The 47293-nt window shown below is 69.8% G+C and carries 44 protein-coding genes, 2 tRNA genes and 1 riboswitch; of the genes, 25 read left to right on the top strand and 21 right to left on the bottom strand.

All coding sequences use genetic code 11. The features are described from left to right. A partial coding sequence (locus QSG27_RS07105) for a glycosyltransferase family protein (protein ID WP_306704592.1) occupies positions 1-1592 on the bottom strand: 1592 nt, incomplete at its 3' end. Between the two features lie 160 nt (positions 1593-1752). Next, a riboswitch (cobalamin riboswitch) is annotated at positions 1753-1995 on the top strand. A 175-nt stretch (positions 1996-2170) separates the two neighbouring features. Here QSG27_RS07105 and QSG27_RS07100 point away from each other — a divergent pair. Beyond that, positions 2171-2851 carry an energy-coupling factor ABC transporter permease gene (locus QSG27_RS07100; RefSeq protein WP_306704591.1) on the top strand — a complete coding sequence of 227 codons (681 nt, stop codon included), beginning with the start codon at positions 2171-2173 and terminating at the stop codon, positions 2849-2851. Positions 2852-3007: 156 nt separating this feature from the next. Here QSG27_RS07100 and QSG27_RS07095 read toward each other — a convergent pair whose 3' ends face one another. The 4 genes from QSG27_RS07095 to QSG27_RS07080 form a co-directional block, all read right to left on the bottom strand. After that, complete coding sequence (locus QSG27_RS07095) at positions 3008-3391, bottom strand: hypothetical protein (RefSeq protein WP_306704590.1); 384 nt, start codon at positions 3389-3391, stop codon at positions 3008-3010. Between the two features lie 175 nt (positions 3392-3566). Beyond that, positions 3567-3642, bottom strand: a tRNA-Ala gene (locus QSG27_RS07090). 30 nt (positions 3643-3672) lie between these two features. Continuing rightward, a tRNA-Leu gene (locus tag QSG27_RS07085) sits at positions 3673-3759 on the bottom strand. A gap of 254 nt (positions 3760-4013) precedes the next feature. Beyond that, complete coding sequence (locus QSG27_RS07080; RefSeq protein WP_306704589.1) at positions 4014-5987, bottom strand: methyl-accepting chemotaxis protein; 1974 nt, start codon at positions 5985-5987, stop codon at positions 4014-4016. Between QSG27_RS07080 and QSG27_RS07075 the strand changes: the two genes are divergently transcribed. The 5 genes from QSG27_RS07075 (at position 5897) to QSG27_RS07055 (ending at position 9898) form a co-directional block, all read left to right on the top strand. Then, positions 5897-6268 carry a hypothetical protein gene (locus QSG27_RS07075; RefSeq protein ID WP_306704596.1) on the top strand — a complete coding sequence of 124 codons (372 nt, stop codon included), beginning with the start codon at positions 5897-5899 and terminating at the stop codon, positions 6266-6268. The two genes, QSG27_RS07080 and QSG27_RS07075, sit on opposite strands and share 91 nt — an antisense overlap. 57 nt (positions 6269-6325) lie before the next feature. Then, entirely contained in the window at positions 6326-7075 is a 750-nt protein-coding gene (locus QSG27_RS07070) for a GntR family transcriptional regulator (RefSeq protein ID WP_306704588.1), read from the top strand. A gap of 46 nt (positions 7076-7121) precedes the next feature. Then, complete coding sequence (gene kduI, locus QSG27_RS07065) at positions 7122-7958, top strand: 5-dehydro-4-deoxy-D-glucuronate isomerase (protein ID WP_306704586.1); 837 nt, start codon at positions 7122-7124, stop codon at positions 7956-7958. Between the two features lie 28 nt (positions 7959-7986). After that, positions 7987-8751, top strand: coding sequence for a 2-dehydro-3-deoxy-D-gluconate 5-dehydrogenase KduD (kduD, locus tag QSG27_RS07060; RefSeq protein WP_306704584.1), 765 nt, complete (start codon positions 7987-7989; stop codon positions 8749-8751). Between the two features lie 340 nt (positions 8752-9091). Further along, complete coding sequence (locus QSG27_RS07055) at positions 9092-9898, top strand: alpha/beta fold hydrolase (RefSeq protein ID WP_306704581.1); 807 nt, start codon at positions 9092-9094, stop codon at positions 9896-9898. Positions 9899-9939: 41 nt separating this feature from the next. Here the strand turns inward: QSG27_RS07055 and QSG27_RS07050 are convergent, their stop codons facing one another. The 4 genes from QSG27_RS07050 to QSG27_RS07035 form a co-directional block, all read right to left on the bottom strand. After that, positions 9940-11157 carry an acetate/propionate family kinase gene (locus QSG27_RS07050; protein ID WP_306704579.1) on the bottom strand — a complete coding sequence of 406 codons (1218 nt, stop codon included), beginning with the start codon at positions 11155-11157 and terminating at the stop codon, positions 9940-9942. A gap of 10 nt (positions 11158-11167) precedes the next feature. Then, the gene (locus QSG27_RS07045; protein WP_306704577.1) at positions 11168-12622 is read right to left on the bottom strand and encodes a bifunctional enoyl-CoA hydratase/phosphate acetyltransferase; all 1455 of its coding nucleotides are present in this window, start codon (positions 12620-12622) and stop codon (positions 11168-11170) included. Positions 12623-12894: 272 nt separating this feature from the next. Continuing rightward, positions 12895-16047, bottom strand: coding sequence for an efflux RND transporter permease subunit (locus QSG27_RS07040; protein ID WP_306704575.1), 3153 nt, complete (start codon positions 16045-16047; stop codon positions 12895-12897). A gap of 16 nt (positions 16048-16063) precedes the next feature. Next, positions 16064-17248: an efflux RND transporter periplasmic adaptor subunit gene (locus tag QSG27_RS07035; RefSeq protein WP_306704573.1), complete on the bottom strand. Its 1185-nt coding sequence runs from the start codon at positions 17246-17248 to the stop codon at positions 16064-16066. Positions 17249-17451: 203 nt separating this feature from the next. On the opposite strand from QSG27_RS07035, the gene QSG27_RS07030 reads away from it, so the two are divergent. The 6 genes from QSG27_RS07030 to QSG27_RS07005 all read left to right on the top strand — a co-directional run bounded on the left by QSG27_RS07030 (position 17452) and on the right by QSG27_RS07005 (position 25672). Continuing rightward, complete coding sequence (locus QSG27_RS07030) at positions 17452-18162, top strand: TetR/AcrR family transcriptional regulator (RefSeq protein ID WP_306704571.1); 711 nt, start codon at positions 17452-17454, stop codon at positions 18160-18162. A gap of 202 nt (positions 18163-18364) precedes the next feature. Further along, positions 18365-19006, top strand: a complete 642-nt coding sequence (locus QSG27_RS07025; protein WP_306704570.1) for a TetR/AcrR family transcriptional regulator — start codon at positions 18365-18367, stop codon at positions 19004-19006. A gap of 144 nt (positions 19007-19150) precedes the next feature. Beyond that, positions 19151-21928, top strand: a complete 2778-nt coding sequence (locus QSG27_RS07020) for a hybrid sensor histidine kinase/response regulator (RefSeq protein ID WP_306704594.1) — start codon at positions 19151-19153, stop codon at positions 21926-21928. Positions 21929-22371: 443 nt separating this feature from the next. Next, positions 22372-23898 (top strand): pyruvate kinase, encoded by a 1527-nt coding sequence (gene pyk / locus QSG27_RS07015; protein ID WP_306704568.1) that lies wholly within the window; start codon positions 22372-22374, stop codon positions 23896-23898. 66 nt (positions 23899-23964) lie between these two features. Further along, positions 23965-24744, top strand: coding sequence for a pyruvate formate-lyase-activating protein (gene pflA, locus QSG27_RS07010; protein ID WP_306704566.1), 780 nt, complete (start codon positions 23965-23967; stop codon positions 24742-24744). A gap of 28 nt (positions 24745-24772) precedes the next feature. Next, positions 24773-25672 (top strand): formate/nitrite transporter family protein, encoded by a 900-nt coding sequence (locus QSG27_RS07005; protein ID WP_306704564.1) that lies wholly within the window; start codon positions 24773-24775, stop codon positions 25670-25672. A gap of 28 nt (positions 25673-25700) precedes the next feature. Here the strand turns inward: QSG27_RS07005 and QSG27_RS07000 are convergent, their stop codons facing one another. The 10 genes from QSG27_RS07000 to QSG27_RS06955 all read right to left on the bottom strand — a co-directional run bounded on the left by QSG27_RS07000 (position 25701) and on the right by QSG27_RS06955 (position 35387). Then, positions 25701-26480 (bottom strand): GntR family transcriptional regulator, encoded by a 780-nt coding sequence (locus QSG27_RS07000; protein WP_306704561.1) that lies wholly within the window; start codon positions 26478-26480, stop codon positions 25701-25703. Between the two features lie 77 nt (positions 26481-26557). Then, the gene (locus QSG27_RS06995) at positions 26558-27829 is read right to left on the bottom strand and encodes a TRAP transporter large permease (protein ID WP_306704559.1); all 1272 of its coding nucleotides are present in this window, start codon (positions 27827-27829) and stop codon (positions 26558-26560) included. 31 nt (positions 27830-27860) lie between these two features. Next, positions 27861-28466 (bottom strand): TRAP transporter small permease, encoded by a 606-nt coding sequence (locus tag QSG27_RS06990; protein WP_306704557.1) that lies wholly within the window; start codon positions 28464-28466, stop codon positions 27861-27863. Between the two features lie 14 nt (positions 28467-28480). Then, positions 28481-29869, bottom strand: coding sequence for an amidase (locus QSG27_RS06985; RefSeq protein ID WP_306704554.1), 1389 nt, complete (start codon positions 29867-29869; stop codon positions 28481-28483). Then, the gene (locus QSG27_RS06980) at positions 29866-30087 is read right to left on the bottom strand and encodes a hypothetical protein (RefSeq protein WP_306704553.1); all 222 of its coding nucleotides are present in this window, start codon (positions 30085-30087) and stop codon (positions 29866-29868) included. Before QSG27_RS06980 ends, QSG27_RS06985 begins: the two co-directional genes overlap by 4 nt. A gap of 81 nt (positions 30088-30168) precedes the next feature. Next, on the bottom strand, positions 30169-30936 hold the full coding sequence (locus QSG27_RS06975) for a GntR family transcriptional regulator (RefSeq protein ID WP_306704552.1): 768 nt from the start codon (positions 30934-30936) through the stop codon (positions 30169-30171). Next, positions 30933-32117: a CaiB/BaiF CoA transferase family protein gene (locus QSG27_RS06970; protein WP_306704550.1), complete on the bottom strand. Its 1185-nt coding sequence runs from the start codon at positions 32115-32117 to the stop codon at positions 30933-30935. The genes QSG27_RS06975 and QSG27_RS06970 overlap by 4 nt, the downstream gene beginning before the upstream one ends. Positions 32118-32240: 123 nt before the next feature. Then, positions 32241-33419, bottom strand: a complete 1179-nt coding sequence (locus tag QSG27_RS06965; RefSeq protein WP_306704548.1) for an acyl-CoA dehydrogenase family protein — start codon at positions 33417-33419, stop codon at positions 32241-32243. A 23-nt stretch (positions 33420-33442) separates the two neighbouring features. Beyond that, entirely contained in the window at positions 33443-34849 is a 1407-nt protein-coding gene (locus QSG27_RS06960) for an MmgE/PrpD family protein (protein ID WP_306704546.1), read from the bottom strand. 40 nt (positions 34850-34889) lie between these two features. Further along, positions 34890-35387 carry a MaoC family dehydratase gene (locus QSG27_RS06955; RefSeq protein ID WP_306704544.1) on the bottom strand — a complete coding sequence of 166 codons (498 nt, stop codon included), beginning with the start codon at positions 35385-35387 and terminating at the stop codon, positions 34890-34892. Between the two features lie 136 nt (positions 35388-35523). Between QSG27_RS06955 and QSG27_RS06950 the strand changes: the two genes are divergently transcribed. The 3 genes from QSG27_RS06950 (at position 35524) to dctP (ending at position 38831) form a co-directional block, all read left to right on the top strand. Further along, positions 35524-36411, top strand: a complete 888-nt coding sequence (locus QSG27_RS06950) for an HpcH/HpaI aldolase/citrate lyase family protein (protein WP_306704542.1) — start codon at positions 35524-35526, stop codon at positions 36409-36411. 54 nt (positions 36412-36465) lie between these two features. Beyond that, a complete protein-coding gene (locus QSG27_RS06945; protein WP_306704540.1) occupies positions 36466-37668 on the top strand; it encodes an MFS transporter in 1203 nt (400 codons plus the stop codon). 131 nt (positions 37669-37799) lie between these two features. Beyond that, positions 37800-38831, top strand: a complete 1032-nt coding sequence (dctP, locus tag QSG27_RS06940) for a TRAP transporter substrate-binding protein DctP (RefSeq protein ID WP_306704538.1) — start codon at positions 37800-37802, stop codon at positions 38829-38831. Between the two features lie 78 nt (positions 38832-38909). On the opposite strand, the gene QSG27_RS06935 is transcribed toward dctP, so the two are convergent. Beyond that, positions 38910-39611 carry an SDR family oxidoreductase gene (locus QSG27_RS06935; protein WP_306704536.1) on the bottom strand — a complete coding sequence of 234 codons (702 nt, stop codon included), beginning with the start codon at positions 39609-39611 and terminating at the stop codon, positions 38910-38912. An 86-nt stretch (positions 39612-39697) separates the two neighbouring features. After that, positions 39698-39823 carry a hypothetical protein gene (locus QSG27_RS06930; RefSeq protein WP_306704534.1) on the bottom strand — a complete coding sequence of 42 codons (126 nt, stop codon included), beginning with the start codon at positions 39821-39823 and terminating at the stop codon, positions 39698-39700. Positions 39824-40281: 458 nt separating this feature from the next. On the opposite strand from QSG27_RS06930, the gene QSG27_RS06925 reads away from it, so the two are divergent. From QSG27_RS06925 to QSG27_RS06880, 10 genes are all read left to right on the top strand, one after another. Then, positions 40282-40938, top strand: coding sequence for a response regulator transcription factor (locus QSG27_RS06925; protein WP_306704532.1), 657 nt, complete (start codon positions 40282-40284; stop codon positions 40936-40938). 206 nt (positions 40939-41144) lie between these two features. After that, positions 41145-42296: a methyl-accepting chemotaxis protein gene (locus QSG27_RS06920; protein ID WP_306704530.1), complete on the top strand. Its 1152-nt coding sequence runs from the start codon at positions 41145-41147 to the stop codon at positions 42294-42296. Between the two features lie 89 nt (positions 42297-42385). Beyond that, complete coding sequence (locus QSG27_RS06915; RefSeq protein ID WP_306704528.1) at positions 42386-42757, top strand: response regulator; 372 nt, start codon at positions 42386-42388, stop codon at positions 42755-42757. 20 nt (positions 42758-42777) lie between these two features. Then, complete coding sequence (locus QSG27_RS06910) at positions 42778-43143, top strand: hypothetical protein (RefSeq protein WP_306704526.1); 366 nt, start codon at positions 42778-42780, stop codon at positions 43141-43143. Continuing rightward, positions 43133-44626, top strand: coding sequence for a hybrid sensor histidine kinase/response regulator (locus QSG27_RS06905; RefSeq protein ID WP_306704524.1), 1494 nt, complete (start codon positions 43133-43135; stop codon positions 44624-44626). Before QSG27_RS06910 ends, QSG27_RS06905 begins: the two co-directional genes overlap by 11 nt. Before the next feature lie 12 nt (positions 44627-44638). Then, complete coding sequence (locus QSG27_RS06900) at positions 44639-45043, top strand: response regulator (RefSeq protein ID WP_306704522.1); 405 nt, start codon at positions 44639-44641, stop codon at positions 45041-45043. 52 nt (positions 45044-45095) lie between these two features. After that, positions 45096-45908, top strand: a complete 813-nt coding sequence (locus QSG27_RS06895) for an STAS domain-containing protein (RefSeq protein WP_306704520.1) — start codon at positions 45096-45098, stop codon at positions 45906-45908. Between the two features lie 4 nt (positions 45909-45912). Further along, complete coding sequence (locus QSG27_RS06890; protein WP_306704518.1) at positions 45913-46293, top strand: STAS domain-containing protein; 381 nt, start codon at positions 45913-45915, stop codon at positions 46291-46293. Next, the gene (locus QSG27_RS06885; RefSeq protein ID WP_306704517.1) at positions 46290-46706 is read left to right on the top strand and encodes an anti-sigma regulatory factor; all 417 of its coding nucleotides are present in this window, start codon (positions 46290-46292) and stop codon (positions 46704-46706) included. The genes QSG27_RS06890 and QSG27_RS06885 overlap by 4 nt, the downstream gene beginning before the upstream one ends. Next, a partial coding sequence (locus QSG27_RS06880) for an ATP-binding protein (RefSeq protein WP_306704515.1) occupies positions 46706-47293 on the top strand: 588 nt, incomplete at its 3' end. The genes QSG27_RS06885 and QSG27_RS06880, both read left to right, overlap by 1 nt.

Raw genomic sequence — 47293 nt, 5'->3', positions numbered from 1 at the left:
CGCCAGCGCGCCGGAACGCCCCCGGCCAGGAGCGCCGCGGCGGCGCGCTCGCCCTCGGGCGAAGTCCAGACCTCGGTGGCCGGGTCCACGGGTCCGCCGGTCAGCGCGCCCAGCAGGCCGGCGTCGCGCGCCGCGGCGGAGGGCTCGGCGGGGACCGGCACGATGTGGGTCAGGAAGGCGTCGGCGTAATAGCCCCGCACCGGCCTTCCGACCTTGTGGCCGAGGCGGAGCGGCGCGCCGGTGTCCTTCATCAGGCGGTTGGCGAAAGTCACGTCCTCGCCCCAGCGGGGGTTGACGGTCAGGTCGAAGGCGCCGTTGAACCGCTGGCCGATCTCCTGGCGGACGGCGGTCACCAGCGCGTCGTCCGGCGCCCGCCCCGTCAGCGGCGGCAGGTTGACCCGCTGGTTGACATAGGGGCACAGGGCGAGGGCCGGTTCCGCGTCCGGCGTCGCGAAGACGGTGATCCGCGCCAGCGGCAAGGCCCGCCGCAGTTCCCGCAGGACGCCCGACGCCCGCAGGGCGCCGCCGAGCCCGTCCGGCAGGAAGACGCCGACGCTCCGGATGAGGTCGGCCGGAAAGGGCGGCGGCTCTCCGGGGACCAGCGTGCGGCGGCGGATGGCCGGGCCGGATTCCCGCAGCAATTGCACCGCCGGGGCCATGGAGGCGCCCCGGGCCGGCGGGACGAAGGCCCAACGCCCATCGGCGTCCGGGCGCGCCAGCGGCTCCACCAGGGAATGCTCGGCGCGCACGGCGGTCGCCGCGTCGGTCACCCAGGGAAAGAAATCGCGCAGCGGGAGGGCGCCGCCGCCCGCGTCCCGCCCCGCCGCCTGCAGGGCGTCCCACCGGCGAACCGCGCCGCCATAGCCGTAATAGACCTCCTTGAACGCGACCTGCTCCTTCGTGGCGTAGGCGAAATGCTGGAAGACCAGCCCGCCCGCCGCGGTTTCCTCGTGAAGGAAGGGGTTGGCCGCGCCGAGGTCGGCGGCGCCGCCGTCGGGGAGGGCGCGCATCAGCCGGGGCGGCTCGTGCGAGTGCCAGAAATCCCCCGGCCGATACCGCCACGTCCGCAGCCATTCGTAGGCGCGGTGGTTGCCGTAGCCGTCCAGCCTGTCGAGGACCAGGGACGGCCCGACGAAGAAATGGCACAGATACAGCGCCGCCGTGCGCGACGGCGCGTCCAGGAACATCCGGTGCGCCCGCGCGATCTGCTCCGCCGTCCACAGCTCGTCCGCATCGATCTGCCAGAGGAGGCAGTCCTCCGTCATGGCGGCCAGCGGTGCGGAGACCATCTCCAGCTTGCCGTGCCAGAACAGGCCCGGCGGCTTGCGGTAGACCGAAACGCGCTCGGGCTCCTCCGCGGCGATCCGGTCCAGATACGCCGACGTGCCGTCGCTGCTGCGGCCGTCGCGGTGGAGATCCTGCGGAACGCGCCCTCCCTGCGTCACGCTCCAGGCCGTGTCGTTCACCAGTTCCGCAACCCCTTCCACGATGTGCCAGCGCCAGGGAAAGGGCAGTTGCCGGAAAACGTCCAGGTGGTAGCGGATGAAGGGATCGCCGTTCAGCACGATGGTCAGGAAATGAACCGGTAACATGCCGCAATCCCGTCCTTCGCCGGATCGTCCGGCGTTACGCCGTCCGCACGATCTTGTCGTTGGCGGGCGGAGCGGTGTCAAGGCAAGGCGTTCGGTCGCCGCGGACCCCCGCCGCGGGGCGATCGCCGATCCCCCTCTTGACGGCGGGCACCCCCGCCCCTACCCTGGCGCCGGTTATGGTTCCCCGCGCCGTCCGGTTGTGGGGCTAAGAGGGAAGCCGGTGCACCGCCGCCCCATTCCGGGGAGGGTCGGCAAATCCGGCGCTGCCCCCGCAACTGTGAGCGGTGAGCGGTCTCGTCCTTTCCGTGTCACTGGCGCCGCCTTCGGGTAAGGGTGCCGGGAAGGCCGGACGATGCCGCCTTGACCCGCGAGCCAGGAGACCTGCCGTAACCGAACGTACGTCCTCGGGCGGGGTGCCCCGGTGGCCGCTTGCCGATGTCCGGCCCGAAGGCCGCCCGTCTCCCGCAAGCCGTCCCGCCGGTGCGCCTCACTCAGGGGACCAAGGGGGTTGCGATGCCGGTGCCTGCCAGCAACGACGCCCCTCCCAACGCATGGCAGACTCGGAAAGGGCATAGAGCATGCACATCGAACCCGGCGTCGTGGACGGCGCCAAGATCGCCCTCAGCTACGCGACCGCCGCCGGCGGCTTCGCCATGGCCGGAAAGCTGGCGCACAACGACATCCGCAGCAACGGCGGGGTCGCTCCGCTGGTGCTGCGCAGCCTGATCGCCACCGCGCTGGTCTTCTCCTTCTTTGAGGTGTTCCCGCACCACCCCGTGGGCGTGTCGGAGGTCCACCTGATCCTCGGTTCGACGCTGCTTCTGCTGTTCGGCGCCGGTGCGGCCTCCATCGGCCTTGCCGCCGGCCTGCTGATCCAGGGCCTGTTCTTCGCTCCGTTCGACCTGCCGCAGTACGGGATGAACGTCACCACGCTGCTGGTCCCGCTGTGGGGCATCAGCCTGCTGGCGAAGCGGATCGTTCCGGACGCCACCCCCTACGTCGATCTGAAGTATTCGCAGGCGCTGGCCCTCTCCACCGCCTATCAGGGCGGCATCGTCGCCTGGGTGGCCTTCTGGGCCTTCTACGGCCACGGCTTCACCGCCGAGACCATGGTTGAGGTCGCCTCCTTCGGCGCCGCCTACATGACCGTCATCATCGTCGAGCCGCTGGCCGACCTCGCCGTGCTGGCCGTCGCCAAGGCGCTGCGCCACCAGAGCCAGGGGCCGCTGTTCAACGCGCGCCTGCATCAGGCCGCCTGACCCGGTTTTTCCGATCACGGTGTCCGCGGGAAGGGCGGCGGGAATGTCCCGCCGCCCTTTTTCGTTCCGATCATCGGCCCGCACGACGGTGGGTCGGCGGTGACGAAGACCCGTCCGGCATCGGCGGGCATGGCGGGCCTGCGCGGTCCCCGGCCCTTACAGCGGGATCTTTCCCGCCATGCCCGCCATGCCCGCCGATGCCGGACGGGTCATGCCCGCCGGGACGGTCCGCCAGCGCCCCAGGCGGAAGCGCGAGGGCGCCGCCGCCGGCTTCCTGACCGCCGGAACCGGCGCCGCTTCCGCCGCGGCCTGTACTTTCCGGATGCGGCGCTCCCGCAGCAGGAGGCGCATCACCTCCTCTTCCGCGACGGGGCGCCCGGCCTTGGCCGAGGCGAGGCTGGCGGTGTCCTGAAGGGCGGCGACCTCGGCCAGGGTGCCGGTCAGCCCCTTGGCAGCAGCGGTTTCCAGCGCCTCGCGATGAATGGCGAGGATGAACGGCTTCAACCCGCTGTCGGGCGATCCGTGCGGCGGTGTCGGCATGACGGGACGTCTCCGGGGATTCGTTCGATTGGGTGAGCCATCATCCAACCGATCACGCCGCCGCGGCAAAGGCCCCTACGGATTAGCCCGCCGTCCCCGTTCGGGAAGGCCGGCGTTGCGTCGGAGCCGTCGAAAATTTGGGAGAAAACCGGCGCCCTGCCGGGAAGGGGAGAGTTGGTGGAGCCAAGGAGGATCGAACTCCTGACCTCTACAATGCCATTGTAGCGCTCTCCCAGCTGAGCTATGGCCCCACTATACTCTCAGACCAACACAAGAGGTGTTGGTGCGCTTGGAGGGACTCGAACCCCCACGGCCTTTCAGCCACTAGGACCTGAACCTAGCGCGTCTACCAATTCCGCCACAAGCGCATCGTCTACTCTTGCATCCCGCGTCTCTTGGGGTGACGCGGGAGCGCTGATATAGCCGTGCCGAAGCCGGGGCTCAAGCGAAATCGACACGACCCCGTCACTTTTTTGCAAAGCCTCCGGCAATGGACGGCCAGAGGCTCATACCGGCGGTGCCTGAATGCTTCCATCGAGCGGCGCCGGTCCAACCCGACAGAACCTTGCGCAAGCAAGGTGCGAGAGGGTGATACGAACGAAGCCTTCAGGCGCCGTTCGTATCATTCCTTGATCTCCCGCAGGAAGCCGCCGATCTCATTCTTGATGGCGGTCAGTTGCCGGGTCACCTCGTGGGCGGAGGTCAGCACCCGTTGCGCGGTGTCGCCGGTTTCCCCCGCCGCATCGCGGAGATGATCGGCGCGGCCGGAAATCTCCCGCGCCGCCTCCGCCGCGCCGTGGGTGTTGCGGGCGATTTCGCTGGTGGCGGCCCCCTGCTGTTCGACCGCCGTGGCGATGTCCGACGAAATGCCGTTCATTTCGGTGATGGTGGCGCTGATGCCTTGGATGGACGCCACCGTCCCCTTGGTCGCCGCCTGCATGTCGGCGATCTGCGCGGAGATGTCCTCGGTCGCCCGGGCCGTCTGGGTCGCCAGAACCTTCACCTCGTTGGCGACCACGGCGAAGCCCTTGCCGGCTTCGCCGGCCCGCGCCGCTTCGATGGTGGCGTTGAGCGCCAGCAGATTGGTCTGCGCGGCGATGTCGGCGATCAGCGAGACCACGTCGCCCACCTTCTGCGCCCCTTCCGACAGGGCGGCGACGGTGTTGCTGGTGTGGCGGGCCCCGTCCACCGCTTGGTTGGCGACCCGCAGCGACGTCTGCACCTGACGCCCGATCTCGAAGATCGACGCCGACAACTCTTCGGCCGCCGCCGCGACGCCCTCCACATTGGACGACATCTGCACCGTGGCCGCCGCCACCGATTGGGTCTGCTGCTGCGAACCCGCCGCCAGCGACGACATGGCCTGCGAGACGTTCTCCATCTCCGCCGCCGTGGTGGACAGTTGCCCCAGGGCGCGGCTGACCTGCGCCTCGAACGCCGCGTTCAGACTCTCCAGCCGGCGCATGCGCGCCTCCTTGCGCGCGGTCTCCGCCGCTTCGGCCTGCGCCAGCCGCGCCACCTCATGGGCGTTGTCCTTGAAGACCTTCACCGCGCGGGCCATGGCGCCGATTTCGTCGCGGCGCTCGCCGCCCGGAATGTCCACCGACAGGGTGCCCGAGGCCAGCCGGCCCATCACGCGGGTCATGTTCAGCAGCGGCTTGGAAACCACCGCGTGCAGGGCCCAGCCCAACAGCCCCAGCATGGCGATGACGGAAACCACGGTGACGACGGTGGCGGACACGCGGAACTGGGTCAGTTCGGCGTAAGCGTCCGACTTGTCGATGGCCAGCCCCACCAGCCACTTCACCGACGGCAGCCCTTCCACGGGGAAGAACGTCACGAGCATCTCTCGGCCATCCAGCACGGTTTCGCTGACGCCGCCGTCCAGTTTGGGCGAGGGTCCGGAGAACAGCTCGCTCATCGGCTTCATGACCTTGGCGGAATCGGGGTGGATCAGCACCTTGCCTTCGGCGTTGATCAGGAAGGCGTGGCCGATGCCGCCGAAGCCGACCGAGCCGAGAATCCGCGTCAAGGTGTCGAGCTTCAGGTCGGCTCCGGTCACCCCCAGCGTCTCGCCCCCGCCCGCGCGCACCGGCGTGGCGATGGTCAGCACCAGATTGCCGCCGGCGCCGGCGTCGATGTAGGGCTCGGTCAGCACCGAGGCGTTGGCGGCGGTGGCCGCCTTGTACCAAGGACGCTGGCGTGGGTCGTAGCCCGCCGACAGCGGCCGCCCGGAGTTGTTGGTGTGCACGCCGTCCGCCTGACCGTAATAGATCGAGAAGAAGGTGTTGGCGAGGCTGTCGCGGCGCAGCAGCGGGCGGATCTGCTCCGGGTCACGGTAGCCCGGCAGGTTCTGCGCCAAATTCTCCACGAGCAGGATGCGACCGTCGAGCCAGTTGCGGATGCTGCCCACCGCCGCACCACCCAACTCGCGGGTCTGCTCATGAACACGGGAAGTGATGGAGCGGCTCTGATAAATGTCGTTATAAATCGAAAATACAGAGAATGAAAAAATCACCACAGCCGCCGCAATGGCAAGAATTTTTCCAATCAGTCGCTCTTCGGAGACAGTATGAGCGGCGGATGCAGCGGACATTTGTGTTTTCCTATTGTCATCAAGGCAATTTGAACATGCTTCCTCCGGCGCAACCGGCGAAAGTCGCGAAAATATCACCTAATTTTTATGAAATTACAATGCACCCTATTACGCGAATTGCGGGCTGCGACAGCATGGCACCGCTGACGGCAAACCGGCGGCGACCGGACAGCGGCGCCCCGGCACGCCCCTTCCTCGCCCGCCAAAATCCCCTTGGGCAAAAAGCCCGCTGGGCAAAAACCGGAGAGTGTGGACTCCGCGATTTCCAGCTTGCACCCTGACACTAATATACTAATATGCTCACTAGGACCGGCCCTGCCGGTGAAACAGGTGCAGTCATGGACATGCCGACCACCCCGACGCCCGCCAGCAACAGCCGTCCCGCCGCCACGCGGGGTGCGGTGAAGCCGTCCCGCGGGCCGGCGCGGGGCGCGTCCACCATGCTGGCCATCCACCGGTCGCTGCGCGCGGACATTGTGGAGATGCGCCGCCAGCCCGGCGAGCCCATCGTCGAGAAGCAGATCGCCGAAGCCTTCGGCGTCAGCCGCACCCCGGTGCGCGAGGCGCTGCAACGGCTGGCCGACGAGGGGCTGATCGAGATCTTCCCGCAGGTGGGCACCTTCGTCGCCCGCATCCCGGTGAGCGCCTTGCCCGAGGCCATCGTCATCCGCACCTCGCTGGAGAGCACCGCCGTCCGCTACGCGGCGCAGCGCGCCACCGGCAGCCAGATCGCCAACCTCCGCGCCAATCTGGTGCTTCAGCAGGAAACGGTGCAGGACGGCGACCTCGACGCCTTCCACGAGGCCGACGAGCGCTTCCACGCCCTGATCGCGGAGATCGCCGGCTATCCCGGCCTGTGGAGCATGGCGCAGCAGGTGAAGGTCCAGGTGGACCGCTACCGCCGCCTGACCCTGCCGGAGCCGGGGCGCCTCGCCCATGTGCTGGCCGAACATGCCGGCATCGTGGACGCCATCGCCGACGCCGACCCGGCCCTGGCCGCCGACCGCATGGCCGTTCACCTGGACGGCCTTCTCACCTCCATCCCCCAGGCCCAGGGGGCGAACCCGTTCTTCTTCACTGGTCCCTGAATTGGCCGCCGACCGGCCCCGAAAAACACCAAACGAGGACACCGCCATGAAGATCACCGTCCGGCATGCGTCACACCAGGACGACGTCCGCAACTACGACACCACCAAGCTGCGCGACCATTTCCTCGTCCCGTCCATCTTCGAGGCGGACGACATCGTCCTCACCTACAGCCACATCGACCGCTTCGTGGTCGGCGGCGCCATGCCGGTGTCGGGTCCGCTGAAGCTGGAATCGGCCAAGGCCATCGGTTCGCCCAACTTCCTCGACCGGCGCGAGCTGGGCGCCGTCAACGTCGGCGGTCCGGGCCGCATCACGGTGGACGGGGCGGTGTTCGATCTCGCCCCGCGCGACTGCCTCTACATCACCATGGGCAGCCTGGACGTCCGTTTCGAAAGCCTGGACCCGGCCAACCCGGCGAAGTTCTACCTGAACAGCGCCCCGGCCCACGCCCGCTTCGAGACGATGAAGATCTCCATCGAACAGGCCAAGGCCGTGCATCTGGGCGACCCGGCCCAGTCGAACGAGCGCACCATCTACCAGATGATCCATCCGGACGTCTGCCGCACCGCGCAGCTCGTGCTCGGCATGACCGTGCTGAAGCCGAACAACATGTGGAACACGATGCCGTGCCACACGCACGACCGGCGCTGCGAGGTCTATTTCTACTTCGACCTGCCGGAGCCGGCCCGCGTCTTCCACTTCATGGGCGAGCCGTCCGAGACGCGCCACGTCGTCGTCGCCAACGAGCAGGCGGTGATCTCGCCGAGCTGGTCGATCCATTCCGGCGTCGGCACCCGCAATTACACCTTCATCTGGGCCATGGCCGGCGACAACCAGGATTTCACCGACATGGACTTCATCCCCATGGAAGACCTGCGCTGATCCCCGGACGCCGAGAAGGACTAAGACAATGGCTCAGGCACATCCCTTCGACCTTTCGGGCAAGGTCGCCCTGGTCACCGGCGCCCACACCGGCATCGGCCAGGGCATCGCCGTGGCGCTGGCCCAGGCCGGCGCCGACATCGCCGCCGTGGACGTCGTTCCCCTGGACGAGACCAGGGGCCTCGTCGAGGCCGCCGGCCGCCGCTTCCACGCCATGAAGGCCGACCTCACCAGCATCGCCCCGGTCCAAGGGCTGGTGGAGGAGGCCGTCGGCACCTTCGGCGGGCTGGACATCCTGGTCAACAACGCCGGGCTGATCCGCCGCGCCGACGCCGTGGACTTCACCGAGGCCGATTGGGACCTCGTGATGAACATCAACATCAAGACGGTCTTCTTCCTGTGCCAGGCGTTCGGGCGCTACGCCATCGGCCAGGGCCGCAAGGGCAAGATCATCAACATCGCCTCCATGCTGTCCTTCCAGGGCGGCATCCGCGTGCCCTCCTACACCGCCTCCAAGAGCGGCGTGGCCGGCATCACCCGCCTGCTCGCCAACGAATGGGCGGGCAAGGGCATCAACGTGAACGCCATCGCGCCGGGCTACGTCGCCACCAACAACACCGCCGCCCTGCGTGCGGACGAGCAACGCAGCGCGGAGATCCTGGGCCGCATCCCGGCGGGCCGCTGGAGCGTTCCGTCCGACATGGGCGGCCCGGCGGTGTTCCTGGCCTCCGATGCATCCGACTACATCCACGGCACGGTCCTGCCGGTGGACGGCGGCTGGCTCGCCCGCTGAGGCGGGACGCCGCGGCGGGGGGCTTCCCCGCCGCGGGCGCCCGGCCTTCGGTTGGCCTGCGACTGCACGCTGTCGATAGCACGCACCGGACCGGCTGCCCGCCGATGTGGCGGCGCTCGAAGACGTGGCGGGGCGGCGGGGGCCAGGGATCGGCACGCCCGCATCCCCTCCACCGGCCCCAAGCTCAACGGGGCAGCCCTGCCGACGCCCCTTCGGCGGAGACCGGCTGCGGCATCGGGCTGGAGGAAGCGCTTGCAGCACCGGCACCGACAGGTTTCAGCGGACATTTCCCGGCACTTCGGGGCATAACGGAGGTTCCCAGGACCGCAGCGACCCCGACATGCCGACACAGGACGAAACACCCGTGACCGTGGCCGAGACGGAATGGACGATCCGGACCGCGGCGGGCGGTCTCTTCGCGAAGAGCTGGACACCAGAATCCGCGGACGGCGATAGCGCGCCGCCCATCCTGCTGTTCCACGATTCGCTCGGCAGCGTGGATTTGTGGCGGAGCTTTCCCCAGCGGCTCGCCGCCGGAACGCACCGCCGGGTCATCGCCTATGACAGGTTCGGATTCGGGCGCTCGGACCCTCACCCGGGGCGGATCGGGCTGGACTTCGTCGCCGCGGAAGCGCGGGACACCATCGCGGCGCTGTGCGAACAGGCCGGGGTGACGGACTTCGTCGCCTGCGGGCACAGCGTCGGGGGCGGCATGGCCGTCGAGGTGGCCGCCCGCTTTCCGGAGCGGTGCAAAGCCCTCGTGACCATCGCCGCCCAAGCCTTCGTCGAAGAAAAAACCCTCGCCGGCATCCGCGCCGCGAAGCAGGATTTTCAGGACCCCGCCAACGCCGCGCGGCTGGCGCGGTATCACGGCGCCAAGGCCCAATGGGTGCTGGACGCCTGGACCGAGACGTGGCTTTCGCCCGGCTTTGCCGATTGGACCCTGGATCATGCCCTGGCGGCGGTCCGCTGCCCGGTTCTGGCTCTGCACGGCGACCGGGACGAGTACGGCTCGAACGGGCATCCCGAACGCATCGCCGCGGGGCGGGGAAGCGCGCGGATTCTTCCCGACACCGGGCATGTGCCGCACCGGGAGAAGGAAACGCTCGTCGTCGATGCGATCCGGGATTTCCTGGCCGAAGGCTGAGAGGAGGAGGCGGGCCGCCCGCCTCCCCCTCCCTCATCCGATCATGCCGCCAGGGGAGACCGCAGGGCCGTCCGCGCCAGGACGTCCAGCGTGTGGCTGGCGATCATGCGTTCCTCGTCGGTGGGGATGACGAAGACCGGGACGCGGCTCTCCGCGGCGGAGATGCGCGTGGCCCGGGCGCGGTTCGCCGCCCCGTCGAGGCGGACGCCGAGCCAGCCCAGCTTCTCCGCCACCCGCGCCCGCACCGGGGCGGAGTTCTCGCCGACGCCGGCGGTGAAGACCACCGCGTCCAGCCCGCCCATGGACGCCGCCAGCCCCGCCGCCTGCTTGGCGACCTGGAAGCAGAACAGCTCCACGGCCTCCGCCGCCTGCGGGTCCTCGCTGTCCAGCAGGGCGCGCATGTCGCTGGAGACGCCGGACACGCCGAGCAGGCCGGACTTGTGGTAGAGCAGCCGCTCCAGCTCGTCCGGGCCCATCCCCTTCTCGCGCATCAGGTAGATCAGCACGCCGGGGTCGAGGGTGCCGGGGCGCGTGCCCATGGGCAGCCCGTCCAGCGCGGTGAAGCCCATGGTGGTGTCCACGCTGCGGCCCGCGCGCATGGCGCACAGGCTGGACCCGCTGCCGAGATGGCAGACGACCACGCGGGCCTCGGCCAGCTCCGGTGCGATCTGCGGCAGGCGCTGGGCGATGTGCTCGTAGGACAGGCCGTGGAAGCCGTAGCGGCGCACGCCCTCCTCGGTCAGTTCGCGCGGCAGGGCGAACATCTGCGCCTGCCAGGGCCGCGTGCTGTGGAAGGCGGTGTCGAAGCAGGCCACCTGCGGCAGCGCCGGATAGACCTCGGCCAACGCGGTCATCGCCGCGATGTTGTGCGGCTGGTGCAGCGGGGCCAGCGGCACCAGGGCCTCCAGCTCCGCCAGAATCGCCGGGGTGAGGCGGACCGGCGCGTCGAAGCGGGTGCCGCCATGCACGACCCGGTGGCCGGCGGCGACCAGCCGCAAGTCGCGCAGTTCGTGCCGCATCCAGGCCAGCAGGAAGCCGAGCAGCCCGGCGCGGTCGCCGGGGCCGACCTCGTCCAGGATGCCGTCGGCCAGGACGCGGCGGGCCGCGTCCTTCGCCTCGAAGCGGGGGGCGGTGCCGATACCGGAGATCTGGCCGGTGAGAACCGCCTCCAGGTCGCTCCTTCCGGCGCCGCGGAAGACGGAGAATTTCAGGCTGGAGGAGCCCGCGTTGATGACGAGACAGGCGTCACGGTGCGACATGGTGCGATCCTCACTCCGCGGCCAGGGGGGCGGCGTCGAGCGCGAGGGAGGGACGGCGCGCGGCGGCCACCAGCGCAGCCACGGCGCAGGAGGCGAGGCGGGTGCGCACGTTGTCGGCGCGGCTGGTCAGGATGACCGGAACCCGCGCGCCCAGCACGATGCCCGCGGCGTCGGCGTTGGCGAGGAAGGACAACTGCTTGGCCAGCATGTTGCCGGCCTCCAGGTCGGGGACCAGCAGGATGTCGGCCTGACCGGACACGGGGGAATTGATGCCCTTGATGCGCGCGGCCTCGGCACTGATGGCGTTGTCGAAGGCCAGCGGGCCGTCGAGGATGCCGCCGGTGATCTGCCCGCGGTCGGCCATCTTGCACAGCGCCGCGGCTTCCAGCGTGGTGGCGATCTTCGGGTTCAGCGTCTCCACCGCCGACAGGATGGCGACCCGCGGCGTCTCGACGCCCAGCACCTTGGCCAGATCGATGGCGTTCTGGACGATGTGGACCTTGTCCTCCAGCGTCGGGTAGATGTTGATCGCGGCATCCGTGATCAGCAGCGCCCGCGGGTAGGTCGGCACGTTCATCACGAAGACGTGGCTGATGCGGCGGCTGGTGCGCAGGCCGGTGTCCTTGCGGACGACCTCGGCCATCAGCTCGTCGGTGTGCAGGCTGCCCTTCATCACCGCTTCGGCCTCGCCGCTGCGGGCCAGCGCCACGGCGGCCGCGGCGGCGGCGTGGCTGTGCTCCACGTCCACCAGACGGTAACGGGCGATGTCCAGCCCGTGGGCGGCGGCCAGCGCGCGGATCTTCGCCGCCGGGCCGATCAGGATGGGATCGATCAGGCCGGCTTCCGCCGCCTCCACCGCACCCTTCAGCGAGCTTTCGTCGCAGGGATGGGCGACCGCCGTGGCGACCGGCTCCAGCCCGTCGCACTTGCGCAGCAGCGCGTCGTGCTTGTCGTGGCGGATCATCTGGATCTGCGGCAGCGCGTGGGCGGCGCGGCGGACCTTGCGGGTGGGGGCCACCACCTCCGCGGTGCCGGTCACCACGACCTCGCCGTCCTGGTTGGTGCACAGGCAGTCGAAGACGACGATGTTCCGGTCGGCCTGCTTTTCGCGCACGGTCACGGTGGCGGTGATCACGTCGCCCAGCCCGACCGGGCGGCGGAAGCGCAGATCCTGGCCGGCATAGACGGTGCCGGCGCCGGGCAGCCGGGTCCCCAGCACGCCGGAAATCAGGGCGCCCGACCACATGCCGTGGCCGATCACCTTCTGAAAGCGGCTGTCGGCGGCGAATTTCGCGTCCAGATGCACCGGATCGATGTTGCCGGAGACGGTGGCGAACAGCTCGACATCCATGACGGTCAATTGCCGCGAGATGCTGGCGGACTGCCCGATGGCGATCTCGTCGAAAGTGACGTTCTCGATCGGGGCCGCGTGGAAGTCGCCGCTGGGTTCACCATTGGCAGTCATTGCAGAACACTCCGGATAAGAGAAAAAGGCATGATGCTGCCCGTTTCAGCCGATCCCTCCCGGAGCGCGCCCTGCTGAAGGGGAGGCGCGTCCTGCCGTCTTCTTATGCACTCTTTTCGTGTACTGATATATTAGCAGGAAAGGCGGCCCGGCGCAGTGGAACCGGCAGGACCGGACACTTTGCCGCAGGCCGCCGCCACAAGCACCGCCAGCAAAAAGCCCGGCCCCGTTTCCGGGACCGGGCCTTCCGCTTCCAGCCGCAGGCCGGATCGTCAGTCGCCGGCGGGCACCGGCTCGGCACCCGGCGGGGGGTGGGCACCGGCACGCTTGCTGCCGAACAGACGGTAGACCGCGACGAAGAAGACCGGGACGAACAGCACCGCCAGCACGGTGGCGGAGATCATGCCGCCCATCACGCCCACGCCGATGGCATTCTGGCTTTCCGAACCGGCGCCGCTGCTGGTGGCCAGCGGCAGCACGCCCAGCACGAAGGCCAGCGAGGTCATGATGATCGGGCGCAGGCGCTGCCGGCATGCCTCGATGGCCGCCTCCTTCAGCTCCATGCCCTCGTCGTACAACGCTTTGGCGAATTCCACAATCAGGATGGCGTTCTTCGCCGACAGGCCGATGGTCGTCAGCAGGCCCACCTGGAAGTAGACGTCGCTGGGCAGACCGCGCAGCGTGGCGGCGATCACCGCGCCGATGACGCCCAGCGGCACCACCAGGATGACCGACGCCGGCACCGACCAGCTCTCGTAGAGCGCGGCCAGGCACAGGAAGACGATCAGCATGGACAGGGCGTAGAGCGCCGGAGCCTGCGACCCGCTCAGCCGCTCCTCGTAGGACAGGCCGGTCCATTCATAGCCCACGCCCGGCGGCAGCTTGGCCATGATCGCCTCCATCTCCTGCATCGCCTCGCCGGAGCTGATGCCCGGCGCCGCGGCACCCTGGACGTTGAGCGACGACATGCCGTTGTACCGCTCCAGCTTCGGCGAGCCGTAGGTCCATTGCGCCGTGGTGAAGGCGGAGAAGGGCACCATCTGGCCGGCGGCGTTGCGCACGTACCAGCGCTCCACGTCGCTCGGCTGCATGCGGTAGGGCGCGTCGGCCTGGAGATAGACCTTCTTCACGCGCCCCTGGTCGATGAAGTCGTTGACGTAGGAGGAGCCCCAGGCCGCCGTCAGCGTCGTGTTGATGTCGGTCAGCGACAGGCCCAGCGCGCTGGCCTTCTCGCGGTCCACGGTCAGCTTGTACTGCGGCGTGTCCTCCAGCCCGTTGGGGCGGACGCCGACCAGCTTGGGGTTCTGCGCCGCCATGCCGAGAAGCTGGTTGCGCGCCTGCATCAGCCGTTCGTGCCCGACGCCGCCGCGGTCCACCAGCTGAAGGTCGAAGCCGGTGGCGTTGCCCAGCCCCGGCACCGAGGGCGGCATGAAGGCGAAGACCACCGCGTCCTTGGCCCGCGACAGGGCGGCCATGGCGCGCCCGGCGATGGCCGTCGGCTTGCGGTCGGCGGCCTCGCGCTCGCTCCAGTCGCGCAGCCGGACGAAGGCCATGCCGGAGTTCTGGCCGCGCCCCGCGAAGTTGAAGCCGGCGATGGTGAACAGGCCCTCGACGCTGTCCTTCTCGTTCTCCATGAAATGCGCCTCGACCAGCTTGGTGGTCTCCAGCGTGCGCTCGATGCTGGCGTTCGGCGGGGCCGACCACAGCACGAACAGCGTCCCGCGGTCCTCCTGCGGCAGGAAGGAGGAGGGCATCTGAAGGAACAGGTAGGCCAGCCCGGCGACGATCAGCGCATAGGCCACGCCGTAGCGCCCGAGCCGCGTCACCGCCCCGCGCACGCCGCGCTGGTAGGCGCGGTTGCTGGCGTCGAAACCACGGTTGAACAGGCCGAAGAAGCCGCTCTTCGCATAGCCGTGCCCCTTCTCCACCGGCTTCAGGATGGTGGCGCAGAGCGCCGGGGTCAGCACCAGCGCCACCAGCACCGACAGCGCCATGGCCGACACGATGGTCAGCGAGAACTGGCGGTAGATGGCCCCCGCGGAGCCGCCGAAGAAGGCCATGGGAACGAACACCGCGGACAGCACCAGCGCGATGCCGATCAGCGCGCCGGTGATCTGGTCCATGGACTTGCGCGTCGCCTCGCGCGGGGGCAGCCCCTCCTCGCTCATCACCCGCTCGACGTTCTCCACCACCACGATGGCGTCGTCCACCAGCAGGCCGATGGCCAGCACCATGCCGAACATGGTCAGCGTGTTGACCGAGAAGCCGAACAGCGACAGCACCCCGAAGGTGCCCAGAAGCACCACCGGAACCGCGATGGTCGGGATCAGCGTCGCCCGGAAGTTCTGGAGGAACAGGTACATCACGACGAAGACGAGGATGATCGCCTCGATCAGCGTCTTGATGACCTCGTGGATCGACAGCTCGACGAAGGGCGTCGTGTCGTAGGGGTAGATGACCTCCAGCCCTTCGGGGAAGAAGGCCGACAGCTCCGCGATGCGCGCCTTCACCGCGGCGGCGGTGTCCAGCGCGTTGGCCCCGGTCGCCAGCTTGACGCCCAGTCCCGCCGCCGGCTTGCCGTTGTAGCGGGCGGTGATCTCGTAGGTTTCCTGCCCGATCTCGATGCGCGCCACGTCGCGCAGCCGCACCTGCGAGCCGTCCGGGTTGACGCGCAGCAGGATGGCGCCGAACTCCTCCGGCGTCTGCATGCGCGACTGCGCCATGATGGTGGCGTTGATGCGCTGGCCCGGCACCGAAGGGGCGCCGCCGAGCTGGCCGGCGGACACCTGCGCGTTCTCCGCCTTGATGGCGTTGGTGACGTCGATGGTGGTGAGCTGGTGGCTGTTCAGAGAATCCGGGTCCAGCCAGATGCGCATGGCGTGCTGCGGGCCGAACACGGTGATGTCGCCCACGCCCTCGACGCGGCTGATCGTGTCCTGGAGGTTGGAGGCCACATAGTCGGCGATGTCGCCCTGGCTCAGCCGCCCGTCGCTGGACACGAAGCCGGCGACCATCAGGAAATCGTTGCCGGCCTTCGACACCTGAAGCCCGCGCTGCTGCACCTCCTGCGGCAGGAGCGGCACGGCGAGCTGGAGCTTGTTCTGCACCTGGACCTGGGCGATGTCCGGGTTGGCTTCCGGCTCGAAGGTCAGGGTGATAGTGACGTTGCCCGACGAATCGCTGTTCGAGGACATGTAGCGGAAATGGTCGAGCCCGGTCATCTTCTGCTCGATGACCTGGGTGACCGTGTCCTCCAGCGTCTTCGCCGACGCGCCGGGATAGCTGGCGGTGATGGACACCGTCGGCGGGGCGATCTTCGGGTACTGCTCGACGGGCAGGCCCAGGATCGCCAGACCGCCCGCCAGCATGATGACAATGGCGATGACCCAGGCGAAGACGGGCCGGTCGATGAAGAATTTCGACATGGATCGGTCCTCGGTATCAGCGCGCCGGCGGTGCGGGCAGGGCCGCCACGGCGGCCTGCGCCGCCACCGGCTTCACCTCGGCCCCCGGCTTCACCTTCTGAAGCCCTTCGACCACGATGCGCTCGCCCGGCTTCAGCCCGTCGGAGACCAGCCAGGCGTTGTTGATCGCCCGCTCCGTCTTGACGGTGCGCGGATTGACCTTGTTGTCCTCGCCGACGACCCAGACGCGGGCCGAACCGTCCGGACCGCGCTGGACCGCCTCCTGCGGCACGGCGAGGGCGTTGTCGGCCACCCCCTGCTCGACGCGGGCGCGCACGAACAGGCCGGGCAGCAGGTTGAGGTCCGGGTTCGGGAAGACCGCCCGCAACTGGACGGAGCTGGTGCCCGGATCGACCGTCACGTCGGAGAACTGGAGATCGCCGCGCTGGGGATAGGGGGCCTCCGCGGCGTGCAGGAACAGCGAGACGGGGATCTTGCCGGGCTCGGCCGGGCGGATGCGCCCGCTCGCCATGTCCTGGCGGAGCTGCATGAGCTGCGAAGCCGTCTGGGTCACATCCACGTAGATGGGGTCGAGCTGCTGGATGGTGGCGAGCGCCATCGCCTGGTTGGCGGTGACCAGCGCGCCTTCCGTCACGGCGGACTTGCCGATGCGGCCCGAGATGGGAGCGAAGACCTTGGTGTAGTCCAGGTTGATGCGCGCCAGATTGTAGGCGGCCCTGGCGGCGGAAAGCTGCGCCTCGTTCTGCTTCAGCGCGGCCATGGCGTCGTCATAGTCCTGCTTGCTGACGACGCTGTTCCGGACGAGGTCGTTGTAGCGCGCCGCCTTGTTGCGGGCGGCCTGGAGGTTGGCCTCCGCCTTCTGGATGTCGGCCTGGGCGACGGCCAGCGCCGCCTCGTAGGTGGCCGGGTCGATCTGGTAGAGCTGGTCGCCCGCCTTGACGTCGCTGCCCTCGGTGAAGAAGCGCTTCAGCACGATGCCGCTGACCTGCGGGCGGATCTCCGCCACGCGGAAGGCCGCGGTGCGGCCCGGCAGCTCGGTGGTGACGGACAGGCGCTGCGGCTGGATGGTCGCCACCGCCACCTCCGCCGGTCCCGGCGCCGGCTGGCCGCCGGCGGCGTGTTTCTTGTCCTGGCAGGCGCCCAGCACCACGGTCAGGGAGGCCGCCACGGCAAGAGACAGCAATGCGTTCCTGTTGAACATCCGTTCCTCGTCAAAACGCCGTGATGCGGCGATGAAATGTTCAAAAGAGCCGGGTCACCGCGGTCCGCCCGGCGTTCGGAACCGGCGGAATGGGCCGGTGCGCGCGGACGGTGCGAAATGACCCCTTTATCCGTACTGTCTCATACAGTACACTGTACCGGACGATACATTCAGAACGACCGTTTGCGCAAGGGGGAACCGCAATGCCCGACAAGGGGGCATCCACACCGTTCCGTGACGGCACCGCCGCGTTGGGCACCGGCGGGATGGGGGCCGGAAGTATGGACACGCCGGGTTTCGGCCCACGCGGCCAGGCGCGCTGCCGGGCACTGCTCGACGCTGCGGCGGCACTGTTCGTGGAGAAGGGATTCGCGCTGACCTCGCTGTCCGACATCCTGCGGCAGGCCGGCGGGTCGCGCACCACGCTGTACGAGCATTTCGGCGACAAGGAGGGGCTGTTCCGCGCGGTGATGGAGCGTCACTGCGACCGCGTGCTGGAGGAGATGTCGGCCATGCGCGCCAATGGACCGGCGGCGATGGCCGAGGAGCTGGAGGAGAATCTGTTCCGCGTCGGCCTGCATGTCGCCGGCACGCTGACCGTGCCGGAAACCACCGCCATTCTGCGCATCCTGGTGTCGGAAGGCGGGCGCATCCCCGACATCGCGCAGGCTTTCTTCCAGGTCGGCCCGGAGAAGACCGTGGGCTGGCTCGCCGGCTGTTTCCGCGATCTGGCGGAGGCCGGGCGCCTGCGCATCGACGACCCGGAGGCCGCCGCCCACGCCTTCCTCGGCATGATGGTCGGCGACCTGCTGACCAAGCGGCTGATCCTCCCCAACGAAGCCGTCTCCATGGAGGAGCTGGAACGCTACGTCCGCCAGTCCGTCCGGCTGTTCCTCGCCGGAACCCGGCCCTGATCGCAGGGAGGGCGGCGCATTGCCGTCTTGCAAGCGGGGGCGGCAACGGTCATAGCTCCCTCAACGACGCACGCACAGGCATCGGCCTTGCCCCCACCCTAACCCTTCCCTGCGCAGCGGGGGAGGGCCGGGGTGGGGGCAAGGCCAGCGCGCAAGGAAAACGCGCAAGGAAAACGCAAATGGACCGAGGAAACCCAGGGAATTGATCGACAAGGACCTGTCCACGGTCGGCCCGCGCGGACGGGCGCGGCGGCAGGCCCTGCTCGACGCGGCGGCGGCGCTGTTCGTGGAGAAGGGCTTCGAAAAGACCACGCTGACCGACATCATCAGCCGCGCCGGCGGCTCCCGCGCCACGCTCTACGAGCATTTCGGCGACAAGGAGGGGCTGTTCCGCGCGATGATGGAGGAGAACAGCGCCCGCATCCAGAAAGGGCTGGCCGCCATCCAGGCCGACGAGCAGGCCCCGCCGGAAGACGGGCTGACCCGCTTCGCGCTTCACCTCGTCCGGGCGCTGCTGGAGGACCGGACCATCGCCGTCGTCCGCGTGCTGGTGTCGGAGGGCGGGCGCATCCCCGACATCGCCGAGTCCTTCTTCCGCATCGGGCCGGAGACCGCCCAGCGGCGGCTGTCCGACTATCTGGAACGGCAGACCACCGCCGGCGCCCTGCGCGTCGGGGAGCCGGAGGCCGCCGCCCGCGGCTTCATCGGCATGATCACCGGCAACATCCTGCTGCGCCGCCTGATCCTGCCGGAGCAATCCCTCTCCATGGAGGAGGTGGAGCGCTACGTCGGGCGGGCCGTCGCCCTCTTCCTGTCGGGCGCCCGCCCCATGCCGGAGCGTTGACGTTGGAGTGACGAGGGCGTAGCGGGGCGAAGGGAAGCACTAGGACCGAAGGACAGGGGCCATAACATACTTCGGTATGTTAGGTTTCCCACGATCGTTGCTTTACTCCCAACGGCCCGTGGGCCGGGGCGGTTAATCGTGTCCATGGTCCGCTGGCTGCTGCTGCTCGTCTTCACCCTGGCCCCCCTGATCGGGTTCGAGGTCTATTCCCACGCCCGGCTGCGGGCGGAGCGGGAGGCCGAGATCGGGCAGGAGGCGCTGCGCCTGCTCGACCTGATCGAGACCGAGCAGTTGCGGATCATCGACGACATCGAGCACGTCCTCACCACGCTGTCGGAAGCGGACATCACCGGCCCCGCCTGCCAGGAGACGATGGAACGTCTGGGGCGGCGCCTGCCCAGCTATCTGACGCTGGGCTTCGCCGACCGTTCCGGCACCGTCCTCTGCGCCACCGACCGGCGGACCATCGGGACCGGGGTCGGCGACCAGCCGGAGGTCGGGCAGGCCCTGACCACTGGTCGCTTCGCGCTGGGGGACTACATCGTCGCGGAAGGGCTGGGCCGCCACGTCCTGCCCTTCGCCCTGCCCTACGCGCGTGGCGAGGCCGGCGCGTCCGGCGGCGGTTCCGGTCCCGCGGTCATCACCGCCCTGCTCGACCTCGACTGGCTGCGGCAGTACCAGGCCCGCAAGCCGCTGCCCCCGAACACGACGGTCCTGCTGGCCGACAGCAACGGCACCGTCATCGTGCGCGTGCCGGACATTCCCGGCCTGATCGGCCAGCCGCTGCCGGAGCGGCTGAACCTGTTCCTGACCGGCAGCGAGCCGGCGACGGCGCTGACGGAGGGGCTGGACGGCGTGTTCCGGATCGTCGCCTATTCCCCCCCGGGGGCGAACGGGAACGGGCTTGCCGTCGTGGTGGGCATCGACCACGCCGCCGCCCTGCGCGCCATCGACGTGGTGGCGCTGCGGTCCTGGTTTCCCTTCCTGGTGATCCTGCTGCTGACCCTGACCGGCACCGCCTGGGGCATCGGGCGGCTGACCCGGCAGCGGGAGACCGAGCGGTCGCTGCTCAAGGCCGTGCTGAAGCATCTGCCCTCCGGCGTGGTGGTGGCGGAAGCCCCGTCGGGCCGCGTCCTGCTGCACAACAGCGCGGCGGAACGGCTGATCGGCCAGCCGCTGGACAGGATCGCCCGCATCGAGGACTACCCCCGCCCCTTCACAAGCGGCGGCCCGCCGGAGGACTCGCCCGGCACCGTGGCGGAACTGCCGCTGGTCCGCGCCCTGCGCGACGGCGCGGTGGTCAAGCAGGAGGAACTCCGCCGCGACACCCCCGCCGGCCCCGTCACCTGTCTGGCCGACGCCGAGCCGGTGCGCGACCCCGATGGCCGCATCACCCTGGCCGTCGTCACCCTGACCGACATTTCCGAGCGCAAGGCCGGCGAGGAGGCCCTGCGGCGGAGCGAGACCCGCTTCCGCGAGCTGGTCGAGAACACCCCGGTGATGATGTGGGTGAACCGTCCGGACGGCACCCGGGAATTCTACAACGCCGCCTGGCGGGCCTACACCGGGCGGGGGATGGAGGCCGACGAGCGCTGGTCCCACATCCACCCCGCCGACCATCCCCTGATGCGCAGCGTCCGCGAGCGTGCCATCGCCGCGGGCGAGCCCTACGGCTTCGACCTGCGGATGCGGCGCCACGACGGGACCTACCGCTGGCACGTCTGCCGGATCAACCCGATGCGCCAGAACGGTCAGGTCATCGCCTGGGTCGGCACCGCCGTCGACGTGCACGAAAGCCGCATGGCCCGCGACGCGGCGGAGCAGGCCAACCAGTCCAAGAGCCGCTTCCTGGCCGCGGCCAGCCACGACCTGCGCCAGCCCATGCAGTCCATGTTCTTCTTCGCCGAGGCGCTGCACAGCCACGTCCATTCCCCGCGCGGGCGCGACGCCCTGGCGATGCTGGAACGCGGGATGGAGACGCTGAAGGGCCTGCTGGACAGCCTGTTGGACGTCTCCCAACTGGACGCCGGGGTCATCGAACCACGGATCGAGGATTTCCCGGTCAAGCCGTTGCTGGACGACATCGGCGCCGCCTATGCCCCGCTCGCCGCGGCCAAGGGGCTGGATCTCCAGGTGATGAACCATCACGACGTCACGGTGCGCAGCGACCGCAACCTGCTGGGGCGGATGGTCCGCAATCTCGTGGAGAACGCCATCCGCTACACCGAGCGCGGCGTGATCCGCCTGGAATGCCGCGCGCAGGACGGGCACGCCGGCATCCAGGTGCGCGACACCGGCATCGGCATCTCCGACGAGCAGATGTCCTGGATCTTCGAGGAGTTCTATCAGGTCGGCAACCCGGAGCGGGACCGCAACCAGGGGCTCGGCCTTGGGCTGGCCATCGTGCAGAAGCTGTCGGTCCTGCTCGGCCATCCGGTGGAGGTGCGCTCCGAACTCGGCAAGGGGTCGGTGTTCCGCATCACCGTTCCCCTCGGTGCCGCCGTGGAGAGCCCGGCCCCGGTCTCCCTGCCCCGCCAGCCGGAGCGCGGACGGCTGGCCGTGCTGGTTGACGACGACGCCATCGTGCTGATGGGGCTGCGGTCGATCTTCCAGGACTGGGGCTACGACACGATCGTCGCCTCCTCCACCGAAGAGGCGCTGGACCGGCTGCGGGCGGCGGACCGGCGGCCCGACGTGATGGTCGCCGACTACCGGCTGCGCGAGCACAAGGTGGGCACCGAAGCCATCCTGAAGATCCGCGAACTGGCCGGAACAGCGGTCCCCGCCGTCCTGCTGACCGGCGACTCCGGCCCCGACGTCATGCAGGAGGCTGAGCGGCACGGGATCGGGGTGATGTTCAAGCCGGTCACCGCCCGCCTGCTCCAGGAAGCCCTGTCCCGCCAGACCGGCACCGCCGCGTGACGGTCCGGGGAGGTGTCGCCCGTTGCCGGACAGGAGGATTTGCACGGATTTCGCGGATTTCAGCACGGATGACACGGATTTATTCATAGCTCGCTCAGGGAACACCCTTCGAGAAGCCAAGACGGAGCAAGCATCAAAGAAAAATCCGTGTCATCCGTGTCAAAGTCCGTGAAATCCGTGAAGACCCTGTTGCCCCCGAGAATCCCGAACCTCCCCGGCGCCGACCTGCGGCATTTTGGCAGGAAAGACGCGCCACCCCACGGAACGGGCTTGCCTTTCAATCTGATATACTAGTATTTTATTACACGAAGGACAGAAGCGCAGCCCGGATGGCGCGTGCCGGCCAGCCACGCCGACCGATCACATCGGCGCCGGTGCGGCGGTCTTACCGTCGAACGCCCCGCGCGCCGTCCCCCGCCCTCCTTTTGCGGAGCCTGCTTCGAATGACCGCCACCCCCACCCCGATCCGCCGCTTCCGCCAGACGAAGATCGTCGCCACGCTGGGTCCCTCCTCCTCCTCGCCGGAGATGATCCGCACGCTGTTCGAGGCGGGCGTGGACGTCTTCCGCCTGAATTTCAGCCACGGCTCGCACGACGACCACGGCGCCCGCGTGCGCGCCATCCGCGCCCTGGAGCGCGAGCTGGAACGGCCCATCGCCATCATGGCCGACCTCCAGGGGCCGAAGCTGCGGCTGGGCCGCTTCGCGGACGGCGCGGTGGACCTGACGGTCGGGCAGCGCTTCCGCCTCGACCTCTCCACCGGGCCGGGCGATGCGGCCCGCGTCGGCATGCCCCATCCGGAGATCTTCGCCGCCCTGCGGCCCGGCACCGACCTGCTGCTGGACGACGGCAAGGTCCGCCTGCGCGTGGTCGATTGCAGCCCGGAGCACGCCGACACCGTCGTCGCCGCCGGCACGCGCCTGTCCGACCGCAAGGGCGTGAACGTGCCCGACGTGCTGCTGCCGCTGTCGCCCCTGACCGCCAAGGACCGCGCCGACCTCGCCTTCGCGCTGGACCAGGAGGTGGACTGGGTGGCCCTGTCCTTCGTGCAGCGGCCCGAGGACGTGGCGGAGGCGCGCCGGCTGATCGCCGGGCGCGCCGCCCTGATGTCCAAGCTGGAGAAGCCGCAGGCCATCCAGCATCTGGAGCGCATCGTGGAGCTGTCGGACGGCGTGATGGTCGCCCGCGGCGATCTCGGCGTGGAGATGCCGCCGGAGGACGTGCCGAGCATCCAGAAGCGCATCGTCCGGCAGGCCCGCGCGGCGGGCAAGCCGGTGATCGTCGCCACCCAGATGCTGGAATCGATGATCGGCGCCCCCGCCCCGACGCGCGCCGAGGCGTCGGACGTCGCCACCGCCGTGTTCGACGGCGCCGACGCGGTGATGCTGTCGGCGGAGACCGCATCCGGCGCCTACCCGGTCGAGGCGGTGTCGATGATGGACCGCATCGCCCGCCGGGTGGAGCACGACGACCTCTACCGCACCATGATGGACGCCCAGCACGCCGACCCGCAGGAGACGGCGGCGGACGCCATCACAGCGGCGGCCCGGCAGGTCGCCCACACCATCCACGCGGCGGCCATCGTCACCTACACCACCAGCGGCTCCACCACACTGCGCGCCGCCCGCGAGCGGCCCGAGGTGCCGATCCTCTGCCTGACCGCGACGGTCGCCGCCTCGCGCCGGCTGGTGCTGGCCTACGGCGTGCACAGCGTGCTGACCGAGGACATCCGGAACTTCTCCGACATGGTGCAGAAGGCGGCCCGCATCGCCTACACCCACGGTCTGGCGGAGGACGGGCAGCGGCTGGTCATCACCGCGGGGGTGCCCTTCGGCATGCCGGGCTCGACCAACATCCTGCGCATCGCCTGGGTGGAGCGCCCCGTCCTTCCGGCGGGAGAGCACGCGCGTGACGTGCAGAATGTCCAGTCAAATCAATTGACCCCGGTCATGGCCGACGCCGGGGCGTGACCTAGGATGGCACACGCGCCGGTGCCGCAATGAAGCGGCCGCCGGCGCCCATTCACGAGGTGCCTCATGCTCAGCCCGATTACCCCTCACCCCGCGCGCCCCGCCGGGACGGGCGCATCGGTCCGCGGCTGGGTCCATTCGGTGGAGACGGGCGGCACGGTCGATGGGCCGGGTCTGCGCTACGTCCTGTTCCTGGCCGGATGCCCGCTGCGCTGCCAGTACTGCCACAACCCCGACACGCGCCACATGCACGACGGGTCGCCGGCCCAGTCCGCCGACGTGCTGGCCGACATCGCCACCTACGCCGATTTCCTGCACCGCGCCCACGGCGGCCTGACCATCAGCGGCGGCGAGCCGCTGGTCCAGCCGGAATTCTGCGCGGCCATCTACCGCGGCGCCAAGGAGCTGGGCCTTCACACCGCGCTCGACACGTCGGGCTTTCTCGGCAGCCACGCTGACGACCATCTGCTGGCCGACGTCGATCTGGTGCTGCTGGACATCAAGGCGTTCAAGGAATCCACCTACCGCGCGGTGACCGGCGTCCCGCTGCGCCCGACCCTGGAGTTCGCGGAGCGGCTGTCGCTGCTGCGCAAGCCGGTCTGGCTGCGCTACGTGCTGGTCCCCGGCCTGACCGACAACCTCGGCGAGATCGAGGGGCTGGCGGAGTTCGCCGACGGGCTGGAGGTGGTGGAGCGGGTGGATGTGCTGCCCTTCCACAAGATGGGCGAGTTCAAATGGAAACAGCTCGGCCTGCCCTACACGCTCGCCAACACCGAACCTCCCCCGCCGGAGCTGACCGAGCGGGTGCGCGGCATTTTCCGGGCGCACGGCCTGAAGGCCGTGTGATACGTCGTATGAGATGAGGAGCGATCCCATGGACACCCATTCCCTTCCGGAGGCCGCCAACACCTCCCCCGCCGCTCCGCCGCCGCCCTCCCTCGATGCGCTGATGCCCGACGCCATCGCCCTGGCGGCGGAGAATCTGGGCGTCAGGAAGGCCAACTACGACGCTGCGACCCTGTTCGCCCTGGCCGTCCTGGCCGGCGCCTTCATCGCGCTGGGCGGGCTGTTCGCCACCGTCGCCATGTCGGGGGCGGAGGGCATGCTGCCCTACGGGGTGACCCGGCTGCTCGGCGGTCTGGTCTTCTCGCTGGGGCTGATCCTGGTCATCGTCGGTGGCGCGCAGCTCTTCACCGGCGACGCGCTGATGGTGATGGCCTGGGCCAGCGGGCGGGTGCGGACCGGGCGGATGCTCCAGGTCTGGACGATGGTGTGGATCGGCAACTTCGTCGGCGCCGCCGGCACGGCGCTGCTGGTCTTCCTGTCCGGGCAATACGGCTTCGGCCACGGGGCGGTGGGCGCCTCGGCGCTCTATTTCGCCACGGCCAAGGCGGGACTGCCCGCCGGGCAGGCTTTCTTCCTGGGCATCCTGTGCAACGTGCTGGTCTGTCTGGCGGTGTGGCTGGCGCTCGGGGCGCGCAGCGTGACCGACAAGATCCTGGCCATCGTCTTCCCGGTCAGCGCCTTCGTCGCCGCGGGCTTCGAGCACTGCGTCGCCAACATGTATTTCGTGCCGCTGGGACTGCTGATCGAATGGGGCGCCCCGGCCTCCTTCTGGGCGGATCTTGGCCGCGCCGCGCCGGTCATCCCGGTGGGACAATTCCTGCTGAACCTCGCCGCGGTGACCTTGGGCAACTGGGTCGGCGGGGCGGTCCTGGTCGGCGCCGTCTACTGGTTCATCTACCGCCGCCCGAGCCGCCGCGCGGCCCATTGAGCCGCCATCCGGCGGCCCGGTCGCCCTCTCAGCGCCGCTGCAACGTCATGGTGTAGCGGAAGCCGGCGCCGGGATGGGTGTTGACGGCGATCTCCACCAGACGCCCGTCCTCGGTGAAATAGCGCCGGGTGATGACGAGGATCGGCGACTGCGGCGGGACATGCAGGCGGGACGCGACGTTGAGGCTGGCCGGGGCGGCTTCGATGTCCTGCATCACCTCGGCGATGCGGACGCCGTAGCGCTGTTCCAACACCGTGTAGATGGCGTACTGCACGACGTCCAGATTGCGCACCACGTCGGCGTAGGCCGCGTCGATGTAGACCTCGACGTAGGAGAAGGGCTCCGACGTCTCGCGGGTGCGGCGCAGCGCGCTGACGCGGAACCACTGCGTCTCGGGGCGGCAGCCCAGCCGGCCCGCCAGTTCCTCCTCCACGATGATGCGGTCCACCGAGAGGATTTCCAGCCGGGTCGAGGTGGCGTACTGGACCAGCTCGTCCAGCGAGCTGATGGAGTTGACGAAGCGCCCGTCCGTCCGGCGCGCCGCCAGGACCGATCCCGACCCCTGGCGGCGCAGGATGTAGCCCATCTCCTGAAGCCGGCGCAGCGCCTCGCGCACCGTGTGGCGGCTGACGGCGAAGCGGGCGCACAGCTCCTGCTCGGTCGGCAGGCGGTCGCCGACGGCGTAGGTGCCGGCGTCGATCTCCTCCAGCAGGGCGCGGACGATCTCCTGATAGAGCGGGGTTTCCGTCCGCTCCGCCGCGCCCTCGCCGATGCTGCCGTCCTTCACGCCGTCCGCTTCTTCCGACATCACGCCCCCCATGATGCCGGAAGATGGACGAGCCGGAGCCCCGATGCAACCGGTGTACGAGGGCAGCGTGAGGGCGCCTACTTCACCAGCACCAGCGACAGGGCCGGGAAGGCGTTGATGACGACCAGCGCGACCACCCGCATCCCATAGAAGGGCAGCACGCCCTTCACGATGGAATGAAGGGGCATCTTGGTGATGCGGCTCATCACGAACAGGTTCAGGCCGACCGGCGGCGTCAGGGTCGCCACCTCCACCAGCGCGGTCATGATGACGGCGAAATGGATCAGGTCCACCCCCACCGCCTGCGCCATCGGGAACAGGATCGGCGACAGCAGCACGATCATCGACACGCCGTCCAGGAACATGCCGACGACGATCAGCAGCAGGTTCACCACCAGCAGGAATTCGAAGGGGGAGACCTGCGCCTCCTTCAGCATCCCGGTCAGTTCCGCGGCCAGACCCAGGCGCGTCAGCACCGCGGTCAGCAGGCCGGAGCCCAGCAGTACGCCGTAGATCATCACGGTCTGCAGCACCGATTCCCGCGCCGTCTCCCACACCGCGGCGAGGTTGGCCGTGCGGTAGACCAAGGTCACCAGAACCACCGCATAGACCGCGGCCAGCGCCGACACCTCGGTCGGGGTGAACCAGCCCATGTAGATCGTGCCGATGATGATCACCGGCATCATCAGCGCCCCGGCGGCACCCGGCAGGCGCTGGCCGAAGCCCTTCCAGTCCGGACGCTGCCCGACATGGCCGTAGCCCTTGACCCGGCTGACGATCAGCGTGGTGATGCCAAGCAGAACCGCCTCGAACAGGCCGGGCACGATGCCGGCGATGAACAGGTCGGTGATCGGCAGCCCGACGATGGAGCCGATCAGGATGAAGGTCAGCGATGGCGGGATCATCAGCCCCAACGTGCCGCAGACCGCCACCAGCGAGGCGGCGAAGCGGGCGCTGTAGCCCTCCGCCGGCAGCAGCTTCACCGCCGCCGGGCCGAGCGCCACGGCGCAGGCCACCGACGACCCGTTGACCGCCGCGAAGAACACGCTGGACATGGCCAGCGCCAGCGCAACGCCGCCGCGGAACCAGCGGATCACCGTGCCGACCAGTTCCAGGATGACCAGCGCGAGGTTGCCGCGCGACATCAGGTTGCCGGCGAAGATGAAGAACGGGATGCAGACCAGCGCGTATTTGTCCACGGAATCCCAGGCCATCTGCGCGACCAGGACGACCGGGATGTTGAAGTTGAAGGTCAGCAGCCCGACCGCGATGACGCCCAGCGCCAGCGCGATGTGCACGCCCCCCGCCACGAGCAGCAGCAGGCTGACGACGGCGATGATGGTGGTCATTGGTTTTCCTCCCTTGTCCGATCGCCGCCGCCTACAGGTTCTCGCCTTCGGTGGGCGGATCGGGATCGTGGCCGCGCAGCAGCAGGATGATGTTGCCGACGAAGGCGAAGCCGTAGAGCACCCCGCCCAGCGGCAGCACCAGCCGCACCGTCCACAGCGGCAGGTCGAGGTTGGATTCCGTGAACATCCCCACGGCCTGGAGGTGGGAAACCTCCTGCACGCCGGCGATCACCAGCAGGACGCTGAAGCCCAGCCCGATCAGGCTGTTCAACCAGGCGAACGCCAGCCGCGCCCGGTGCGGCATCATGTTCAGCAGCAGATCCATGCGGATGTAATGGCCGTGGCGCGTGCCGACGCCCAGCGACAGCAGGACGCTCCACACCACCAGGAAGCGGACCAGTTCCTCCGCCCACCAGTGGCTTTCCGACAGGAGGGAACGGCTGGACGCCTCGTAGAACATGAAGCCGATGGCCGCCATCATCAGGATCGTGGCGGCGTTCAGGAGGATGCGGTCCTCGATGAAGCTCCACCAGAGCGGCAGGCCGCGGCCCGGCGGCGCAGCGGCATCCGGCCGGGCGTCGGAGGCGACGGCGTGGCCGTGCGGAGACGCGGGATTCATGGTGTCGGTTCCCGGCATGGGTGGAACTCCCTTCACGAGAAGACCTGTGTCTGGGGGACGCGGCGCAGCCATCCGGCGGCGCGTTCGTGGGCGTCGGCGATGCGCAGCAGCGTGGCCTCCGCCTGCGGGCGGGCGATGAGCTGGAGCGCCACCGGCATCCCGTCCGGGTCGAAGCCCGCGGGGGTGACGAGCGCCGGCAGGCCGAGGTAGGACACCGGGCGCGTCAGCGCCGCCACCCCGGCGACCACCGCGGCCATCGCCGGTCCGGCCCCCACGTCGGTGTGCGCGGCGGTCGGCACGCGGGTGCGCAGGGCGGGAACGAACAGCGCGTCGCAGCGGGCGAAGGGGCCGTCGATCATCGCCTGGAGGTGCAGGGCGCGGAGCTGCTTCGCCTGGAGGTAGGAAGCCGCCGGCACCATCAGCCCTTGCAGCAGGCGGGCGCGCACCTGCGGGCCGTAATCCTGCGGGCGCTCGCGCAGCCAGGGCAGGTGCAGGGCCGCCGCCTCCGGCGTGAAGACGAGGTTGGCGAGGTCGCCGTACGGCCCGTGGTCGGGGATGTCCACCTCCAGGAAGCGGGCGCCCGCGCGCTCCAGCACCGCCCGCGCCCGCTCCAGCGCCGCGGCCACCGCGGGGTCCAGGTCGTCGTAATAGAACCGGCGCGGGATGCCGAGGCGCAGGCCCTCGACGCCCTTGCCGATGCCGTCCGCGGCGTCCGTCCGTCCGGCGATGAGCGCGAACAGCGTCGCGACGTCCTCGGCGCTGCGGGCCAGCGGGCCGATGCAGTCCAGGCTTTCCGACAGCGGCATCACGCCGTCCATCGGGGTCGCCCCCTGCGTCGGCTTCAGCCCGACCACGCCGCACAGCGCCGCGGGAAGCCGCACCGACCCGCCGGTGTCCGACCCCAGCGAGCCGAAGGCCAGCCGCGCCGCCACCGCCGCCCCGGACCCGGAGGAGGACCCGCCGGTGATGCGGTCGGGGTCCCAGGGGTTGCGGCAGCGCCCGAGATGGGCGTTGTGGCCGGTCGGCCCCATGGCGAATTCCGCCATGTGCAGCGTGCCGAGCGTCACCGCCCCTGCCGCGTCCAGCCGTTCGATCACCGTGGCCGTGCGCTCCGGACGGAAGTCGCCGCGGATCGCCGGGGAGCCGCAGGTGCAGGGCTTGCCGGCGCGGTAAAACATGTCCTTGTGGGCCAGCGGGACGCCGTGCAGCGGCCCGCGCAGCCGTCCGGCCCGGACCTCCGCGTCGGCGCTGCGGGCGGCGGCCAGCGCCTCCTCCGCCTCCACCGACAGGAAGGCGTTGAGCGTGGGGTTCAGCCGGGCGATGCGGTCGAGGCAGGCTTCCGCCAGGGCCTCCGCCCGCAGCGTGCCGTCGCGGACCGCCTGTGCGGCGCCGGTCAGGGTCAGCGTGGCGGGATCGGTCATGCCCGCTCCCCGGCGATCAGCGTGGCGATCAGCGCGGGGTGGGCGCCCAGCGGCACGTCGAACAGCGGGCCATCCGGCGCCGCCGCCGCCATTATGCCCGGCACGGCGGCCAGCAGGCGCCCGCACAGGGCCGCGTCCGCATCGTCCAGGGTCACGCCCTGAAGCGCGGCCAGAGCCCGCGCGCAGGCGGCGGCGTCCCTGGTGGAGTGTTCCGTCATTTCTTCCCTCCCTTCCGGTGCTGTCCCCGCACGGCTCTTCCGGCCATTGTCCGCGGGCAGGGCCTTCAGCGGCCCGGTTTCTCACCCGGTTCTCTGAAGCGTCATTTCATAGCGGTAGCGTCCGGCGGCGTGGCTGTTGACCGCCACTTCCAGCACGTTCCCTTCGGCATCCAGATAATGCCGGATCACCACCAGGATCGGTGTGCCGACCTCCACCGACAGGCGGGAGGCCAGATTGGCGTCCGCCGAGGTGGCCTCGATCGACTGCACCACCTCCGCGATCCGCAGCCCGTAGCGGCTTTCCAAAACCGCGTAGACGGCGACCGGGAAGGTCCCGATGGCCTGGGCCACGTCGGCGTAGGCGGCGGGCAGGAACACCTCGGTGTAGCAGAGCGGCGTCCGCTCCTCCGGCTGGCGGCGCAGCGCCACGACCCGGACCCAGGGCGTGTCGGGCGGCGACTGGAGAAGCTCCGCCGTCCGCCCCTCCACCAGGACCTTCTCCACCGCCAGCACCTCCAGCCGGGTGGAGGAGGCGTACTGCCCGATCTCCGCGAGGCTGGACAGCGCGTTGTGGAACCGCCCGTCGGGCCGCGCCGCGGTCACCACCGACCCCGAGCCCTGGCGGCGCGCGATCAGCCCGAGATCCTGAAGCCGGCGCAGCGCCTCCCGCACCGTGTAGCGGCTGGCGGAGAAGCGCAGGCACAGCTCCTGCTCGGTCGGCAGCCGTTCGCCGATTCCGACCCGCCCGTCCACGATGTCGGCGTGCAGCGCGTCCAGAACCTCCTGGAAGCGCGGCCCCTCGGTGGCGGCGGCGGCGGCGGCGGCGGCGGGGCGAACGGCGGGCTTCACAGCGCCCCCTGTTCCCGCAGGGCGGCGATGCGCTCCGGCCCGATGCCGATGCGGCCCAGCACCTCCTCCGTGTCGGCGCCCAGCGCCGGAGCGGTCCGGGTGGGTAGCGTCTCCCCGCCGATGCGCACCGGCCCGGTCAGCATGCGCACCGCACCGTCCGGGCCGGTGAAGTCGGCCACCCGGCCGCTCTCGCGGACGAAGGGGTTCTCCAGCGCCTGGGCGATGTCGAGGACCGGTGCGGCGGGGACGGCGCCGCCGAGCGCCTCCACCCACTCCGCCGTGGTGCGCTGGCCGAGCGCCTCGTCCAGCAGGACGGTGAGCAGCTCGCGGTTGGCGAGCCGGTCCTTGAAGCTGCGGAAGCGCGGGTCCTCCGCCCATTCCGGCCTGCCGATCCGCTCGCAGAGCACCGGCCAGAACTTCTCCTTGTTGCACATGATGAACAGCCAGCCGTCGCGCGTCCGGTAGAGCTGCGACGGGGTCAGGGAGGGGTGCGCGGAGCGCGGCTCCCGCCCCTGGTTGTGGCCGCCGTTCAGGTACCAGGTGGCGAGGTAGGTCATGTTGTGCAGCGCCGTGTCGAACAGGCTGACGTCCACGTCCGTGCCCTTGCCGCTGGCCCGCGCCCCGACCACGCCGGAAACGAGGCCGAAGACGGTCATCAGGCCGGTCATCATGTCCACCACCGACATGCCGAAGCGGGCGGGCGGGCCGTCCGGCTCGCCGGTCACCGACAGGTAGCCGGCCTCCGCCTGCATCAGATAGTCGTAGCCCGGCCACGCCCGCCGCGGCCCCTGCCGCCCGTAGGCGGACAGGTGGGCGCAGACGATCTTCGGGTTGACGGCCTTCAGATGCTCGTAGGTCAGGCCCAGCTTGTCCGGCAGGTCGCCGCGCAGGTTGTCCAGCACGGCGTCGGCGTGGCGCACCAGCTCGTGCAGCACGGCCATGCCTTCGGGGTGCTTCAGGTTCAGGGTGATGCTGCGCTTGTTGCGGTTGAAGGACTGGTAGAAGTGGCTGTTGCCGGGGCCGAAATAGTGGGGGCCGACATGGCGGCCGACCTCGCCGCCCTCGGCGGGATTCTCGACCTTGATGACCTCGGCCCCGAGGTCGGCCAGCAGCATGGTGCCGAACGGGCCGGCGCCGTATTGCTCCACGGCGATGACGGTGACGCCTTCGAGGGGTAGCACGCGGTGTCTCCCTGATGGGGGTGCGAGGGGGCGTGGGGCGTGGTTGCGCCGGGGCCCCACCCAACCCTCCCCCTGCGCAGCGGGGGGAGGCCGGGAAGGGGGCCCGTCGCGGCCACCCAACCCTCACACCGGGTTCTGCTCGATCAGCCGCTTGGCGATGATGATGCGCTGGATCTCGTTGGTGCCCTCGCCGATGCACAGCAGCGGGGCGTCGCGGTAGAGCCGCTCCACCACGAACTCCTTGGAGTAGCCGTAGCCGCCGTGGATGCGCATGGCGTCCATGGCGTTCTCCACCGCGGCCTCCGACGCGAACAGCTTGGCCATGCCGGCCTCGTAGTCGCAGCGCTCGCCGCGGTCGAGCGCGTTGGCCGCCTGCTGCACGAGAAGCCGCGCCGCCGACACGCGGGTCGCCATGTCGGCCAGCTTCATCGCCACCGCCTGATGCTCGTGGATCGGCTTGCCGAAGGTCTTGCGCTGCTGGCTGTATTTCACGGACTCGTCCAGCGCCGCCTGGGCGACGCCGACGCCGCGCGCCGCCACGTTGACGCGGCCAAGCTCCAGGCCGGAAATGGCGCAGGCCATGCCGCGGCCCTCCACCCCGCCGATCAGCCGGTCCGCCGGGACGCGGTAGTCCTCGAAGACCAGCTCGGCGGAATCGATGCCCTTGTAGCCCAGCTTCTCCAGCTTGCGGCTGACCGTGAAGCCCGGCCCCTTCTCGGCCAGGACCATCGACATGCCCTTGTGCCGCGGCTGCGCGGTGGGGTCGGTCTTGACCAGCAGGGCGAAGCAGCTTCCCTGGATGCCGTTGGTGATCCAGGTCTTCGAGCCGTTGATGACGTAATCGTCCCCGTCGCGCCGGGCCACCGTGCGGATGGCCTGGAGGTCGGTGCCGCAGTCCGGTTCCGTCAAGGCCAGTCCGCCGCGCAGCTCGCCGGTGGCGAAGCGCGGGAGGAAGGCGGCCTTCTGCTCCTCCGTCCCCGTCTTGTTGACGATGAAGGCCATGATGAGGTGCGAATTCATGATGCCGGTCAACGACATCCAGACCGTCGAGATCCGCTCGATCATCTTGGCGTAGGTGGAGGGGCGCAGGCCCAGCCCGCCATACTCCTCCGGGATGGTGGCCCCGAAGAGGCCCAGTTCCTTCATCCGCTCGACGATCTCGTCGGGATAGATGTCGTCGTGCTCCAGCTTCAGGGCGACCGGCTTGACGTGGCGGTCGAGGAAGCGGTCCACGCTGTCGAGGATCAGGCGTTCCTGCTCGTCGCGTTCCGCGTCGGTCATCGTGGTGGTGGTGGCGCTCATGGCGGGTTCCCCGGAAAGGATGGTCAGCGGACGGACGGCGACAGGACGGACAGGGCGTCCGCCGCGCACGGAGCCCGGTCGAGGCCGAGAACGGCGTCCGCGATGCGGGCGGCGGCGGTCTCGTGCACGGCCATGGCGGCGTTGCCACGGTACTTGTCCACGATGTCGGCGTTGGACAGCGGGCGGTCGGCGGCGCCGCGGTTGATGTGCTCGCGGTGGCGCAGCTCCCGCCCGTCGTCGAGCGTCACGATCAGCTCGCCCGAGTAAGCCTTCGGGAAGGGCGAGTCCGGATCGGGGCGGTAGGAGACCTTCGACGCCACGTCGAGGATCGCCGCGTCGCCCAGCGCGTCGTTCTCCAGCTCCGCCAGGGTCAGGCGCCCGCGCACCAGCGCGGCGGCGACCAGGAAGGGCACGCTGAACTGCGCGTCGTAGGAGTTGGCCGGGCGCTTCTTGTTGGCCTCCGGCTCGCAGACGGTCTTGACGACCTGTTCGGGCACCAGCGCTTCGATGCGGCGGATGCGCGCGCTGTCCAGCCCGTCGCGGCGCAACCGCAACGCCGCGTCCACGCAGGCGTGGGTGAAGTGGCAGGCCGGATAGGGCTTGATCGCCGTCGCCATCAGCTCCCACGCTTCGCCGAGTCCGGCGGTGGCGATGCCCAGCTCCGCGCGACCGGCCTCCTTGCCGAGATAGGCGTTGAACAGGCCGAAACGGCCCTCATAGGGGCGGGTGACGCCGACGAAGCCCTCGCGGGCCAGCGCCGCCGCGGTGATGCCCGCCGCCGCCGCCCAGCCGGGGTGCAGGCGCTTGTTCCAGGCGCCGTCCTCCAGGAATTCCAGGCTGCCGCTCGCCATCGACAGGGCGATGCCCTGGGCCGCGGCCAGTTGCGCACGGGTCAGGCCGAGCAGCCGGCCCGCGGCCAGCGCGCAGCCGAACACGCCGATCATGCCCGTGGGGTGGAAGCCCACCTGATGGAAGCCGCCGCGCGCCACCGAGCCGAGCCGGGCCGCCGCCTCGACGCCCAGCACATAGGCGCTGACCGCGGACCGTCCGTCCGCCCCGGTCATCGCCGCCGCCGACAGCACGGCGGGCAGCACGCTGGCGGTCGGGTGGATGACGCCGCCGATGTGGGTGTCGTCGTAATCGAGGCCGTGGCAGAGCAGCCCGTTGACCGTCGCCGCGTCGCGGGCGGGGAGTGCTGCGGGCATGCCGATCACCGGCACCGGCCCCTCCCCCGCCAGCCCGCGCAGCGCGGTCAGCGTCTTGTGGGCGAAGTCGTAGCGGGTCGAGGCCAGCGCGATGCCCACGGCGTCCAGCATGTGGTGCGGCGCGCGGGCGCGGACCTCCTCCGGAATGGCGTCGTCCGGGGTGTCGGCGACGAAGGCCGCCAGTTTCGCGGCGATGGATTCCGAGTTGGAATCGGTGACGGGCATGGTTCCTCCCTTTCTTTCTTGTCCGTTCAGCGTGTCCGGATCAGTCGCCGATGCCGTGGCCCCGCTTGGGGACCAGGCTGGCCCGTTCGAAGGTCAGGAAGACCGTGCCGTCGGCCTTGTAGCCCTCGGTGTAGGTGGTCACGATGCCCTGGGTCGGGCGCTTCTTCGATTCACGCACGTCCAGCACCTTGGAACGCGCGTAGACCGTGTCTCCGGGGAAGACCGGGGCGACCAGCTTGATCTCCTTCCAGCCGAGGTTGGCGACGGACTTGTAGGAAACGTCGTCCACCGTCATGCCCAGCACGATGGCCAGCGTCAGCCCGCTGTTGACCAGCGGCTTGCCGAACTCCGACTTTTCGGCGAAAGCGTGGTCGCAGTGCATGGGGTGGCGGTTCATCGTCAGCAGGCTGAAGTGGATGTTGTCCGCTTCGGTGATCGTCCGGCCGGGGCGGTGTTCGTAGACGTCGCCGACGGTGAAATCCTCAAGGTAGCGGCCCAGGTCGGCGACGACGGTCCGCGGTTCCAAAATGTCAGGCATGGGCGGGCATCTCTTGTCTGCGGATCGGAGGGGGATCGGCATCGGCGCGGATCATTTCAGAGTGACATGGTCCGCGTCTGTGATAGCATGTTGTACGTACAAATAACACGCCCCTCCAACCTTGGAAAGCGTTTTCATGCTCAACAATCCGCACAGCCCCGCAACGGCGCCGGACGCGCCGGTCCGCCGGTCCTACCTGTTCGTTCCCGGCGCCCGCCCGGACCGCTTCGCCAAGGCTCTGGCGGCGGGCGCCGACGCGGTTATCATTGATCTGGAAGACGCGGTGGCCCCTGCCGACAAGGATGGCGCCCGCACCGCCGTCTGCTCCTTTCTGCGCGAACGCGCGGCGGAATCCGGCCCGGCGGTTTTCGTTCGGACCAATTCCCTGCGCAGCCGCACCGGCATGCTCGACATCCTGGCTCTGACGGACGGCGCGGCGCCGGGCTGGGCGGGCCTCCTGCTGCCGAAGGTGGACGGGGCGGAGGACGTGCGGCTGGCCGCCGGGCTGCTGGACGAACGGGGCCTCCCCGGCACGCTGGGCGCGCTGATCGAAAGCGCCGACGGACTGGAGCATGCGATGGCGATCGCCGCGGCCTCCCCTCGCCTGTCCTTCCTGATGTTCGGCGGGGCCGACCTGTCGGCGGAACTGCGCGTGCCGCTGGCCTGGGAGCCGCTGCTGCACGCCCGCAGCCGCGTCGTGCACGCAGCGTCCCGCTTCGGGCTGGACGCGCTGGACATGCCCTGGATCGCGCTGGACGACGAGGAGGGCTACCGGCGGGAGCTGGCGCGCAGCGTCCTGCACGGCTTCACCGCGCGCTCGGCCATCCACCCCAAGCAGATCGCCGCCATCCATGACGCCTACACCCCGCCGGCGGAGGCGGTCATCCAGGCCGGGCGGGTCCTCGCCGCCTTCGAGGCCGCGGGCGGCGGCGTCTGCACGCTGGACGGCAAGCTGGTCGAACGCCCGCTGGTGCAGGGGTCCCATCGCATCCTGGCATTGGCCCGGCGGGCCGGAATGCTGTAGGCCGGAGATCGCCCGCCCATGAGCCCCGCACCCCCGCCATTTGTCCGGACTCCCATGACCACGCACGAGACCCCGCCCGCCCCCTTCCCGCTCCTGTTGGCGGAGGTGACCAGCGTGCAGACCGTCGCCACTTTGTCCGTCCTGACCCTGGCGACCGTCGCGCCGCTGGCCGCGGCCTCGCTGGGGGTGGGGTCGGAGGCGGTCGGCTACCAGATCAGCGTCATCTACGGCGCGGCGGCCCTGGTCTCGGCCTTCGCCGGGCTGGTGGTGCGGCGCTGGGGCGCCGGGTCGGTGGGCATCCTGGCGATGCTGCTGGGGATGGCGGGGTGCCTGGGCATCGCCACCGGCCTGCTGTGGGTCGCCGCCTTGGCGTCGGTGCTGATCGGCATCGGCTACGGGCTGGTCAACCCCTCCTCCTCCCACCTGCTGAACCGCTTCACCCCGCCGGCCCGGCGCAATCTGGTCTTCTCGCTGAAGCAGACCGGCGTGCCGCTGGCCGGCGTGCTGGCCGGGCTGCTGCTGCCGGGAATCGGGGAGCTTGCCGGCTGGCGCGGGGCGGCGGTGGCGGTCGCCGGGATGTTCGCCCTGCTGCTGGTGATCTTCGCGCCGGGACGGCGGATGTGGGACGACGACCGCAGCCCCGGCCTGCCGATCCGCGGCAACCTGATGGAGGGGCCGCGGCTGGTCTGGCGGGTTCCGGCGCTGCGCGGCTTCGCGCTGATGGGTTTCTGCTTCTCGGCGATCCAGTTGTCGCTGATGGCCTTCACGGTGAACATGCTGGTCCACGACCTGGACTGGTCCATCGTCTCCGCCGGGCTGGCCGTGTCCCTGATGCAGGCGGCGGGGGCGGCGGCGCGCATCGGCTGGGGGCTGCTGGCCGACCGGCTGCGCTCCGGCGTGGCGGTGCTGGGCGGGATCGGCGGGCTGTCCGCCGCCGCCGCCCTGGTCACCGCCACCCTGGCGCCGGGCTGGCCGGTGCCGGCGGTCCTCGCCGTGCTGACGGTGTTCGGAACGGCGGCCATCGGGTGGAACGGCGTGTTCCTGGCGGAGGTGGCGCGGGTCGCCCCGCGGGGCACGGCCAGCACGGCGACGGGCGGCGCGCTGATGTTCACCTTCTCCGGCGTGGTCGTCGGGCCGGCGCTGTTCGCCACCCTGTTCAACAGCGTCGGCAGCTATGGCGAGACCTTCGCCCTGATGACCGCCTTCCCGCTGGCCGGGGCGGCGGCGGTGCTGTGGTGGTCCCGCCGCAAGGGGTGATGCCGGAGGTGATAGGCCCTATCGCGTAGAGTTGTCCGTACAATAATGTTGGCATGCCCTATTGTTTTCCCCTATGATCGTTCGGACAAGCGGGCCAGAAGCGTCCGAACGCAGCCATGGGAGGGATGCCAATGTTCAATCCGTCGATGTTCAGGCCGTTTTGGGCGAGAACGCTGCTGGTCGGATTGGCCGTAGCCGGGCTGGCCGCCGGAGCGCCGGACCAGGCCCGGGCGCAGGCGGCGCCGATCGAGATGGTGATGACGGACGAGATCGCGACGTCGCACTGGACCGCCAAGATGATGGACGAGTACGCGGCCCTGATCGAGGAACGCTCGAAGGGCCGCATCAAGCCGAAGGTCTTCCACTCCGGCACGCTCTACAAGGACAAGGACGCGGTTGCCGCGCTGGGCTCCGGCGCGGTGCACATGGTCTGGCCGGTCAGCGTGCAACTCGAAAGCATCGCGCCCCAGTACGGCGTGGTGAACCTGCCCTTCGCCGTCACCGACGAGGCGATGTCCAAGCCGGAGGTCGCCAAGGAGGTCGCCGCCCTGCTGTCCGGGCTGGTGGCCGACAAGGGCATCCGCGTCATGGGGCTGATGCGCACCGCCGACCTGATCTTCCTGTTCAAGGACAAGGAGATCGATTCCGTCGGCGACCTGAAGGGCAGCAAGATCCGCCTGACCGGCGGGCGCGTGCTGCAATTGCTGATGCGCGACTTCGGGGCCAGCCCGGTGTCCATGCCCGCCTCCGAAATGGCGGCGGCGCTGATGCAGGGGGCCATCGACGGGATCTACACCTCCGCCGGCGGCTGGGAGATGGTCGGCACCAACGCCGCCAAGGTGGCCTCGCTGGTGCCGGGCATGAGCCTGCTGACCTATTCGGTCCTGGTGGACGACAAGTGGATGAAGGGCCTGCCCGACGACCTGCGGCAGGTCGTGGAGACGACCACCGGCGAGATCGTCGCCAAGCAGTGGCAGCGCGCCATCGACGCCGACAAGAAGACCATGGACCAGATGATCGCCACCGGCGGGCGGCTGGCCGTGGTTCCGCAGGGCGAGCAGGCGAAGTTCCGCGACATCGCCCTGAAGGTCAACCAGGACTATGTCCGGCGCTACCCGGAGATCTGGAAGCAGTACCAGAGCATCGTCGGCAACAAGAGCTGAGGCGATCCCCCTCGCTTCGCCCTGCGGTGCGGGCGGCGCTCCGGACAGGACGCCGCCCGCACCGTCTTTTTACGCGCCTTACACCGACCGCGACAGGCCGCCGTCCACCCGGATGTTCTGCCCGGTGATGTAGCCGGCCCCCTCGGAGACGAGGAAGGCGACGGTCGCCGCGATCTCCCCGCTCTTGCCGTAGCGGGCCATCGGCACGCCCTGGCGCCGCTCCTCCGTCGCCGGAAGGCTGTCGATCCAGCCGGGCAGCACGTTGTTCATCCGCACATTGTCGGCGGCGTACTGGTCGGCGAACAGCTTGGTGAAGGAGGCCAGCCCGGCCCGCGCGACGGCGGAGGTCGGGAACATCGGGCTCGGCTCGAAGGCCCAGGCGGTGGAGATGTTGACGATCGCCCCGCCCTTCTGCCGCACCATGACCGGGGTCACCAGCCGCACCGCGCGGACCACGTTCAGGAAATAGACCTCGATCCCCTTGTGCCAGTCCTCGTCGGTCAGCTCCAGCAGCGGCTTGCGCGGGCCGTGGCCGGCGCTGTTCACCAGCGCGTCGATGCGGCCCCACCGCTCCAGGGTCTGCTCGACCAGACGCTCCAGGTCTTCGGCGGACTGGTTCGATCCGGTCACGCCGATCCCGCCCAGTTCTTCGGCCAGGGCCTCCCCCTTGCCCGAGGAGGACAGCACCGCGACCTTGAAGCCGTCCGCCGCCAGCCGGCGCGCCGCCGCGGCGCCCATGCCGCTGCCGCCCGCGGTGATGATGGCAACCTTATCGCCCATGATTCGTCATCCCTCTCCTGCCGGAACGGTTCGTCCGCTCCTTCGTCCTGTATGGCACCGGACGGACGGGCGAGGGAAGCCGACGCTCAGCGGACGAAGAGAAAGGCCAGCGAGGCGACCGGAGCCACCGTGACGAAACCGACTGCGACAATACGCTCGACCGGGCTCCAGGACGCCCAATCCCGCTGAAGCGAGGACAAGAACGACTTCATGTTCCCTCCCGGACCGACCGATGTTGCAGTGCAAATAAGATACGGTCTTTCGGGGCGTCCGTGCCACCCGGGCGGCATCCGGATCACAAAATATCGGGGGGTGATGCAGACCCGCCACAGGCCTGAAAGCGGCAATCCGACAGGGTTCCGCGGTGCCGGCGCCGCCAGAGGTTGCCCGGCCGCCGCAGGGGACGGCGGAGACCCACCCCAAAACCGCGTTGCGCACCATGGAGCGCCCCGGCAACTTAATTCCTCTCATCCGGACGAAATGTTCACGGCAGGGCCTTATTATTATTCGTGAACAAGAGATTCCAGCCCGGGGAAAACATTTGACCTCTAAACAAACCGGAAACTCAGGCGTTAACTTTTACTAAACCGATTCTCCTTATCGTTGTCCTGCCATGAAGCAGTCCGCACATTGTCTGCACTCAAAACCTTCTATATTGGCAGGCGGCCCGATGATCGCTCATCAAGACGTGCATATTATTGACGATGACCAAAACATCCGTCGGGTGCTTGCCAGTACGTTATCGAGTGCGAGAACAATCAGCCACGAGTATGGAACCGCGGCGGAGTTCCTGGAGGCAGGCCCGCACATTGGCGGCTGTGTCGTCACGGACGTCCGTCTGCCGGATATGGACGGCATTCGTCTGGTTGAAATCCTGCGGGAACGGAAATTCGACCTGCCGATACTGGTCATGACCGGTTACGCCGACGTCGATCTGGCCGTCCGCGCCATGAAGGCCGGCGCTGCCGATTTCCTCGCCAAGCCGTTCAGCAACGCCGCTTTCCTCGAAAAGATCGAGACCTGCCTGGCGATCGGACGGGCGCGGACCCGCGTCCACACCCGCCGCCGCAACGCCGCCGAGCGCCTGTCCGCCCTGTCCGGCCGGGAATCGCAGGTGCTGCGCCTGGTCATCGGGGGCAAGCAGAACAAGTGCATCGCCTGGGATCTGGGCATCAGCATCAAGACGGTCGAAGTCCACCGCGCCCACATCATGGAAAAGACCGGGGCCTCGTCCATCGTCGAACTGGCCCGCATGTGGGAAATCTCAGGCATGGGATCTGTTGAAGACGACGCCTCCATGTCTCCGGCCCTGGCCCTGGGAGCATGAATTCAGGGAAGGCGGGGCGCGGATTCGTCTTCCGGAAATTCCCGCACCGCAAGTTATATATCAGGGTTGGCCCTAACTGGTGCGTTGCGCAGGGTCGGTCCATGTTTGCCGACCAACAAAAGTAAGGGGTCACCATGGCGCTTGCCGCCGATCTCCCATTGCCGGCCGACAGGAGTTCCCGGCGACCGTCCGGTCTGGCGGCGACTTTGGGAATCGCCGTCGCGCTGAGCCTTGGCGCCTCGGTGATCCCGGACGTCGCGTGGCCGGCGCGCGTCCTGGCGCTGCTCGCCGCCTCCACCACGGCCTTCGCCCTGGTCCGCGGCCTCCGCAGCGGCGACGGCGCCCGGCCTGCCCCCGCCCCGGCGGCGCTCCTGGACGCGGCCACGGAGACGGCGGCCGGCCAGGCCCGGGAAACGGTGCTGTCCGCCCCGGAGACGGGCACCCCGCGCGACCTGAAGACCGCCATGAGCCTGTTCAGCTCCGTCATCGTCGATCAGGTGGAGACCTCGGTCGCGGCGGTGGTGCAGGAGAACAGCCAGATGCGCGAGATGGCCCAGGAGATGGCCACCGCCGCGGTGCAGGCCAACGAGCAGTTCGGCAAGTCCATGGCCGGCGCCAGCGCCGCGGAGGACTGCATCGAGCGGCTGGGCAGCGTGGGCGAAGGGCTGTCCGGCGCCATCGGCATCATCGTCGGCGAGATGAACGAAACCATGCGGGTGGTCCGCGACGCCACCGAACGGGCCGACACCACCCGCCAGTGCGTGGACACCATGGCCGGTCTGGCCCAGGACGTGAGCGACACGGTGGGGCTGATCGGCGACATCGCCCGCCAGACCCGCATGCTGGCGCTGAACGCCACCATCGAGGCGGCCCGCGCGGGCGAGTCCGGCAAGGGCTTCGCCGTGGTCGCCAGCGAGGTGAAGGCGCTCGCCCACCAGACCGCGACCGCCACCGACACCATCACCGCCCGCATCGCCTCCATGCGCGACACCACGTCCGCGTCGGTGGATGCGCTGCGCGGGCTGGTGGACACCATCGCCCAGGTGGACGCCGCCAGCCAGCGCATCGCCGCCGCCGTGCGCCAGCAGGAAGGCTTGGCCCGCGACGTGAACGGCAGCCTGGGCCAGATGCACGACGCCGTGTTCAGCCTGTCGCGGGAAATCCGCGAGGCGGCGCAGATCGCCGCCAACAGCGGCATGCTGTCGGAACTGGTGCTCGACACCGCCAACGAGGTGGACACCCACATGCACCAGCTCCGCGACCGTCTGACCCAGGTGGGCAGCGGCATGGCGATCCAACCCATGGACTCCGGGGCGATGGAGTCCGGGCCAATGGAGTCCGGGCCGACGGCGTCCTGACCGGCAGGGCCCGCCGCCCCCTCTTCGCCTTTCCCTTTTCCTCCTCCGGTGCCGGCGGACGCCGCACCGCTCCATGAAAGCCCCGACCGATGAGCAGCACGATCCTCATCCTCGACGACTCTCCCACGATGGTGATGAGCCTGTCGCGGATTCTCCAGAAATCCGGCTATGCCGTCGTCACCGCCGCCAACGGCAAGGACGGCCTCGAGAAGCTGAAGACCGGCACCAAGCCCAACCTGATCCTGACCGACCTGAACATGCCGGTGATGGACGGCATCACCTTCATCAAGGAAGCGCGGAAGAACTCCACCACCCGCTTCACGCCCATCGTGGTGCTGACCACCGAATCCATGCCCGGCAAGCGGGACGAGGCGCGCTCCGCCGGGGCGTCGGGCTGGCTGACCAAACCGACGCCGCCCGACGAATTGCTCGCCACGCTGAAGCAGCTTCTGCCATCCTGAGGGGAAAAGGAGGAAGCCCCGTGGGTTCGACGAAGGAAGACTGCCCCCGCGTCTGCCGCGTCCTGGCCGCCCAGGTCGCCGAGGTGCAGGCCCGTTTCGAATCGTCCAGCCAGGAGCTGATCGCCACCCTGGACCGGCTGGACGGGATGCTGGCCGCGGACTCCGCGCACGCCCGCGAAGCCGCCGCCATGCAGGAGGCGCTGGACGCGCTGCTGTTCGCGCAGGCGCAGGAGCACGACATCATCCGCCAGATGATGGGGGTGATCGCCCACGCGCTGCGCCTGCTGCCCGACCACATCGACCTGGACCAGCTCGTCGGGCTCTACATCTCCGATGCCCAGCGGGACGTGCATCGGGCCGCGCTGGAGCGGAGCGATGCGGACTGACCCCGACGCCGTGGAGGCGGCGCTCGACAGCGCGCGCCTGGCGGTCTTCCGCCACGAGCCCGACTGGTCCGGCGGCCCCGGCGGAATCGCCGGGGATCTGGAATGGATCGGCTGCCGCTACGGCGTGGACGGGATCGACGGCCAGGGGCTGGCCGCCCTGCTCGACGCGGTGACCGACAGCGACCGCGACAGCCTGCTGGGCCTGTTCGCCCTTGCCGGCGGCGCCGTCCGGGGCGGCGAGTTCCGGCTGAAGGGAGCCGGGCGGGACATCCATCTGTCCTGCGACGCCCTGGTGGAATCCGGCGCCACGGGACGCCCGCTGCGCATCACCGGCACCATCCAGGACATCAGCGAGCGCCGCCGCTTCGAAGAGACGCTGAACGACACGCTGCGCGCCAAGCAGACCCTGCTGGCGATCATCGACGCCTGCCCCGTCAGCATCTCGGTCGCCGACGCCCGCCAGCCCGACGTTCCGCTGGTCTACGTCAACCGCCGTTTCCAGAGCCTGACCGGCTACGAACCGGCGGAAACTCTGGGGCGGAATTGCCGGTTCCTTCAGGGGCCGGGCACCGATCCGGAGACCGCGGCGGCCATCCGCCGCGCCGTCGCCGGGGGGGAGCGGATCGACACCCGCATCCTGAATTACCGCAAGGACGGCACGCCCTTCGTCAACGAACTGCTGCTGGCGCCCATCCGCGACGGCGACGGCGCGGTCACCGCCTACATCGGTTTCCAGAGCGACGTCACCGAGGAAGCCCGGCGCGAGGAGGCCGAACGCCAGCGCCAGCGGATGGAGGTGATGGGCCGCATGATGGGCGGCGTCGCCCACGAGATCAACAACCTGCTCCAGCCCATCACCCTGCTGACCCAGGAGTTGTCGGACCGCCACCCGGACGACGCCGACGCACCCTATCTGGACATGGTGCTGGATTGCGCGCGCAAGGCGCGGCGGATCATCGGCGACCTGCTGGCCTTCTCCCGCCCCGGCACCCACATGGCGGAGCCGGTGACCGCGGGCGCCCTGGTCGCCGCCACCCTGCCGCTGGTGTGCAAGGCGGTCGGTCCCGGCGTGGTGGTGAACGAGCGCACCGACGACGCCGGATCGGCCCTGGTCCTGCGCGCCGACCGCACGGCCTTCGCCCAGGTGCTGCTGAATCTGGCCGGCAACGCCGCCGCCGCCATGGGCGGAACCGGCGCCATCGCCGTGACGCTGGGCCTGGAACCCGCCGACGGGGCGGCGCCGCGGCGCGCCCGCATCACCGTGGCCGACACCGGCTGCGGCATGGAGCCGGCGGTCCTGGAGCGCGCCTTCGAACCCTTCTTCACCACCAAGCCCGTGGGCCAGGGCACCGGGCTTGGCCTGTCGGTCGCCTATGGGCTGGTGAAGGAGATGGGCGGCGACATCGCCCTGTCCAGCACCCCCGGCGCGGGCACGGTCGCCACCCTGCTGCTTCCCGAATTCGAACCACCCGCCACCGCCTGAGGAGACACCGACATGGCACGCATTCTGGTCATCGAAGACGTCCCCTCGGTGATGTTCTCCCTGCGCATGGTGCTGGAGGGACAGGGCCACAAGGTCGCCACCGCCGGCGACGGGGCCGAGGGGCTGGACCGCCTGCGCCGCGACGCCTTCGACGTGGTGGTGACCGATATCTGGATGCCGGGCAAGGACGGCGCCACCGTGATCCGCGAAGGGCGGGCGGCGGCGCCGGGGACACGTTTCCTGGCCATCACCGGCGGCTCGCCGAACAGCGCCAACGGTGCCTCCCCCGGCGCCTCCCCCGGCGCCGGCATCGAGAGCCTGCGGCAGGAGGATTTCGGCGCCGACCGCATCCTGTTCAAACCCTTCGAACGGCAGGAGCTGATCGGCGCCATCGACGCCCTGACCGCCGGCTCCTGAACCGCCCGTCCCCGACCTCCCGCCCCGCCCCTCCGCCATGAAAGCCGCCGCCATGCCCTTCCTCCACGATCTCGCGCCCGCCTCCCTGCTCAGCGAGCGCCAGCGCCTGCTGACCGTCTGGCGGACCTATCTGGGCGACTATCTGCCGATGCCCCAGATCGACCACCGCATCGTGCAGGATCTGTGCGAGGGGCTGCTGGACGCCTTCACCGAGGCGCTGGGCACCGCGCCGCCGGTGATGACCGAGGGGCTGCGCGATCTGCTGTCGGCCCTGTCGGTGGAGTTCGCCGAGCGGGGGCTGACCCCGTCGCAGACGGCCACCTTCGTCTTCAGCCTGAAGCATGTGCTGAACGAGGCCTTCTCCGGCGGCTCGGGGGCGATGGAGGACATCCACAAGCTGGTCGACGCCATGGGCCTCTATTCCGTGGACGCCTTCATCGGCCGGCGCGAGCAGATCATCCGCCGCCAGAGCCAGGAGCTGGTGGACCTGTCGGTTCCCGTGGTGCCGCTGTGGGAGGGGGTCCTGTCCCTGCCCATCATCGGCACGCTGGATTCCAGCCGCGCCCAGGCGATCACGGAGAAACTGCTGTTCGAGATCGCCCGCAGCGGGTCGCGCTACGCCATCCTGGACATCAGCGGCGTGCCCACCGTGGACACCCAGACCGCCCAGCATCTGGCGAAGACCGTCGCGGCGGCGCGGCTGATGGGGGCGGAATGCGTCATCACCGGCATCCGCCCGGCCATCGCCCAGGTCATGGTGTCGCTGGGCATCAACCTGTCTTCCATCGAGACGCGCTTCTCGCTGGCCGAGGGGCTGCGCTACTGTTTCGGCAAGCTGAACTACACCGTGATCCAGGGGGGCTGAGCCGATGACGGCGGCGACACCACCTTCGGCCCACATCATCCCGCTGGACGGCATCCTGGTCGTCACCCTGCCGCCGCTGCTCGGCGACAGCGATGCCGAACATCTGGCGGAGCAGGTGGGCGAGCGGCTCGTGGCGGAGCAGGCGCACGCCGTGCTGATCGACATGGCGCAGATGCGCATGATCGATTCGCACATGGGGCGTGTGCTGAACGTGATGGCCTCGATGATCCGCATGCTGGGAGCCGAGACCATGGTGGCCGGCCTCCGCCCGGAGGTCGCGATGACCATGGTGGAACTGGGAATGGATCTGGGCGGCATCCGCGCCGCCCTGTCGGTCAGGCACGGTCTCGCGGATCTCCGCGCCCGCGCGGGCAGGTCGGAGTGAGGCCCGCCGCGCGCCCGATCCGCACGACCGTCCCCGTCCATGGCGAGGAATCGCTGGCCGCCGCCCACCGCACGGTGGACGAGGCGGGGCAGGCCCTGGGCTATGGGCTGGTCGATCAGACCAAGCTCGTCACCGCGGCCAGCGAGCTGGTGCGCAACATCGTGCTCTACGCCGGCTCCGGCCAGATGGAGGTGGAGGAGCTGAGCCGCGGCGGCCAGAGCGGGCTGCGCCTGACCTTCACCGACCAGGGGCCGGGCATCCCCGACGTGGGCCGCGCCATGCAGGACGGCTACAGCACCGGCAAGGGCATGGGGCTGGGCCTGCCCGGCGCGCGGCGGCTGGTGCACGAGTTCTCCATCGACTCCGCCGCCGGTTCCGGCACCCGCGTCACCATCGTCCTGTGGAGGCGCTGATGCTGCCCCCGCACTGCCACCGCCGGCTGAGGATCGACGACGCGTCCGCCCTGACCATGGCCCGCGGGCTGGCCGCCGATCTGGCCGCCGCCCAGGCCCTGGGGGAGGACGCCGCCGCCCGGCTGGCGCTGGTGGTGAGCGAGCTGGGAAGCAACCTGCTGAACCACACGCCGGAGGGGGGAAGCCTGCTGCTCCGTCCCCTGCCGGCGGAGCGGGCGGGGGAGAGGGCCGGCGTCGAATGCGTGGCGTTGGATCACGGGCCGGGCATCGTCGATCTGGGCCGCGCCATCGCCGGCCCGTCCCACCCTCCGGGGGCCGGACCCGCCGGAGGGCTGGGTTATGGGCTGGGGGCGGTCCGCCGGCTGGCCGACCTGTTCGACATCCACACCCAGCCGGGGACCGGCACCGCCGTCCTGGCCCGCGTCATCGCCCAGGGCGGCGGGAATCCCGCGGGCCTGCCGCCGCCGCCCGCAGCCGGCGGCGCCATGATGCTGGCGATGGCCGGCACCGACTGGTGCGGCGACGGCTGGCTGGTGCGCGGCGACGGGCTGGTGCTGGCGGTGGACGGGCTGGGCCATGGCGAGGCC

Source organism: Azospirillum isscasi (genome assembly GCF_030849505.1).
In the GTDB taxonomy this organism is placed as follows: Bacteria; Pseudomonadota; Alphaproteobacteria; order Azospirillales; family Azospirillaceae; genus Azospirillum; species Azospirillum isscasi.
Note: the sequence above shows the minus strand (reverse complement) of the source record. Positions and strands in the feature narration are given on the sequence as shown.

Bases quoted from the DNA above. Each gene is read 5' to 3' on its own strand.
- QSG27_RS07055 (WP_306704581.1), top strand. From the start codon at position 9,092: ATGCCGACACAGGACGAAACACCCGTGACCGTGGCCGAGACGGAATGG.
- QSG27_RS06985 (WP_306704554.1), bottom strand. From the start codon at position 29,869: ATGACCGATCCCGCCACGCTGACCCTGACCGGCGCCGCACAGGCGGTC.
- QSG27_RS06945 (WP_306704540.1), top strand. From the start codon at position 36,466: ATGACCACGCACGAGACCCCGCCCGCCCCCTTCCCGCTCCTGTTGGCG.
- QSG27_RS07095 (WP_306704590.1), bottom strand. From the start codon at position 3,391: ATGCCGACACCGCCGCACGGATCGCCCGACAGCGGGTTGAAGCCGTTC.
- QSG27_RS06995 (WP_306704559.1), bottom strand. From the start codon at position 27,829: ATGACCACCATCATCGCCGTCGTCAGCCTGCTGCTGCTCGTGGCGGGG.
- QSG27_RS06905 (WP_306704524.1), top strand. From the start codon at position 43,133: ATGCGGACTGACCCCGACGCCGTGGAGGCGGCGCTCGACAGCGCGCGC.
- QSG27_RS07035 (WP_306704573.1), bottom strand. From the start codon at position 17,248: ATGTTCAACAGGAACGCATTGCTGTCTCTTGCCGTGGCGGCCTCCCTG.
- QSG27_RS07005 (WP_306704564.1), top strand. From the start codon at position 24,773: ATGGACACCCATTCCCTTCCGGAGGCCGCCAACACCTCCCCCGCCGCT.
- QSG27_RS07100 (WP_306704591.1), top strand. From the start codon at position 2,171: ATGCACATCGAACCCGGCGTCGTGGACGGCGCCAAGATCGCCCTCAGC.
- QSG27_RS06965 (WP_306704548.1), bottom strand. From the start codon at position 33,419: ATGAGCGCCACCACCACCACGATGACCGACGCGGAACGCGACGAGCAG.
- QSG27_RS06930 (WP_306704534.1), bottom strand. From the start codon at position 39,823: ATGAAGTCGTTCTTGTCCTCGCTTCAGCGGGATTGGGCGTCCTGGAGC.
- kduI (WP_306704586.1), top strand. From the start codon at position 7,122: ATGAAGATCACCGTCCGGCATGCGTCACACCAGGACGACGTCCGCAAC.
- QSG27_RS06900 (WP_306704522.1), top strand. From the start codon at position 44,639: ATGGCACGCATTCTGGTCATCGAAGACGTCCCCTCGGTGATGTTCTCC.
- QSG27_RS06955 (WP_306704544.1), bottom strand. From the start codon at position 35,387: ATGCCTGACATTTTGGAACCGCGGACCGTCGTCGCCGACCTGGGCCGC.
- QSG27_RS06980 (WP_306704553.1), bottom strand. From the start codon at position 30,087: ATGACGGAACACTCCACCAGGGACGCCGCCGCCTGCGCGCGGGCTCTG.
- QSG27_RS07000 (WP_306704561.1), bottom strand. From the start codon at position 26,480: ATGTCGGAAGAAGCGGACGGCGTGAAGGACGGCAGCATCGGCGAGGGC.
- QSG27_RS07075 (WP_306704596.1), top strand. From the start codon at position 5,897: ATGAAAAAATCACCACAGCCGCCGCAATGGCAAGAATTTTTCCAATCA.
- QSG27_RS07030 (WP_306704571.1), top strand. From the start codon at position 17,452: ATGCCCGACAAGGGGGCATCCACACCGTTCCGTGACGGCACCGCCGCG.
- QSG27_RS07045 (WP_306704577.1), bottom strand. From the start codon at position 12,622: ATGACTGCCAATGGTGAACCCAGCGGCGACTTCCACGCGGCCCCGATC.
- QSG27_RS06990 (WP_306704557.1), bottom strand. From the start codon at position 28,466: ATGCCGGGAACCGACACCATGAATCCCGCGTCTCCGCACGGCCACGCC.
- pyk (WP_306704568.1), top strand. From the start codon at position 22,372: ATGACCGCCACCCCCACCCCGATCCGCCGCTTCCGCCAGACGAAGATC.
- QSG27_RS07080 (WP_306704589.1), bottom strand. From the start codon at position 5,987: ATGTCCGCTGCATCCGCCGCTCATACTGTCTCCGAAGAGCGACTGATT.
- kduD (WP_306704584.1), top strand. From the start codon at position 7,987: ATGGCTCAGGCACATCCCTTCGACCTTTCGGGCAAGGTCGCCCTGGTC.
- QSG27_RS07020 (WP_306704594.1), top strand. From the start codon at position 19,151: ATGGTCCGCTGGCTGCTGCTGCTCGTCTTCACCCTGGCCCCCCTGATC.
- QSG27_RS06960 (WP_306704546.1), bottom strand. From the start codon at position 34,849: ATGCCCGTCACCGATTCCAACTCGGAATCCATCGCCGCGAAACTGGCG.
- QSG27_RS07070 (WP_306704588.1), top strand. From the start codon at position 6,326: ATGGACATGCCGACCACCCCGACGCCCGCCAGCAACAGCCGTCCCGCC.
- QSG27_RS06890 (WP_306704518.1), top strand. From the start codon at position 45,913: ATGACGGCGGCGACACCACCTTCGGCCCACATCATCCCGCTGGACGGC.
- QSG27_RS06950 (WP_306704542.1), top strand. From the start codon at position 35,524: ATGCTCAACAATCCGCACAGCCCCGCAACGGCGCCGGACGCGCCGGTC.
- QSG27_RS06935 (WP_306704536.1), bottom strand. From the start codon at position 39,611: ATGGGCGATAAGGTTGCCATCATCACCGCGGGCGGCAGCGGCATGGGC.
- QSG27_RS07050 (WP_306704579.1), bottom strand. From the start codon at position 11,157: ATGTCGCACCGTGACGCCTGTCTCGTCATCAACGCGGGCTCCTCCAGC.
- QSG27_RS06925 (WP_306704532.1), top strand. From the start codon at position 40,282: ATGATCGCTCATCAAGACGTGCATATTATTGACGATGACCAAAACATC.
- pflA (WP_306704566.1), top strand. From the start codon at position 23,965: ATGCTCAGCCCGATTACCCCTCACCCCGCGCGCCCCGCCGGGACGGGC.
- QSG27_RS06915 (WP_306704528.1), top strand. From the start codon at position 42,386: ATGAGCAGCACGATCCTCATCCTCGACGACTCTCCCACGATGGTGATG.
- dctP (WP_306704538.1), top strand. From the start codon at position 37,800: ATGTTCAATCCGTCGATGTTCAGGCCGTTTTGGGCGAGAACGCTGCTG.
- QSG27_RS06895 (WP_306704520.1), top strand. From the start codon at position 45,096: ATGCCCTTCCTCCACGATCTCGCGCCCGCCTCCCTGCTCAGCGAGCGC.
- QSG27_RS07040 (WP_306704575.1), bottom strand. From the start codon at position 16,047: ATGTCGAAATTCTTCATCGACCGGCCCGTCTTCGCCTGGGTCATCGCC.